General features: G+C 70.7%; 43 protein-coding genes and 1 tRNA gene (2 of these 44 running past the window's edge). 29 read left to right on the top strand and 15 right to left on the bottom strand.

Annotated features, from left to right (window positions below):
• Positions 1–932: the 5' portion of an LVIVD repeat-containing protein gene (locus HHX33_RS22250; RefSeq protein WP_182876359.1), read on the bottom strand. It extends 436 nt beyond the left edge of the window; only the first 932 of its 1,368 coding nucleotides appear in the window; its start codon is at positions 930–932; the stop codon falls past the left edge of the window.
• 139 nt (positions 933–1,071) lie between these two features.
• On the bottom strand, positions 1,072–1,488 hold the full coding sequence (locus HHX33_RS22255) for an SsgA family sporulation/cell division regulator (RefSeq protein ID WP_036329836.1): 417 nt from the start codon (positions 1,486–1,488) through the stop codon (positions 1,072–1,074).
• Between the two features lie 477 nt (positions 1,489–1,965).
• On the opposite strand from HHX33_RS22255, the gene HHX33_RS22260 reads away from it, so the two are divergent.
• Positions 1,966–2,040 (top strand) — tRNA-Val (locus HHX33_RS22260).
• A 945-nt stretch (positions 2,041–2,985) separates the two neighbouring features.
• Here HHX33_RS22260 and HHX33_RS22265 read toward each other — a convergent pair.
• Both HHX33_RS22265 and HHX33_RS36325 read right to left on the bottom strand, forming a co-directional pair.
• The gene (locus HHX33_RS22265; RefSeq protein ID WP_182876303.1) at positions 2,986–3,663 is read right to left on the bottom strand and encodes an NUDIX domain-containing protein; all 678 of its coding nucleotides are present in this window, start codon (positions 3,661–3,663) and stop codon (positions 2,986–2,988) included.
• A complete protein-coding gene (locus tag HHX33_RS36325) occupies positions 3,660–4,043 on the bottom strand; it encodes a DUF4406 domain-containing protein (protein WP_182876304.1) in 384 nt (127 codons plus the stop codon). Before HHX33_RS36325 ends, HHX33_RS22265 begins: the two co-directional genes overlap by 4 nt.
• 49 nt (positions 4,044–4,092) lie before the next feature.
• Here HHX33_RS36325 and HHX33_RS22275 point away from each other — a divergent pair, with 49 nt between their 5' ends.
• Together HHX33_RS22275 and HHX33_RS22280 are read left to right on the top strand one after the other, a co-directional pair.
• Positions 4,093–4,851, top strand: a complete 759-nt coding sequence (locus tag HHX33_RS22275; RefSeq protein ID WP_182876305.1) for a DeoR/GlpR family DNA-binding transcription regulator — start codon at positions 4,093–4,095, stop codon at positions 4,849–4,851.
• 844 nt (positions 4,852–5,695) lie between these two features.
• Positions 5,696–6,451 carry an FkbM family methyltransferase gene (locus tag HHX33_RS22280; protein ID WP_182876306.1) on the top strand — a complete coding sequence of 252 codons (756 nt, stop codon included), beginning with the start codon at positions 5,696–5,698 and terminating at the stop codon, positions 6,449–6,451.
• 36 nt (positions 6,452–6,487) lie between these two features.
• Here the strand turns inward: HHX33_RS22280 and HHX33_RS22285 are convergent, their stop codons facing one another.
• The 3 genes from HHX33_RS22285 to HHX33_RS22295 all read right to left on the bottom strand — a co-directional run bounded on the left by HHX33_RS22285 (position 6,488) and on the right by HHX33_RS22295 (position 11,275).
• Positions 6,488–9,121 (bottom strand): hypothetical protein, encoded by a 2,634-nt coding sequence (locus HHX33_RS22285; protein WP_182876307.1) that lies wholly within the window; start codon positions 9,119–9,121, stop codon positions 6,488–6,490.
• Positions 9,122–9,291: 170 nt separating this feature from the next.
• Positions 9,292–10,890, bottom strand: coding sequence for a caspase family protein (locus HHX33_RS22290; RefSeq protein WP_182876308.1), 1,599 nt, complete (start codon positions 10,888–10,890; stop codon positions 9,292–9,294).
• Positions 10,891–10,894: 4 nt separating this feature from the next.
• Positions 10,895–11,275 carry an effector-associated constant component EACC1 gene (locus HHX33_RS22295; protein WP_182876309.1) on the bottom strand — a complete coding sequence of 127 codons (381 nt, stop codon included), beginning with the start codon at positions 11,273–11,275 and terminating at the stop codon, positions 10,895–10,897.
• Between the two features lie 392 nt (positions 11,276–11,667).
• On the opposite strand from HHX33_RS22295, the gene HHX33_RS22300 reads away from it, so the two are divergent.
• Positions 11,668–12,768: a hypothetical protein gene (locus tag HHX33_RS22300; protein ID WP_182876310.1), complete on the top strand. Its 1,101-nt coding sequence runs from the start codon at positions 11,668–11,670 to the stop codon at positions 12,766–12,768.
• A gap of 44 nt (positions 12,769–12,812) precedes the next feature.
• Here the strand turns inward: HHX33_RS22300 and HHX33_RS22305 are convergent, their stop codons facing one another.
• The 4 genes from HHX33_RS22305 to HHX33_RS22320 all read right to left on the bottom strand — a co-directional run bounded on the left by HHX33_RS22305 (position 12,813) and on the right by HHX33_RS22320 (position 17,942).
• Positions 12,813–13,226: a hypothetical protein gene (locus tag HHX33_RS22305; protein ID WP_182876311.1), complete on the bottom strand. Its 414-nt coding sequence runs from the start codon at positions 13,224–13,226 to the stop codon at positions 12,813–12,815.
• A 413-nt stretch (positions 13,227–13,639) separates the two neighbouring features.
• Complete coding sequence (locus tag HHX33_RS22310; protein WP_259402737.1) at positions 13,640–15,016, bottom strand: lectin; 1,377 nt, start codon at positions 15,014–15,016, stop codon at positions 13,640–13,642.
• Between the two features lie 346 nt (positions 15,017–15,362).
• Positions 15,363–16,922, bottom strand: coding sequence for an arabinofuranosidase catalytic domain-containing protein (locus tag HHX33_RS22315; protein ID WP_182876312.1), 1,560 nt, complete (start codon positions 16,920–16,922; stop codon positions 15,363–15,365).
• Between the two features lie 282 nt (positions 16,923–17,204).
• Positions 17,205–17,942, bottom strand: coding sequence for a FadR/GntR family transcriptional regulator (locus HHX33_RS22320; protein ID WP_208758869.1), 738 nt, complete (start codon positions 17,940–17,942; stop codon positions 17,205–17,207).
• 383 nt (positions 17,943–18,325) lie between these two features.
• Here HHX33_RS22320 and HHX33_RS37315 point away from each other — a divergent pair, with 383 nt between their 5' ends.
• From HHX33_RS37315 to HHX33_RS22370, 10 genes are all read left to right on the top strand, one after another.
• Entirely contained in the window at positions 18,326–20,755 is a 2,430-nt protein-coding gene (locus HHX33_RS37315; protein WP_182876313.1) for an RICIN domain-containing protein, read from the top strand.
• A 124-nt stretch (positions 20,756–20,879) separates the two neighbouring features.
• The gene (locus tag HHX33_RS36330; RefSeq protein WP_310741478.1) at positions 20,880–22,304 is read left to right on the top strand and encodes an RICIN domain-containing protein; all 1,425 of its coding nucleotides are present in this window, start codon (positions 20,880–20,882) and stop codon (positions 22,302–22,304) included.
• A gap of 113 nt (positions 22,305–22,417) precedes the next feature.
• Positions 22,418–25,300 (top strand): lectin, encoded by a 2,883-nt coding sequence (locus tag HHX33_RS22335; RefSeq protein WP_182876314.1) that lies wholly within the window; start codon positions 22,418–22,420, stop codon positions 25,298–25,300.
• Between the two features lie 120 nt (positions 25,301–25,420).
• On the top strand, positions 25,421–27,244 hold the full coding sequence (locus HHX33_RS22340; protein WP_182876315.1) for a ThuA domain-containing protein: 1,824 nt from the start codon (positions 25,421–25,423) through the stop codon (positions 27,242–27,244).
• 733 nt (positions 27,245–27,977) lie between these two features.
• Positions 27,978–29,402 (top strand): sugar ABC transporter ATP-binding protein, encoded by a 1,425-nt coding sequence (locus HHX33_RS22345; protein WP_208758890.1) that lies wholly within the window; start codon positions 27,978–27,980, stop codon positions 29,400–29,402.
• A complete protein-coding gene (locus HHX33_RS22350; protein ID WP_182876316.1) occupies positions 29,399–30,400 on the top strand; it encodes an ABC transporter permease in 1,002 nt (333 codons plus the stop codon). Before HHX33_RS22345 ends, HHX33_RS22350 begins: the two co-directional genes overlap by 4 nt.
• Positions 30,397–31,329, top strand: coding sequence for an ABC transporter permease (locus tag HHX33_RS22355; RefSeq protein ID WP_182876317.1), 933 nt, complete (start codon positions 30,397–30,399; stop codon positions 31,327–31,329). Before HHX33_RS22350 ends, HHX33_RS22355 begins: the two co-directional genes overlap by 4 nt.
• A gap of 13 nt (positions 31,330–31,342) precedes the next feature.
• A complete protein-coding gene (locus HHX33_RS22360) occupies positions 31,343–32,566 on the top strand; it encodes a substrate-binding domain-containing protein (RefSeq protein ID WP_111700201.1) in 1,224 nt (407 codons plus the stop codon).
• Positions 32,548–33,396: a sugar phosphate isomerase/epimerase family protein gene (locus HHX33_RS22365; protein ID WP_396785398.1), complete on the top strand. Its 849-nt coding sequence runs from the start codon at positions 32,548–32,550 to the stop codon at positions 33,394–33,396. The genes HHX33_RS22360 and HHX33_RS22365 overlap by 19 nt, the downstream gene beginning before the upstream one ends.
• A 76-nt stretch (positions 33,397–33,472) precedes the next feature.
• On the top strand, positions 33,473–37,024 hold the full coding sequence (locus HHX33_RS22370) for a lectin (protein WP_182876319.1): 3,552 nt from the start codon (positions 33,473–33,475) through the stop codon (positions 37,022–37,024).
• Positions 37,025–37,114: 90 nt separating this feature from the next.
• On the opposite strand, the gene HHX33_RS22375 is transcribed toward HHX33_RS22370, so the two are convergent.
• Positions 37,115–39,691, bottom strand: a complete 2,577-nt coding sequence (locus HHX33_RS22375) for an LVIVD repeat-containing protein (RefSeq protein WP_220502074.1) — start codon at positions 39,689–39,691, stop codon at positions 37,115–37,117.
• Between the two features lie 543 nt (positions 39,692–40,234).
• Here HHX33_RS22375 and HHX33_RS22380 point away from each other — a divergent pair.
• The 9 genes from HHX33_RS22380 to HHX33_RS22420 all read left to right on the top strand — a co-directional run bounded on the left by HHX33_RS22380 (position 40,235) and on the right by HHX33_RS22420 (position 49,228).
• Positions 40,235–40,654 carry a DUF5980 family protein gene (locus HHX33_RS22380; protein WP_182876320.1) on the top strand — a complete coding sequence of 140 codons (420 nt, stop codon included), beginning with the start codon at positions 40,235–40,237 and terminating at the stop codon, positions 40,652–40,654.
• 237 nt (positions 40,655–40,891) lie between these two features.
• Complete coding sequence (locus HHX33_RS22385; protein ID WP_182876321.1) at positions 40,892–43,153, top strand: catalase; 2,262 nt, start codon at positions 40,892–40,894, stop codon at positions 43,151–43,153.
• 81 nt (positions 43,154–43,234) lie between these two features.
• A complete protein-coding gene (locus tag HHX33_RS22390; RefSeq protein WP_182876322.1) occupies positions 43,235–43,672 on the top strand; it encodes a hypothetical protein in 438 nt (145 codons plus the stop codon).
• 214 nt (positions 43,673–43,886) lie between these two features.
• Positions 43,887–44,393, top strand: coding sequence for a flavin reductase family protein (locus tag HHX33_RS22395; RefSeq protein WP_111700195.1), 507 nt, complete (start codon positions 43,887–43,889; stop codon positions 44,391–44,393).
• Positions 44,394–44,481: 88 nt separating this feature from the next.
• Positions 44,482–45,030: an NADPH-dependent FMN reductase gene (locus tag HHX33_RS22400; RefSeq protein ID WP_182876323.1), complete on the top strand. Its 549-nt coding sequence runs from the start codon at positions 44,482–44,484 to the stop codon at positions 45,028–45,030.
• On the top strand, positions 45,027–45,230 hold the full coding sequence (locus HHX33_RS22405) for a hypothetical protein (protein ID WP_182876324.1): 204 nt from the start codon (positions 45,027–45,029) through the stop codon (positions 45,228–45,230). The genes HHX33_RS22400 and HHX33_RS22405 overlap by 4 nt, the downstream gene beginning before the upstream one ends.
• 62 nt (positions 45,231–45,292) lie before the next feature.
• Positions 45,293–46,609 carry a lanthionine synthetase LanC family protein gene (locus HHX33_RS22410; protein WP_182876325.1) on the top strand — a complete coding sequence of 439 codons (1,317 nt, stop codon included), beginning with the start codon at positions 45,293–45,295 and terminating at the stop codon, positions 46,607–46,609.
• Between the two features lie 37 nt (positions 46,610–46,646).
• Positions 46,647–47,885 (top strand): sulfite oxidase, encoded by a 1,239-nt coding sequence (locus tag HHX33_RS22415; RefSeq protein ID WP_182876326.1) that lies wholly within the window; start codon positions 46,647–46,649, stop codon positions 47,883–47,885.
• A 134-nt stretch (positions 47,886–48,019) separates the two neighbouring features.
• Positions 48,020–49,228, top strand: a complete 1,209-nt coding sequence (locus HHX33_RS22420; protein ID WP_182876327.1) for a sensor histidine kinase — start codon at positions 48,020–48,022, stop codon at positions 49,226–49,228.
• A 136-nt stretch (positions 49,229–49,364) separates the two neighbouring features.
• Here the strand turns inward: HHX33_RS22420 and HHX33_RS22425 are convergent, their stop codons facing one another.
• Complete coding sequence (locus HHX33_RS22425) at positions 49,365–49,988, bottom strand: DedA family protein (RefSeq protein WP_182876328.1); 624 nt, start codon at positions 49,986–49,988, stop codon at positions 49,365–49,367.
• A 104-nt stretch (positions 49,989–50,092) separates the two neighbouring features.
• The gene (locus HHX33_RS22430; RefSeq protein ID WP_182876329.1) at positions 50,093–50,785 is read right to left on the bottom strand and encodes a GNAT family N-acetyltransferase; all 693 of its coding nucleotides are present in this window, start codon (positions 50,783–50,785) and stop codon (positions 50,093–50,095) included.
• Between the two features lie 259 nt (positions 50,786–51,044).
• Here HHX33_RS22430 and HHX33_RS22435 point away from each other — a divergent pair, with 259 nt between their 5' ends.
• From HHX33_RS22435 to HHX33_RS22445, 3 genes are all read left to right on the top strand, one after another.
• Positions 51,045–52,007, top strand: a complete 963-nt coding sequence (locus HHX33_RS22435; RefSeq protein ID WP_182876330.1) for an amino acid ABC transporter permease — start codon at positions 51,045–51,047, stop codon at positions 52,005–52,007.
• A complete protein-coding gene (locus HHX33_RS22440; RefSeq protein ID WP_310741479.1) occupies positions 52,004–52,771 on the top strand; it encodes an amino acid ABC transporter ATP-binding protein in 768 nt (255 codons plus the stop codon). The genes HHX33_RS22435 and HHX33_RS22440 overlap by 4 nt, the downstream gene beginning before the upstream one ends.
• A gap of 80 nt (positions 52,772–52,851) precedes the next feature.
• The gene (locus tag HHX33_RS22445; RefSeq protein WP_182876331.1) at positions 52,852–53,838 is read left to right on the top strand and encodes an ABC transporter substrate-binding protein; all 987 of its coding nucleotides are present in this window, start codon (positions 52,852–52,854) and stop codon (positions 53,836–53,838) included.
• Here HHX33_RS22445 and HHX33_RS22450 read toward each other — a convergent pair.
• A complete protein-coding gene (locus HHX33_RS22450) occupies positions 53,748–54,980 on the bottom strand; it encodes an LLM class flavin-dependent oxidoreductase (RefSeq protein WP_182876332.1) in 1,233 nt (410 codons plus the stop codon). The two genes, HHX33_RS22445 and HHX33_RS22450, sit on opposite strands and share 91 nt — an antisense overlap.
• 250 nt (positions 54,981–55,230) lie before the next feature.
• Between HHX33_RS22450 and HHX33_RS22455 the strand changes: the two genes are divergently transcribed.
• From HHX33_RS22455 to HHX33_RS22465, 3 genes are all read left to right on the top strand, one after another.
• Positions 55,231–56,487: a serine hydrolase domain-containing protein gene (locus tag HHX33_RS22455; protein WP_182876333.1), complete on the top strand. Its 1,257-nt coding sequence runs from the start codon at positions 55,231–55,233 to the stop codon at positions 56,485–56,487.
• Between the two features lie 191 nt (positions 56,488–56,678).
• Positions 56,679–57,389, top strand: a complete 711-nt coding sequence (locus tag HHX33_RS22460) for a VanZ family protein (RefSeq protein ID WP_182876334.1) — start codon at positions 56,679–56,681, stop codon at positions 57,387–57,389.
• 5 nt (positions 57,390–57,394) lie between these two features.
• A protein-coding gene (locus HHX33_RS22465; RefSeq protein WP_182876335.1) for a response regulator transcription factor crosses the window boundary here: on the top strand, positions 57,395–57,671 show its start. 422 nt of this gene lie beyond the right edge of the window; the window shows 277 of its 699 coding nt (coding positions 1–277); the start codon lies at positions 57,395–57,397; the stop codon falls past the right edge of the window.

Below are 57,671 nucleotides of genomic sequence, written 5' to 3' on the forward strand. Positions count from 1 at the left end.
CAGGTGGGGGCCATGCCGCCGCCCATCTCGTCGCTGAAGACGACCTTGGTCCCCGCGTTGTCGAAGGTGGCCGAGTGCCAGATGGAGAAGTTCGCCTCGTCCCGTACGGTCTGGAGCACCTCGGGGCGCACGGGGTCGGAGATGTCGAGCAGCACGCCGTCGCCGAAGCACGCCGCGGCGGCCAGGCCCTTCTCCGGGTAGGCCGTGATGTCGTGGCAGCCGCCGGCGAGGTCGTCGTCGTCCGCGCCGCCGGGCTCGCGGGCGGTGAACAGTTCGGGCGTGGCCACCACCCGCGCCTTGCCGGGGTCGTCGACGGGCACCTTCACGATCGAGATGTTCCGGTGCGGCGGAGGGCAGTTGGCCGAGCCCGGCTCGGGGCCGGGGGAGGAGACGTAGAGGTACAGCGTGCCGGCGTCGCGGCCCGGAACGATCGTGTGCGTGTGCGACCCGCACTCGGTGCGCACGGCCTTCAGGTATCGCGGGTGGGCCTTGTCCGAGATGTCGAAGACGCGGATGCCCTCCCACTCGTCCTCGGCCATCGGGTCACCGGCCTCGCTCTCGCAGGTGTCGTCCGTACGGGCCTGGTCGACGGACAGGAAGAGCAGGTCGCCGGAGACGGAGATGTCGTTCTGCCCGCCGGGGCACACGACCCGCGCGACCACCTTGGGATGCGCCGGATCGCCGATGTCGTGCACCGTGAAGCCCCGGTAGTTGCCCACGAAGGCGTACCGGCCCTGGAAGGCCATGTCGGTGCCCCAGTCCTCCGGCCCGTCGAACGGGGCCGTCAGGGGGACGTTCGCGACCACCTTGAGGTTGGGGCTGTGGCGGATCTCGTCCTGGCCCGGAAGCGTGGAGGGAGCCGCCTGCCCGGGCCCGCCTCCGCCTGTGCAGGCCGCCGTCAGGAGGAGGGCGGTCGCCGCCAGCACGGCCATCGGCCGTGACGCCCGTACGGCGTCCTTGAACCCGCGGTAGATCTCCACGTATGGACGCTATGTCGTACGGGCGGCCCGTGCGGACCGCTTCGGTAACGGTTGGGGTGAGTCAGGGGGCCTCGCGTGCCCCGGGGGTGGTTCAGGAACTCCAGAGCATGTTGGTGAGCTCCTCGTCCAGGTCCATGAAGTCGGTCTCACGGCCGGCCGGGACGAGTTCGTAGGTGCGGTGCAGGAACTCGGTGAGGGGGGCCAGGGGCACCTCGAAGAGGGCCTGCCCGAAGGGCGAGGTGAGGCTGATGTTCAGCGTGCGCTCGCCGTCCGACCGGGCCGGCCACACCTGGACGTCCCCGTCTCCGACGCGCCGCACGATGCCCACGGTCAGCAGCTCGCGGGCGAAGATCCACTCGACCGGCTCGTCATTCCCCACATGGAAGGCCATCCGGATGGCGTACGGATCTTCAGCCGTGTAGCTCAGGCCGGCGAGCAGGGGGACGGTCGTACGGTCGGGGACCACGAGCCGAAGGCCCAGCTCGGCAGAGACGGTGGTGCTGTTCATCGTCAGCCAAACCTTTTCGTCGTCGGGTCCCCTGTCAGGGGCTATCACTGCGTCTCACTGTTGATGCGGGGCTCCACCGCGCGCTCGCGCTACGAGGACGAACGAAGAGACCCGTAGGAAAGATTCCGCCTCCAGGCCCTTCTGTAACGCACATCACAGCTTGACATTCGGTCATCTACCAGCTCAAACATCACCAACAGGCTCGTCCTTACCTCTGCTTTGCGTGTCGGCGGGACCGCGCAGGCGATGCCGTTGCGGGCGATTGATCTCAGGTCGTGCGTATGGGTCGAGCATGGAGCATCACGATGCTATGACACCACACCCCCACGCTGGGGATGGTCTGGCGAACCTTTCGAAGGTGTTGACGAAGGCGGGACGATCCGGCTCGCCCGGGCTCGGCCGTCCCGTCCTTTCGCCATCACCCCCTCGGGTGCGGTATGGTTTTCCCCGTCGGCGCCGCGAGGCGCGGATGATCCCGGGCGATTAGCTCAGCGGGAGAGCGCTTCGTTCACACCGAAGAGGTCACTGGTTCGATCCCAGTATCGCCCACCACGTTCGTGCAGCTCAGGAGGCCGGGCCGCTGTCCAGCGGGTCGGCCTTTCGCATTCCCTGGGTGACGACCGTTCTCGTGCGTGGGCGTCCGCCTGGATCGATTGCGCTCAGCCGGAGCCGTAGTGCCGGAACTCCGCGTGCTCGACGACAGTGTGGGAACTCGATCGAGATCGGCGTGGGAGACAGCGAGGGGTGGCTTGGCCCTACTGGCGGGTCCGGCGAAGCGCGCTGGCGTACGCTGACGGCATTAGCCAGACCGTCTCCTTGACCGCGACCGTTACCCCTGATGAAGAGGGTTGGTACGTCGCGCGCTGCGTTCAGGTTGAGGTGGTCGGTCAGGGCCGGACGGTTGACGAGGCCCTGGCCAGCCTCCACGACGCTCTGGAGCTCTACTTCGAGGACGAGCCGCTTCCCCAGATTCCGTAGCAGCCGATCGTGGCGCCGATCGAGATCCGTCGCTCGGCATGAGCCCTCGCCAGTTTCCGGTCTGCTCCGGCACTGACGTCGTGCGTGTGCTGGAGAAGTGCGGCTTCGGGGTCGTGGCCACGAGCAATGCTCAAGACCTGTGGATCGATTCCGGGAGGGACGTGAGGGCGTACCTTCCCGGATGATCCAGTGATGGTCATCGAGTAGGCCGACGTTCGCAGCGTCGGTCGGGAAGGGTGACGCCCGTGCTCACCGTAGTCAACGCCGACGGCTCAACGCGAGACGGCTCCCTGCTGGACGAGATCGTCCGCCGCCATGGTCATGGTCTTCAAGCTCGTCGAGTCCGCCCAGGCCCGCTGGCGCTCGGTCAACGGCGCACACCTCGTCCCTCTGGTCCGCGCCGGAGCCCGCTTCCAACGCGGCCGACTCATCGAGCGGTCCGAGTCCACTGCCGCCTGACGGCCCGTGCCCCCGGCTGACCCGCGTGCCCGGAGCGGGGTCGGCCGCGGGGCAGCGGCGTCAGCGGATGCCCGCGGTAGGGGTGAAGGGTCCGTCCAGGGCGGCCCATTGCAGGAGCAGGATGGTTTTTCCGTCCGTGATGCGTCCGTCACGGACCATGACGAGGGCGTCGGTGAAGGGCAGCTCGAGCACTTGGATGTCCTCGCCGTCCTCCTCGAGTCCGCCGCCGTTTCCGGTTCGGTCGGCCGGGGTGTAGGGGGCGGCGTAGAAGTGCAGGCGCTCGGTGACGGAGCCGGGGCTCATGTAGGCGTCGAGGATGTGGGTGAGCGGTCCGAGTGTGACACCGAGTTCCTCTGCGGCCTCGCGTTGGATGGCGGCGAGCGGGTCGTCGCCGTCGAGCAGCCCGGCCGCGGCCTCGACGAGCATGCCGTCCGGGTGGTCGTTGACGTAGGCCGGGTAGCGGAACTGACGGGTGAGCAGCACGCGGCCGCGTTCGGTGTCGTAGGGCAGGACGACTGCGCCGTTTCCGCGGTCGTAGGTCTCGCGCTGCTGGGTGACCCAGCGTCCGTCGCGGCGCCGGTAGTCGAAGGTGGTGCGGCGCAGGACGTGCCAGCCCTGGGAGGTGAGTTCCACGTCGCGGATCACGACGTCGGGGTTGCGGTCCAGATTCCGGCCGGCGTGGTCGAGGCCGGTACGGCCGCGGTGGTCTGGCGTGTCGATGCCGGGGCGGGTGTTCACGCGCTCCCCTGCGGGGTGCGGCGGGGGATCTCGTCGGCGTCGTGGTAGACGGGCAGACCGCGGCGGCGGGCGATGGCGACGTCCTGATCTGCTCCGGTGGAGTCGCCGGGGAGCCGGAGTACGGCGTCGCAGTGGGCGAGCAGGCGCTCGGCGGTCGGGTAGAGGACCTGGTCGGCGAGCGGGTCGGTGGGGTCTGCGCCGGCCGAGCGCAGGACGGGCAGGGCGATCCACTCCCCGATCATAGGGACGTGGCCAGCGGCGAAGACCGGCCAGGCTGCGGCTTCGAGGCGGGTGAGGTTGGCGGCCATGGCCTGCGGGTCGCCGTCGGTGCCGGAGCGGTAGGGGCCGGCGATGAGGATGAGCATGGGCTTGTCGGTCATAGCGCGCTACGATACACGCAGAAACGTGCAAGAACAGGAGAGAGTACGGATGCTGGCTGCTGAGAGGCGTGACCACCTACTGACCCTGCTCGCCCGCGAGGGCAAGATCGTCGCCAAGGACGTCGCCGCCGACCTGGGCATCTCCGAGGACAGCGTGCGCCGCGACCTGCGCGACCTGGCTGCCGAAGGACTGTGCCAGCGGGTCTACGGCGGGGCCCTGCCCGTCTCCCCGGCCATCGCGGACTACGCCGCCCGGCAGACGGTCACCCCCGACGGCAAGCGGCTGGTCGCCGCGGTCGCCGCCGCGCTCGTGCGGCACGGCAGTGCCCTGATCCTGGACGGCGGCACCACTGCCCTCGCCGTCGCCCGCGCCCTCCCGCCGGACCTGGCCTGCACCGTGATCACCCACAGCCCGACCATTGCGGCCGCGCTGCTCGACCACTCCCAGGCCGAGGTCTTCCTGCTCGGCGGCCGCCTGTTCAAGCATTCAGCGGTCACCTGCGGCGCGGCCGCGGTCGAGGCCACCCAGAACGTCTCGGCCGATCTCTGTCTGCTCGGCGTCACCGGCGTCCACCCCCAGGCGGGACTGACCACCGGCGACGCCGAGGAGGCCGCCATGAAGCGCGCCCTTGCCGCACGGGCCGCGGACACCTACATCCTCGCCTCATCCGAGAAGATCGGCACCGCCTCCCGGTTCCGCGTCCTGCCCTGGGAGGACATCAGCGGTCTGATCACCGACGCCGATCCCCATCACCCGGTCATCGAGCAACTTACGGCACACGGCGTGGAGATCCTGGCGGCCGGCTGACAGCTACGGCGCGAACGCGGGATCGCAAGAGGTCAAGACACCGGCCTGCCACTGTGGCTCAGCCCTTCACAGGAATTGACAATTGCTCCGTGGCCACCAGGGGCAGTCACTGCAAGCCGCGCCAGTTCGCAGAAGACGAGACTCGCACAGTGATCGTGCCATCGCACGGCACAACACCACGTGATCAAGGCTCACGCGCCTGCCAACGGCAAACTCGGGTGTGTCTCCGGCCGGCCAATGTCAGGGCTGTACGAAGTTGAGATCGGCGGGTGTCGATGGATGCGCCTTGACACCGAACTCAACTGAGTTGACCATCGTTGTGTTAAGTCTTCACGCAGATCCGGGCCGTCGGGCTCGGTGGAGTATCGAGCCCGCCAACGCCCCGGGAGACGGTAGCGGGGCGTCGCCCGATCGACTCGAGGAAGTGGGAGCGACCATGATCACCCCGTTTGACGACGAGGATGGCACGCGGGAAACCTGAGCAGGGCCGGGCCGTTCCGCGCGCACCGGCCGTACGGCTGTCAACCGCGGCCGTCCGCCAACAGCGAGGCACTCGTGGTCGCGACCACGCCCGGCGAGCCCTGCCCGCTGAGTGCATTCGGCGAGATCTGACCGGCTGGCGACCACGTCGCACACGGATACCGGTGCGACCCACGGGCCGCCGCCGTCACCGCGCTGTTACTCACCCATCCGGGCCTGACCTTCCCGGGCATCGGCGCCCCTCGTAGGCCTTTCCTCACCGCCCCGAACAGTTCGCCGCCTCCGCGGCGTGCGCCCCCTCCAGCCGGCTCTCCTGGGAGTTCCGGCCGGTGGAATCACCCACCCATCACTCCGGGAGAGACCAGTGGACATCGTGAGGGCCGACGACCTGCGCGTGCTGGGCGACGACGGGCTGGAGCTGTACGCCCCGGCCGAGCACGAGGCGAATTTCCAGTACCAGGAGATCTTCGAGCACGAATGCTACGACCAGTTCTCCCTCTCAGAGAGCCTCACGATCGTCGACGTCGGCGCGAACATCGGCATGTTCACGGTCTTCGCCAAGCGGCAGTGGCCGGGCGCCTCGATCCTTGCCTTCGAGCCGGTGCCGCGGACCGCCGACTACCTGTGCCGCAACATCGAGCTGCACGGGCTGTCCGGGGTCCGCGTCGTCCGGGAGGCCATCGGTGAGCGTGTCGAGGACACGACCTTCGTGCACTACCCGAACATGCCGGGCAACTCCACTCGCTATCCCGAGGACAAGGAGTTGCAGGTCAGCGTGGTCAAGGAGCGGCATCCCGACTGGGATGTGACCGCGCAGTACGAGCCCGAGTACCTGACCGTGCCGGTCCGCCGCCTGGATAGCCACCTGTCCGGCCTGGCGCACATCGACCTGATGAAGGTCGACGTGGAGGGCGCCGAGCTGGAGGTGCTGCGCGGCATCGCCGACGACCAGTGGGACCGCATCGACAACATGGTGATGGAGGTCCAGGACCTGCACGGCCGGATGACCGAAATCAGGGAGCTGCTGGAGGCGCGCGGCTTCCGCTGCGAGATCCAGCCGTCCCCGATGGTCTACCCGGAGATCTTGACCTATCTGTTGCTGGCGCAGCGCGGCGCCTGACCCGGTGCGTCCCGGTTGCGCAAGGAGACGTGCTGGTCACAGGGGCGGTGAGGCCGTGGAGAGAGCCTGCGGCCGGGCGGTCCTGGCCCAGAGCGCGGGCCATCCGCCGGTGCCCAGCCACCGTTCGTGGGCGCGCAACCCGCCCACGGCGACGTGCTCCCAGAACGCCTCGATGTCGGCACCCAGCTCGCGGGCATCGGGCAACGCGCGCTGCCAGGGGCCGTCGGGGTCGTTCATATCGCTGCCGGGGAACCCGGGCACGTCGGTCCTGCCGGGCAGGGTGACGCGGGACGTGTGCGACGCGGCACCCCAGGAGGTGACCGCGACGACGAGCGCGCAGAGCAGCGCGGTGTCGGCCTGCAGGGCGACACTTCGGGCGAGTGCGGGGTCCCCGTCTCGGGCGAGCCGGCCGAGAGCCGCACGGATCCTGCGCGCGACCAGCTCCGCCGAGCGGGCCGGTGCGATCACGGGATGGCGGGCGAGCGTGCGCAGGAGGCCGGGCAGCGGTGCGTCGGCCACAAGGAGGCCGAGCAGCTCGGCCTCCTTGTGGCCGACGTCCAGCGCGGCCAGCGCGTTCGCCAGGGGGCGGCTCGCGGTGGCCCTCCACAGCCTGGCCAGGCCCACGCCGACCAGCGCGTCGCGGCACACCGGGGTGATCCGGTCCGGGCCCAGGCGCCGCAAGGCTGTCGCCGCGGACAGGCCACCGTGAAGGACTTCCAGGGTCCGGGCCGCCTGTACGGCCTCGGGGGCGGTCATGGCGTCCTGGACGAGCCGGATCAGGGGCTCGCCGACCTCACGGAGTACACGGTCGTGCGGCCGCCTGCCCGTCGGGCGGCCCGAGGGGGCCCGGGCTGCACGCACCGTGGGCTCGGGCTCGGGTACGGCGGGCGGCGGGATCCGCGCCGCCCAGTGCCGGACCCGCTTGTCCAGCGCCGCTTCGGGGTCGGTGTTGAACCTGGCCTGGAGTTCCGCGACGCGCCAGCCACCGCGCACCGGCCGGACCTCGAGGTTGGCGATGATGCGGCCCTCCCGGTCGCGTAGCGCCGCCAGGCCGCACCGGCCCTTGGCCGCGTCGCCGGCATAATGCGGCCCGGCGATGCAGTTGCCCATGTAGGACGCCCAGTCGGCGAGCGTGCGAGGGTCGCGGGCCCAGTCGATCCTGACCTTGGTGCCGGGGACCAGGAGCCCGTCCCAGGCGGCCAGCGGCTCCGGCACCCGGAACGTGCCGGTCGTGGCCACTGCGATTCCGACGCTGTCGACGAGCCCGTCGACCAGCTCGGTCCAGTCGCGGCAGAGCTGCGGTGGGGACGCGCCGAGCGAGACGAGCTGGGCGGCGCCGGCGACCGCCAGAGGGAGGGAATCCAGGCGCGGGATGAACGGTTCGGGGCGGGCGGGTCGCGGGTTGTAGTCGACGCCGGGAACGGTGTCGGTGTAGTCGACGACGGCCGCGTCATGCCCCTGCAATCGGGCGAGGGCGTCGGCCAGGTCGGCGTACCAGAGCAGGTCGCGTCCGGTCTCGCTGTCGGCGGGCCGGCCCGCGAGCGGGTCGCCGCCGAACAGCGGGGGCTGCTCCCACCGGTCGGGCGGGCGGGTGTGTCCGGCCGCGGCCCGCCACTCTCGCAGACCCCACCCATCCCACGCACTCATCGAGTCGGGGACCGCGTGCAGGAGCTTCGTGACGGCCTCCATGACCACGATGCCGTAGTCGCGCGCCCTGGCCAGCCGCTGGGCGACCAAGTCGTCCGACCGGCCGCGGAGCAGGTCCCGGACAAGGCAGCCCGGGCGGGCCGGAAGCCCCGTCAGCCCGGGTACGCGGCGGGCGGCGTGCCCTGCTGTCCAGTCAGCCATCAGGGAGGCGGCGGCGGTGAGTTCGGGCTCGCATCGGGCCAGCCCTTCGTGCACGCCGTGGTCGGCCACCGCGGTGGCGGCGCGCAGCAGCGCGGTGGCGGCGATCGCGTCGTGCAGCGCCTTGTCGAGATACTTGTGCCAGTGCCAGGTCTGCGGGATCCAGCGGGCCGCCTCGGCCAGTGACGGTTCGTGGCCGATGTCCAGGCGGACGTCGGAGAGCAGCAGGTCGTCCTCATGGCGGATGTACCGCTGAGACAGGTCGTCCACCCGGCTCTGGCGGGCCTGGGTCGCCAGGATCCGCTCGCGGCGGCGCGCCGCGTCCCGGTGCGCTGTGACCTGCGTCCACAGGTCGAGCAGGAGGTCCAGCCGCCGTCTCGGCGGGAACGATCCCAGTACCCTGCCCAGATGATCGGCCAGCACGGACGGCCTGACCCGCGACCTGGCGCCCTCCAGCCCTTCGAGGCTGAGGAGGCGTTCCAGCTGCTCCGGGCCGAGCAGGTCGCTCGCCGCCGACGCCAGTTCGAGGGCCGCCCACCGCCCCTCCGCGACGGCCTCGACCGCCGCCGCACCCACCGGCTTGGTCGCCGCGGGCCCGAACAGCGCCACCAGCACCCTCGCGCGGCCGCCGAGCCGCTCCACGCCGTCGATCCCCACTACCCGTAGCGCCGCCAGCACCGCGTCTCGCCGGTCGCCGCGCGCACTCTCGGCCCGGGCGGAGACGAACCCGTCCCCGAGGTCGATACCGGCCCCCGCGACCTCCACCCCGCCCAGCGCCACCAGCCTGGCCAGTTCCGTGACGGCACATCCCGGATCAGCCCCCACCGGCCCCACCACGACCGGCGCCCCGATCGCCGGCTCTGGACCCGGACCAACGGACCACACCCGTTGCCCGCGCCCGGTCACCACACCATGCGCAAGCCGTGCCATACCCACATGATCCGGAGAACCTCCCGCGTCGGGCAACGCATTAAGGACCAGCACCGCCACAGCGTTCAAGACTTGGACGGTACGGGGACGTTGCGGATGACCAGGTCGTGATCCCCCGGCCAGAGGTGGTCGTGCATGGTGATGTTGATGCGCGTCGCTCTCGGCTTGGTGTCCCAGACGACGCTGACCAGAAGGCTCCGCTGGTGGACCGGGGGATCACCGTCGCCGCCGCCCTGAAAGGGCACGTCTTCCAATACCGCCCCGTTTCCCGCGTTGCTGAAGCGGTACTGCATCGAGTCGTACTTGCTCTTGGTGGTGCGCGTGGCATAGCCGACGATGGTGATCGACGGTCGGACCTCGTTGGCCCACTTGCTGTTCGTGCGGATGGTCCTGATCACCTCGTACGTGAACCCGTTGCCCTTCACCGTTCGAATCGGCTTACCGGTGGTCTTGGCGTCCCGCCAGTCGTCGGGGGCGGGCTGATCGAGCCTGAGCACGTCCGGGATCTTGGCGATCAGCGGGCTGAGCTGTGGCCAAGCGATGATCAAGACCGCGACGGCGGCCCCGGAGAACGTGAGCCGGACGACGTTCCACAGCAATGGCATGATCGACGGCCGTGGTGCAACGGGCCGGTACGGCGATCGCGCGGGACGAACCACCCGTCCGGTGATCGCCGCGTCAGTCGAGGGCGCTGTGGCGGTTTTCGCCGGGGTGTGCATCCGAGTGATCGCCGTCGAAGTACGCGACGGATCCGGATCAAGGACATCGTTCAGGAAATCACGGTGCCCGCCACGAACAGAGGACGAATCGCCCGCAGCACCTGACGGATCTGTGGCATCCGGAGATTCTGGAAGAGAGGGCGGCAAGGCTGGCGCGCCAGGCCCTCGACGCGGAGTTCGATTGCGGACCAGGGCGATCGCGTTCCCCAGCTCGCGATTGACGATACCGGGGGTCGGTGGCCGTTCGGCGGGTGGCAGGCCTCTGGCCTGCTGAGCGAGGTCGTACTTGACCCATTGGTACAGGGTGCTCATGTCGAGCAGTTCCGGCCCATCCGGAACGCCCTCGTTCATCCGGCGCAGCAGTTCGCCGGTGAAGGCACTGTTGCGGTGGCCGGGCAGGGCCAGAGCCTGGCGTGTCGGCGGGGTGGCGGTGAGCACACAGGTGCCCTCGATCATGAACTGTGGGGCAGCGGCGACGGCGCTCATCGGGCCGCGCAGCGCGAGCCCGCTGTAGCAGCAGTCGAGGATGACGACCTTGCGCTGCGCCCGAGATTCCTGCATGCGCTTCGCCATGGCGTTGTACCGCAGCGTGTTGAGGTATATCTCGTTCGGATCCACCTGCGGCAGCCCCAGGAACAGTTCGGGATCACTCTCGGTGGGTTCGGTGAGGCCATGGCCGGCGAAGTACACCAGCAGCCCGTCACTGGCCTCGCTCGCCGCGCGGCGGATGGCGCGCAGTACCGTTCCCCAGGCGTCCGGGCCGGCGAGGTCGCCGGTAGCGAGGGTGGTCACGTGCTGGTCGGGCAGGCCCCACAGTCCGGGGTCGGTGATGAGTCGGCGCAGGTCGGTGAGGTTGTTGTCCACTGCGGGGAGGTCATCGAGGTGGGCGTACCTGGAAACGCCGATCAGCAGCGCCCGCGAGTTGGCCGGGTTGGGCTGGTGCACCGTGTCATTCCCGATCGAGAGCGTCCACGATCGCCTGTACGGTCTCGGGCGTGGCCGAAGAGACATCGATGGTGATGTCTCCGTTGATCACCGTGATCACCGGCGGCCTGCCGTTTTGACCGCCGTCATCTCCGCGGCGGACGCGGCGGGAGTCACGCCAGCCCATGTACGCCAGCAGCAGGTTGCCCAGACCGAGCGTCCCGCTGACCACGGCGTTGATGACGTCAAGCGTTTCCCCCATCCGCCCCGGTGCATGTGACCCCGCCGTTCCCAGCGACAGTTCGACGTCCCGCATCACATCGGGATCCTGCCGAAGCCACCGAAATAATGAGCCCACATCGTCTTGGTCGCCGTATCCGCTGTCGATCGCGATCTGGATCTTCACCGTTATCGCCTCATCCACGTCGCACCGAAACAGGCCGATTCTATTTCTGGCGTACGGCGCCGGCGAAGCATTTCCGGTAGCCGTTCGCTGCGTCCTCAAAGCATGTGGACAGAACCGGCGGCACGAACTCCCAGTTCGGCTTGGAGGCGGATGCGCCGGTCGCAGCGCCGTGGCGTCGCCCCCGCCTTCGAGCCGAGGTACGGATGAATATTCATTTGCCGTGAGTCGTCAGTGAGCAGGGAGGTAGAGGCGGGATTGTCGGCCGCTACCGCAGCAGATCACGGAGCGTGGGGAAATTGAGACGACCACTTCATGGCGGGGGGTGTGTCCAGATGTATCGCGCCGTTGCCTCGCGGCCGGTGCGGTAGGACGTTGTGCGCATGCTGAGCGCTGTGTCGAGGCGGTTGGGTGTGGCCGGAGTCGCGGCCGCGCTCGCGATCGTAGTGACTACGGGGTGGCCGGGCGGCTTCGCCACGGCCAGGGCCACGGCCGGGCTTCTCGCCAGTCCGTCGCCGTACCCCACCGCGAGTCCGTCGCCGTACCCCACCGGCGGTCCGGAGTTCGTCTACGTGGCGAACGCCCACGGTCCGGTGACGGCCTATCCGACCGGTAGCACGGGCGCCGTGGCTCCGGTACGGCAACTGGCCGACCCGGGCGACCCGAACACCTACTGGGGGCCGTGGGGGATCGCCTTCGACATCAGCGGGAACGCGTACGCGCAGAGCTTCCTGTCGGACGCGACCACCTTCGTCTACTCACCGGGCGCCACGACGCCAGGCCGGATCTTCCGAGTCGCGGGGCCGGACTCCCGGGCGGTGGCCGTGGACAGCGCGGGGTACGCGTACGTGACGACCGGCCAGGCCGAGGCGGTGATCGCGGTGGCCGCGCCGGGTGCCAGGGGCACGGCCGCGAACCTCTACACGGTGCCCGCGGTACGCCAGATCCCGCTGGACGAGACGTTCCACCCGTGGCCGGGCGTACTGACCACGGACACGTCCGGACACGTGATCGCCGGAGTGGTGCGTGCGAACGGCAACGCGGTGGAGTTCTTCAACGGGGGCCCGTCCGGCAGCGCCACACCGGTGCGGGTCATCGCCGGGCCGCACACCGGCCTGGGCAGCTGCTCCAGCACCTGCGACCAGCTCGCGGTCGCCTACTCCGCCTTCACCGGCCGGCTCTACGTTGCCGTCAGCCAGGGCCAGCAGACCCGCATCAACGTGTACGCCGGCAACGCGAGCGGGGACGCCGCACCGGTACGCGTGATCTCCGGGCCGGCGACCGGCCTGGCCGGAAAGGTGATCACGGGCATCGCCGGCAGCCAGGTCGACGGCACCATCTACGTGCTCACCAAAGCGGCCCCGTTCAGCAGTCCCGGCAGCATCCTGGCCTTCGACCGGCTGGCCGGCGGCAACACGCCGCCGCGGCGTACCTTCACCGACAGCGGCACCGGGCTGGCCGACGGACTCGGCATCGCGGTGTCGTTCGTCCACTGACCCCGGCCCGATCCAGCCCGGGCGACCTGCTCCGGCGGCCGGGATCAGCAGGTGATGGTGTAGACCGCGGTCGTATAGGTGGTGTAGTCCCCGTAGCCGGAGGTGCTGTACGCCTGGAACTGGGCGGAGGCCTGGTAGGAGCCGGACTGGCAGGCGACCCCGGCGTCGCAGGAGACCGACCGGTCGGTGGTCCCGCAGACGTTGCTCGCCACGGTGCTGCCGGAGCGGCGGAGCTGGACATCGGCCTGGAGGTAGTCGACCGATGAGGAGCAGGTGATGGAGGCGTTCACCGAGACGGCGGCGCCACCGGCCTGGGTGAAGTAGAGGCTGGGCGAGCAGCTGCCTCCGAGCAGGTTGGCGGATGCGACGGATGGCGTGGCGGCCCCGGCGGGCGCGCCGGGCACCACGCCGAGCAGCGTCGCGACGGCGGCGGCGAACAACACGCCTGCTGGCTTCATGGAGCTCTCCTGACGTAGAGGGGAACGGGCGGACAGCTCCGCCGGCAGGAGCACGCGGAGGAACCGGGTGTCACCGCGTGGCGTGGGTGATCGTCTCCAGCGTGAGGCGACGGGCTGCGTGGCCCGGCGCCGTGGTCGGATCCCCGCGCGGGCGCCGTCTCCCCAACACTCGGCGATCATCCCGCCTGTGTACATATGCGAGGGAGAAGGTAATTGCCCTTTCCCAACCGGGTGGCCGGAGCCCCGCGGCACCTGGGCGGACGCCGTACGGAGACCTTCCGTCGGCGGCGAACCGCTGAAAATTGCAGAGCCCACCGGCCGGAATCCGAGGTGTGGAAAAGGCCGGTCCGTCGTGAGGCGGACCGGCCTTCTTCAGATGGGTGACGTCATCGGCACCCGATCAGGTGATGGACTCAGACGCGGGTCCACTTCTGGTTGTTGCCGCCGGTGCACGACCAGATCTGCACCTTGGTGCCGTTGGCGGTGCCGCTGCCGGACACGTCCAGGCACTTGTTGGCGCCGACCGCGGTGATCGTGCCGTCGGAGTTGAAGCGCCACTTCTGGTTGTTCTGGCCGTTGCAGTCCCAGATGATGACCGCGGTGCCGTCCGCCGTGCCCGCGCCGTTCACGTCGAGGCACTTGTTGCCGTAGACGCGCAGCTCACTGGCGCTGGTGGAGGTCCACTTCTGGTTGTTCTGGCCGTTGCAGTCCCAGATCAGCACCGTCGCGCCGTTGCTCTGCGAGGCGCCGTTGACGTCGAGGCAGCGGTTCGACGCCACGCCCCTGAGGGAGCTCGTGCCGCCGGGGGGCGGAGTGTTCGTCGGCGTCGAGGTGGGCGTCGAGGTGGGCGTCGCCGAGGGCGACGACGTGCCGCCGCTGAACTGCGTGAAGAAGTTCCATGTCACCGATCGGGTCCAGGAGTTCTCACCCGGCTCATAGTCGCCGGACTTCCCGTCCACCGGGTTGGGCGTGTGGCCCGCGTCGAACGCCGCCCACGCGACCGGATAGCCGGCCCGGCACCCCGAGTAGTAGGTGACGATGTGCGTCAGGCTGCCCTGCGCCGGCTCCGGCGGGTTCTGGGCCGTGCAGCCGTTGTTCCTGACGAACCTGTCCCGCAGCGACCGGCCCTGGGAGATGTTGAGCACCGGGTCGCGGAGGCCGTGGAAACCGAGGTACGCGACAGGCTCGGTGCCGCCGCTGCACCCGCTGAGCTGTCCGCCGGAGTAGACCGCCACCGCGCGGAACACGGTGGGCCGGGAGCAGGCGAGCGAGTAGCTCATGCCGCCGCCGTAGCTGAAGCCCATGGCGAAGCGCTGGGTGGTGTCGATGCACAGGTCCGACTCGAGCCGCCGGATCATGTCGTCGACGAAGGTGACGTCCTCGCCGCCCGAGTTGGCCCAGCCGTTGTTGAAGCCCTGGGGCGCGACGAAGATCGTGGTGTTGTTCGACAGCGCCCTGGTCCCGTAGTAGGACCAGACGTATCCGCTGGTGCCGCCCGAGTCGACGTCGTTGGCGGTGCCGCCGTTCCAGTGGAACCCGAAGACCAACCGGTACGGGTTGGTGTTGTTGTAGTTGTCGGGGATCCTCAGGATGAAGCTGCGGTTCTTTCCGCTGGTCGTGATCGACTGCGTGCCGCTCCTCAGCGTCGGAGTCTTGCCGCAGCCGGCCGTCGCCGCGGCGGCCACGGCGCTGTGGGTGGTGGACGCGGTGCCGCCGAGTGCCACACCCGCCGTTCCCAGGGTGAGAAGCGCCGCCGCGGTGACCGCGGTGAAGATGGATTTGTACCTCAAGTCACGCAACTTTCTGTGCTGTGTCGAGTGTCGGATGAGGTGTCCCGGAGCCTCAGGCACATTACGGTCCCAGTCAACAAATCAGTCAAGAGCATAAGAATGCTCTTTTCGCCGCCGGCAGCGCCGGATCTCCCGGGTCGCGGGCCGTAGGTTTCGGCTTCACAGCCGGTTGAGCTGGTGATTCTGGTCCCTCGTGCGATTCCACCGTGATCGCGATGAGTGCTACTCATCTCCGCAGTCATCCGCGAAAAGGCGGCCGTTTGGTGAAACTAAGTCGTACTCTTTCAGGTCGCTGCGAGGGTGGCCCGCCGCCGCGGCCCGGGTCCGGGCCGCGGCGGGACGGGGTCTAGCGGTAGCCGGCCGCCACGATCTCGGCCTGGATCGCGTTCTCGGTGGCGTCGGAGGGGTAACCCGCGACCATCGCGCCTTCGTAGAAGGTGCCGGCGCTGAGGTTGGCGCCGCCGTCGGGCTTGCAGCAGTCGCCGCCGCTGCCGAGGATGATCGCGCCCTGCTTCTTCATCGGGCTGTAGCCGCCGGGGAGCGAGCCGTCGTACAGCGTGTAGAGGCTGCCGGACTGGGCGTTGCTGCCCTTCATCGCGAACCGGGACGTGCCGTTGTTCTTCAGGGTGGCGGTGACGAACTTGCTGGTGAAGGCGCGCTGGTTGGGGTTCCACGACTGGCTGCCGCCCGGGAACAGACCCCATTCGAGGTCGGCCTGGACCCACGGGCCGCTTCCGGAGCAGCCGCCGAACCAGCACTGTTTGCTGAAGTTGATGGCGTCCATGGCTCCGGCGGCGTCGGCCTTACGGGTGGTCTCGCTGTTGCCGTAGTCGAAGCAGCAGCCACTGTTGACGTGGGTGCCGCTGGTCACCATGTACATGCCCTCGGGCGCGCTGCCGGTGGGGACGCCGGTCAGGTGGCCGTCCCGCCAGTAGCTGTTGCCGGGGTTGATGTACAGCGAGTACGCCTTGTTGCCCCCGACGGTGAGCGACTCGGTGGTCGCGACCGCGGGCTTGCTCTGGGGGGAGCCGGGGACCACGCTGGATCCCTGGTACCACAGGTCGTTGCCCCGCCCGGACTGGTCGTACACGACGGTGACGACGCACGTGGTGCCGGAGCAGAACGAGTCCTGGGCCGCCGCGTTGGCGACGCCGCCCGCGGTCAGGACGGCGATGTTGCGGGTGGTGTTGTCCGAGGAACGCCGCACCTGGTACAGGTTGCCGTTGTAAGCGCCGTACAGCGCCCGCGTCGTGCTGTGCGCGGCCACGCACGGCGTGCCGCCCGAGGCGTAGATGTCGCACGGGCGCGCGCCGGGCGGCGGCGGTGTGGGCGACGTGGTGGGGGTCGCGCTCGGCGAGGCGCTGGGCGACGTGGTGGGCTGCCCCCCGGTGGTCCACTTCTGGTTGTTGGCGCCGGTGCACGACCAGATCTGGACCCTGGTGCCGTTGGCGGTGCCGTTGCCGGACACGTCCAGGCACTTGTTGGCGCCGACCGCGGTGATGCTGCCGTCGGAGTTGAAGCGCCACTTCTGGTTGTTCTGCCCGTTGCAGTCCCAGATGATGACCGCGGTGCCGTCGGCGGTGCCGGCGCCGTTGACGTCCAGGCACTTGTTGCCGTAGACGCGCAGCTCGCTCGCGCTGGTGGTCGTCCACTGCTGGTTGTTCTGCCCGTTGCAGTCCCAGATCAGCACCGTAGCGCCGTTCGACTGCGAGGCGCCGTTGACGTCAAGGCACCGGCCCGATCCCGTGCCCACCAGTGGCGTGGTCGCCGCCGAGGCCGGCGCCGACCAGCTCAGGGCGGCGGCCAGGAGGGTGGTCAGCACCGCCACGGCAGACGAGATGACGGCCGACCGGGAGCGCCGTCCGTGCGGCGCGCGGTCCGGTAAGGGAACGGATGAGGGTTCCATCGTGGGTACTCCTTGGGGGGATAGGGCCGGTGCGGCCCCGCGCTCGGAGAACCGCGGGGCCACACCGGAGACCGCGTGAGCAGGGAGCAGAGATCGGGGAGCAGCGGACAGGGCGGGATCCGCCCGCAGGCCGTCGGCGTCACGACGGATGCGAAGCGGCGTATGCGAATCGATTCGCCATCGCACCGGATCCGCTGCGAGATGGTGCGGTGTACAGCGAAGCACACACGACACACGGACCGCCTGTCAAGGCCGGTCCGGGCGGCCAATGGCCTGCCGGGGTCAGTCGGACGAGAAGAGGCGCTGCTGGATTTCCCTGCGGTAGTCGTCCAGGGTGTTGTCGATGTGCGTCGCGGCGGCGTGGGCCGCCGCTTCCGCGTCACCGGCGCGAATCGCCTGGTAGATGGCGTCGTGCTCCTCGACGGCCTTGGCGGCGTGCCCGCCGACCGAGCCGCGCAGCCCGATGAGGCTCGACTGGGCCTGCAGCCGCCGCGCCTCGCGTACGGCGATCTGGAGGAACATGTTGTGCGAGGCCGTGGCGATGGCGGTGTGGAAGGCGTCGTCGCCCTCGTCGAACAGGTCCTGACGCCCGGTGTCGAAGCCGTGGCGGCACACGGCGGCGGCCTCCTCGACGGCTCTGAGCTCGGCCGGAGTGGCGCGGCGGGCGGCCAGCCGGCTGGTCTCCATCTCCTGGGCGCGCCGGAACTCGAACAGCATGTAGACGTGGTCGAGGTCGGTGGGAAGGAAGAACGACGCCAGCCGCCCGGCGCCCAGCATTCCCTCGTCGTCGGCGACGTACAGGCCCCGGCCCTTCTGGGCGCGCACCCGGCCGAGCGCCGACAGGATCTTCACCGCCTCGCGCACGACGGTGCGGCTGGTGCCCAGCTGCCCGGCCAGGTCGTTCTCCGTCGGCATGCGGTCACCCGGACGCAGGCCAAGCCGGGCGATCAACTCCAGCACCTGCTCCGCGGCCACCTCGTAGCCCGGCCGGTATCCGCCCTCACGCGGGGTGTCGGTCACCGCGCCTCCTCCTCGCCATCCCTGCAGAAGTATGACCGATCGGGGCGCCCCTCCCGCCCTTCCGGAGACGGATCCGATCAGTACGACACATGTGAACGGTTCATTTTCGGCAGCCAGGAGCAGGACGCGCGTGTGGAGGGCGTTACCGCAGGTGGGTGATGGAAAACGGTTCACTGTACCCGGGACCTGAATGTGCGCTGTGTGAAATGAGTGGGCTTAAGGTCTTGACGGGTCCTTGGTGCTCCGATCGTAATTGGTCCGGATCCGCACAGCCGGCCGTCGTCGTACACCTCCGCGTCCGACGACGGTCTCCTCCTCAGGAGGGCGTCACCTGCCGGAGGAGGGCGTGACCTGACCGCACCCCTACCCCCCAAGGAACCACCGTGCAACGATCTTCGCCCGTCACGGCGCTGAGGCCGGTCCTGACCGGCGTCGTCGCCGCGGCGCTGGCCGCGGCGTTCGCCCTCGTCGCCCCGGCCGCCTCGGCCTTCGCGGCCACCACGACCCTCTACGCGTCCCCTTCGGGCACCGGCACCGCCTGCACCTCGGCCGAGCCGTGCTCGCTGCCCGCGGCGCAGACGGCGGTGCGGTCGTTGAACGGCTCCATGTCCGGCGACATCGTCGTTCAGCTGGCCGACGGGGTGTACCGGCTCTCGTCCCCGCTCCGGCTGACCTCGGCCGACTCCGGGAACAACGGCTACACGGTCAGGTGGCAGGCGGCGGCGGGCGCCCATCCCGCCATCAGCGGGGCCCGGGCGGTCACGGGCTGGTCACAGGCGGACGCCGGGAAGAACATCTGGCGCGCCAACGTCGGCACGGGGATCGACACCCGGCAGCTGTACGTCAACGGCGCCCTCGCCACGCGCGCCCGCACCCAGGTGAACCGGAACGACTTCACCGCGACCACCACCGGGATGAGGTTCAGCAGCAGCGCGCTGAGCTATCTGAACAGTCTGGCCAACCAGAACCGGGTCGAGATGGAGAGCGTCGGCTCTTTCACCGACCGGTACGTGACGGTGCAGAGCATCAGCGGCAACTTCATCACGATGCAGCAGCCCGGCTGGAACAACAACACCTTCGGGTACGACACCTTCAGCAAGCCGCACCGGGCGGGCGCGCTCTACCTGGAGAACGCGTACGAGTTCCTGGACTCTCCGGGTGAGTGGTACATCAACCCCGGGACCGGCGTCCTGTACTACATCCCGGCGTCCGGGCAGAACATCAACAACGTCAGCGTCGAGCTGCCGGTGCTGCAGTCGCTGGTCGACGTCGGCGGCACCTACGACTCGCCCGCGCACCACATCACGTTCAGCGGCATCACGTTCACGGGTACGACCTGGCTCGGGCCCAGCAGCAACCAGGGCTTCGCGGACCAGCAGACCGGCTCCTACATCGCGGGCAACTACAACTGGCCCAGCGACCGGCTGACCTCCTGCCAGGAGGGCTGCCAGGCGTTCGAGTCCGCGCGGCCGAACTGGTACCAGATGCCCGCCGCGGTCCAGGTCTCCGCCGCGAACAACATCACGTTCACCGACTCGCAGTTCGTCAACCTGGGCCAGACGGCCATCGGCATCGGCAACGACGCCAACGCGCACGCCAGCGGTGTGGGCCTGGGCGCGAGCGACATCACGGTCACCAGGTCCGAGATCGCCCGCAACTCGGCCGGCGGCGTCGTGGCCGGCGGGGTGCGCGCCGACGCGCACCACCCGAGCGACCAGCGGATGGTCAACCGGAACATCACGGTCAGCAACAACCGGATCCACGACCTCGGCCTGGACTACCGGGGCATCGTCTCGGTCCTGACCACCTACGTCACCACCTCGGACGTGTCGCACAACGAGGTCTACAACCTGCCGTACACCGGCATGTCGATCGGCTACGGCTGGGGCGCCAACGAGCCCGGCGGCAACAACAGCTACACCAACCGCGGGCTGTACAACTACCAGCCGCGGTACACCACGGCCACCACCGCGTCCGGCAACAAGCTCGTCGGCAACTACGTGCACGACGTCATGCAGCAGATGACCGACGGCGGGTGCATCTACACGCTGTCCTGGAACCCCGGCGCTGTGATCAGCGACAACTACTGCCTGCGGACCAACGGCTATTTCGGCGTCTACTTCGACGAGGGCTCGAAGTACTACACCGTCAGGAACAACGTCCTGTCGAACACCGGCACCTGGGCCACCGCCAACTACTGGGGCGGTGAGAACATGGGGAACTTCACCGTCACCGGCAACTGGTCGACCAACAACAGCACCAACATCACGAACGGCGACCGCGGCAACGTCGTCAACAACAACGTCGTCGTCTCCGGCGGCAACTGGCCGTCCGGTGCGCAGGCCGTGATGGCGGCCGCCGGGCCCCAGAGCGGCACGTCGTCGCCGTCGGCCTCCCCGTCGGCCTCGCCCACTCCGCCCGCGGGGAGCACGAGCTCGCTCAGGGGTGTGGCGTCGGGCCGGTGCCTGGACGTCAACGGTGCTTCGCAGAGCAATGGCGCGACGGTGCTGATCTGGGACTGCAACGGTCAGAACAACCAGAAGTGGACGACCACCAGCGCGTCCGAGCTGCGCGTCTACGGCAACAAGTGCCTGGACGTGAACGGCGCGGGCACGGCGGACGGCACCGCGGTGCTGATCTGGGACTGCAACGGCCAGAACAACCAGAAGTGGCGCCTGAACTCCGACGGCAGCATCACCGCGGTCGGGGCGAACAAGTGCCTGGACGTGTCCGGCAACGGCACCGCCAACGGCACGAAGGTGCAGATCTGGTCGTGCACCGGCGCCAACAACCAGAAGTGGACCCGGGTCTGACGCCCGCGACGCTTCCGGACAGCTTCCGACGCATGTGACCTTCGAGGCTCCGCCGGGGTGACCCCTCACCCCGGCGGAGCACGGCACGGCGGCCGCCGCCGACTCCCATCCCGCAGGAGCAGTAGTGTCCCCACCGCAAACCCCGGAGCCGGCCTCCCGCCGGGCCCTTTCCGCGTACGACGCCGGACCGAGGCGCTTCGCAGCCGTCCTCGCCGGGATCGTGGCCGTCCTCCTGGTGATGGCCGGCGCGGCGGGGTGGCCGTCCACCGCGTCCGCCGCCGACAACCCCTACCAGCGCGGGCCCGCGCCCACCGCGGCGAGCATCGCCGCGGACCGCGGTCCCTTCGCCACCGCCCAGGTGACCGTGCCCAGGGGCAACGGATTCGGCGGCGGGGTCATCTACTACCCGACCGACACCAGCCAGGGCACCTTCGGCGCCATCGCGATCGCCCCCGGCTTCGGCACCGCCTGGAGCTACTACGCCTGGCAGGGCCCGAGGCTCGCCTCGTTCGGGTTCGTCGTGATCGGGATCGAGACCAACACCCTCAACGACTACGCCGACGCCCGGGCCGCCCAGTTGCTCGCCGCGCTGGACTACCTGGTCAACAGCAGCTCCGTACGGGACCGGGTCGACCGGGGCCGGCTGGCGGTGGGCGGCCACTCCATGGGCGGCGGCGGGGCCATCCTCGCGGCCAACCAGCGGCCCTCGCTGCTGACCGCGGTAGGGCAGGCGCCGTACGTGCCCGACGGAAGCCTGTCGGGCATCAAGAGCCCCACGATCATCTTCGCCGGCCAGACCGACGGAACGGTGACCCCGCAGTACGCGCAGAGCGCGTACAACACGATCCCCGGCAGCGTGGAGCGCGCGTACGTCGAGATCGCGAACGAGGGGCACGGCTTCCCCGCCGGGGGCGGCGGCGGCAACTCGGGCGCCTTCGCGCGCACCATGATGGTCTGGCTGAAGCTGTTCGTCGACAGGGACACCCGTTACGCGCCGTTCCTGTGCCCGTCGCTGACCAACGCGAACGGCATCTCGAAGTACATGGCCAGCTGTCCGCTCGACCCGCCCGGCGGCGGTCCGACGGCCAGCCCGACCTCGACCCCGACCTCCACACCCACCTCGACGCCCACCTCGACTCCGACGGGCACTCCGCCCGCGGGGGGCACGAGCGCGCTCAGGGGTGTGGCGTCGGGCCGGTGCCTGGACGTCAACGGCGCCTCCCAGGCCAACGGCGCGACGGTGCTGATCTGGGACTGCAACGGCCAGAACAACCAGAAGTGGACCTCCACCAGCGCGGGCGAGTTGCGGGTTTACGGCAACAAGTGCCTGGACGTCAACGGCGGCGGCACCGCCGACGGCAGCGCGGTGATCATCTGGGACTGCAACGGCCAGAGCAACCAGAAGTGGCGGCTCAACTCCGACGGCAGCATCACCGCCGTCGGCGCGAACAAGTGCCTGGACGTGTCCGGGAACGGCACCGCCAACGGCACCAGGGTCCAGATCTGGTCGTGCACCGGCGGCACCAACCAGAAGTGGACCCGCGTCTGACCACGAACCGAACCGGAGGCGGCACCCCTCCCGAAACCCCGTCCACCGGCAACAGCGCGGCGGCGCGCGCCTTTGCCCGACTGCATCTCTCATGTCAGGAAGGAACCCCCCTTATGTCCCGACGTCCGTGGCCGGTGATGCTGGCCACGCTGGCGCTGCTGGCTCCTCTGCCGATGGCGCTCAATGTCCCGGCGGCGAACGCGCTGACGATCCCGGCCTCCGACTACCAGCAGGTCGCACTGGCGACCGGTGGCGGGGAACTGGGTGAGGCGATGTCGCTGGCGGTGCTGCCGAACCGGTCGGTGCTGCACACCGCCCGTGACGGCACGCTGCGCATCACCGACGTCAACGGCACCACGAAGGTGGCCGCCAAGCTGAACGTCTACACCCACGACGAGGAGGGGTTGCAGGGGGTCGCGGTCGACCCGAACTTCGCGACCAACCGCTACGTCTGGCTGTACTACTCGCCGCGGCTGAGCACCCCGTCCGGCGACGCCCCCTCCAGCGGCTCACAGTCGCAGTTCGACCAGTGGAAGGGGCACCTGAACCTCTCCCGCTTCACGCTCAAGTCCGACGACACGCTGGACCTGAGCAGTGAGAAGGTCGTGCTGGAGGTGGCCAACGACCGGGGCATGTGCTGCCACGTGGGTGGTGACATCGACTTCGACGCGGCCGGGAACCTCTACCTGACCACGGGCGACGACAGCAACCCGTTCGAGTCGGCCGGATACTCGCCGCTGGACGAGCGCACGGACCGCAACCCGCAGTACGACGTGCAGCGCACCGCGGCCAACACCAACGACCTGCGGGGCAAGCTGCTGCGGATCAAGCCGCAGCCGGACGGGACGTACACGATCCCGAGCGGGAACCTGTTCCCGCCGGGCACGGCCAAGACGCGCCCGGAGATCTACGCGATGGGGTTGCGCAACCCGTTCCGGATGAGCGTGGACAAGGCCACCGGGGTGGTCTACCTGGGCGACTACGGACCGGACGCGGGGTCGACCAACTCCAACCGCGGGCCGCAGGGGCAGGTGGAGTTCAACCGCATCACCAGCGCGGCGAACCTCGGGTGGCCGTACTGCACCGGGTCCAACAGCACGAACGAGACCTACAACGAGTGGAACTTCGCCACCAACAGCACCGGCCCCAAGTACAACTGCTCGGGCGGTCCGACCAACAACTCCTTCCGCAACACCGGGCTCACCACGCTCCCGGCGGCCAAGCCGGCCTGGATCCGGTACGGAGGGGACGCAGGTTCGCCGCCGGAGTTCGGCGGCGGGTCCGAATCGCCGATGGGCGGTCCGGTCTACCGCTACGACCCGAACCTGAACTCCTCGGTGAAGTTCCCCCAGGCGCTGGACGGACGGTTCTTCGCCGGTGAGTACGGCCGCAAGTGGATCAAGGCCATCGAGGTCCGCTCCGACGGCGGGTACGGCGAGATCAGCGCGTTCCCCTGGTCGGGGACGCAGGTGATGGACATGGCCTTCGGCCCGGACGGCGCGCTGTACGTCCTGGACTACGGCACCGGCAGCAACAACCAGGCGCTGTACCGGGTCGAGTACATCGGCAAGGCCAACCGCAACCCGATCGCCAAGGCCTCGGCGGACAAGACCTCCGGCGCGGCGCCGCTGACGGTCAACTTCTCCTCCTCGGGCAGCTCCGACCCCGAGGGCGGCGCGCTGAGCTACTCCTGGGCGTTCGGGGACGGGACCACCTCCACGGCGGCCAACCCGAGCAAGACCTACAACACCAACGGCACCTACACCGCGACGCTGACCGTCCGTGACCCGCAGGGGCTGACCGGCACGGCGAGCGTGACCGTGAACGTGGGCAACACCGCGCCGTCGGTCGCGTTCACCTCGCCGGTGGAGGGGCAGTTGTTCTCCTTCGGCGACACCGTGCCCTTCCAGGTCTCCGTGTCCGACCCCGAGGACGGGACGATCGACTGCTCGGCGGTGACGGTCACCTACTTCCTGGGGCACGACAGCCACGCCCACCAGATCACCTCCAAGTCCGGGTGTTCCGGGTCGATCGCGGTGCCGGTCGACGGTGAGCACGACTCGGCGGCCAACATCTACGGGGTGCTGCAGGCGACCTACACCGACAAGGGCGGCCTGACCACCACCGTCGTCCGCACGCTGCAGCCGCGGCACCGCCAGGCCGAGCACTTCGGCGCCCAGCAGGGCGTGCAGACGGCCGACCACACCACCGCCGAGGGCGGCAAGACCGTCGGCTTCACCGACGACGGCGACTGGATCTCCTTCACCCCCTACAACGTCTCCAACGCCACGCGCATCACCGCGCGGGTGTCGTCCGGTGGCGTCGGCGGCCGGCTGGAGGTGCGGGCGGGCTCCGCGACCGGCACGCTGCTGGGCACGGTGAACGTGTCGCCCACCGGCGGCTGGGAGACCTTCGCCGACGTGTCGGCGAACCTCAGCGGCGCGCCGGCCGGGACCACCACGCTGTATCTGGTGTTCCGCGGGGCGACCGGGCAGGGGTACCTGTTCGACCTGGACGCCTTCACCCTCGACACCGGCACCTCCAGCTCTCCCTCGCCGTCCCCGTCCCCGTCCGCGTCTCCGTCGGCCTCGCCGACTCCGCCCGCGGGTGGGACGACCTCGATCAAGGGCGTGCCGTCGGGCCGGTGTCTGGACGTCAACGGCGCCTCGCAGAGCAACGGCGCGACGGTGCTGATCTGGGACTGCAACGGCCAGAACAACCAGAAGTGGACCTCCACCAGCGCGTCCGAGCTGCGCGTCTACGGCAACAAGTGCCTGGACGTGAACGGCGGCGGCACGGCGGACGGCACCGCGGTCATCATCTGGGACTGCAACGGCCAGAACAACCAGAAGTGGCGCTTCAACTCCGACGGCACGATCACCGCGGTCGGCGCGAACAAGTGCCTGGACGTGGCGAGCAGCGGCACCGCCAACGGCACGAAGGTGCAGATCTGGTCGTGCACCGGCGCCAGCAACCAGAAGTGGACCCGCGTCTGACGCCGTCTCGCAGGCCACTCCCCATCAACCGATCCACCACCTGATGCGACGCCCGGCACGGCCCCGCCCTCGACGAGGAGGGACGGGGACCGCGCCGGGCGCCGCGACGAAAGGACATCCATGCTGCGACATCTGACCCCCGCCGCGCCCGGGCGCGGTGCGGGAGGCGACCGGAAGGCGTCGGTGCTGCGACGCCTGTCGGCGACCGCGGTGGCGTTCACCGCCGCCGCCGCCGCGATGGTGGTCCCCGCCACCCACGCCCAGGCCGCCGCCTTCAAGGTGCTGGTGTTCTCCAAGACGGCCGCGTTCCGGCACGACTCCATCCCCGCCGGCATCCAGGCCATCCGTGAACTCGGCGCCGCCAACGACTTCGCCGTGGACGCCACGGAGGACGCGAACGCGTTCACGTCGGGCAACCTCGCGCAGTACAAGGCCGTGGTGTTCCTCAGCACCACCGGCGACGTCCTCAACGCCACCCAGCAGACCGCCTTCCAGTCGTACGTCGACGGCGGGGGCGGTTACGTCGGCGTGCACTCGGCGTCCGACACCGAGTACGACTGGCCCTACTACGGGCAGCTGATGGGCGCCTGGTTCAAGGACCACCCGGCGATCCAGCAGGCCACCCTCAAGGAGGAGGACCGCGCGCACGCGGCCACCGCCCATCTCGGCCAGACCTGGACGCGCACCGACGAGTGGTACAACTACCGCACCAACCCGCGCGCCAACGTGCACGTGCTGCAGAGCCTGAACGAGAGCAGCTACAGCGGCGGGAACATGGGCGACCACCCGGTCACCTGGTGCCACCCGCAGGCGTCCGGCCGGTCGTTCTACACCGGTCTCGGGCACACCCAGGAGTCGTACGCCGATTCCAACTTCCGCACCCTGCTGCTCGGCGGCATCCGCTACGCGGCCAAGGCCACGAACGCCGACTGCCGTCCGGAGACCGGCTACACGGCCCTGTACAACGGGTCGACCTCCGGCTGGACGCAGGCCGGGCCCGGCTCGTTCACCAACAGCGACGCCACGCTGACCTCCCAGGGCGGCATGGGCATGCTGTGGTACAACGCCAAGGAGTTCGGCTCCTACTCCCTCAAGCTCGACTGGAGGATGACCGGCGACTCCAACTCCGGCGTGATCGTCGGGTTCCCGGCCACCAGCGACCCCCAGACGGCCCTCGACACGGGGTACGAGGTCCAGATCGACGCCACCGACACCGCGGACAAGACGACCGGGGCGATCTACGGCGTCAAGTCGGCCGATCTCGCCGCACGTGACGCGGCGCTGAACCCGCCGGGTCAGTGGAACACCTACGAACTGCTCGTCGAGGGCGAGCGGCTGCAGGTCTTCCTGAACGGCAGCAAGATCAACGACTTCACCAACACGAACCCGGCGCGATCCCTGCAGCAGGGATACATCGGCATCCAGAACCACGGGTCCGGCAACGTGGTGGCCTACCGGAACATCCGCATCAAGGAACTGAGCGGCCCGTCGCAGTCCCCCTCGCCCTCCCCGTCCCCCTCGCCGTCCGCTTCTCCGTCCGCGTCGCCGACCCCGCCCACGACGAGCACGACCGCTCTGCGGGGTGTGGCGTCGGGCCGGTGCCTGGACGTCAACGGCGCCTCGCAGTCGAACGGCGCGCAGGTGCTGATCTGGGACTGCAACGGCGGGAACAACCAGAAGTGGACCTCCACCAGCGCGACTGAGCTGCGCGTTTACGGCAACAAGTGCCTCGACGTCAACGGCGGCGGCACCGCCAACGGCACCGCGGTCATCATCTGGGACTGCAACGGCCAGAACAACCAGAAGTGGCGCTTCAACTCCGACGGCAGCATCACCGCCGTCGGCGCGAACAAGTGCCTGGATGTCAGCGGCACCGCCAACGGCACAAAGGCCCAGATCTACACATGTAACGGTCAGAACAACCAGAAGTGGACTCGTGTCTGACGCCATCAGTCCCATCCGGGGAGCGGTGGGATATGCGGAGGCCTCCTCCGCCTCGCCGCACCCGGCCTGATTTTCGGCGCGGCCCTGATCAGGGCCGCGCCGGTTTTTTGGTAAGGCGGAGGCATGTGCTGATTCGGGGGATTTTCTCCCGATGGTGCCAGGAGTCCCTTTTCCCATGTCAGGAGCGCGCGGCTGTTCGCCCCAGGGGCGGGTCCGCAGGTATGAAAAGGGGTCCGGCAGGCCTCGGCAAGAGCGTGAAAGTTTCATACTCATTTCGTCCACGACCCTGGACGGAAGATCTCCGATGGCTGTGGAGTGGAGGGTCCCCGGTCGCCATGACACGGTCATTGTCCTGTGAAAGGGCAACTTCCGCAGGAGGGTGGCGAAACTTTGGTGCGGAACGGGAGAAGAAGTCTCCATGGCACGAAAATAAGCGTGCTTGACAACAGAAGTTTGGTAGACCTATTTTCTTCCCGAATCGGTTCGTCCGCTCCCTGTGACCAGGCTGAATCCCTTCCCGAGTCACCCGCCGTCCACCGGAGCGGAACGCGCACCGGCCGGCCGCCAGGTCCTCCTCCCCGGCGGCCGGCCGGGTGAACCGTGCGCCCGGCTCGGCACGAGTCCCACCCCCCGTTTAGGAGATCCCCGTGCATGACTCCCCACCCCCTGCGGCGCGGGGGCTCGTCCCGGCCGGACCGGCACGACGTCCCGGAGGGCGGGCCGCGTGCTGAGGATGACCGGCATCGGCAAGAGCTTCCTGGGCGTCCGGGTGCTCGGCGGTGTCGACCTGGAGGTGTCCGCCGGCGAGGTCCACGCGGTGGTGGGGGAGAACGGCGCGGGCAAGTCGACGCTCATGAAGATCCTCGCCGGCGTGCACGCGCCGGACGAGGGGACGATCGAGATCGACGGCCGGAGCGTGACGTTCGGGCATCCGATCGAGGCGCAGCGGGCCGGGGTGGCGATCATCTACCAGGAGCTCACCCTGCTGCCGGAGCGGACGGTCGCCGAGAACGTCTTCCTCGGCCGGGAGCCCGTCCGGCGGGGACTGGTCGACCGGGCGGCGATGGAGTCGGCGACCGACGAGCTGCTGAAGTCTCTCGGCGAGGAGTCGTTCGGGCCGCGCGATCTCGTCCGGCGGCTCTCGGTCGCGCGGCAGCAGGTCGTCGAGATCGCCAAGGCGCTGTCGCTGAACGCCCGGATCGTGGTGATGGACGAGCCGACCGCCCCCCTCGCCGACCACGAGGTGGAACTGCTCTACACGCTGGTGCGGCGGCTCACCGCGCGCGGCATCGCGGTCCTCTACGTCTCCCACCGGCTCCGCGAGATCTTCGACCTCGCCGACCGGATCACCGTGCTCAAGGACGGCGCCCGGGTCACCACCGCGGAGGCGTCGAGCCTGGACACCGCGGGCCTGGTCCGTCTGATGGTCGGCCGGGAGCTCGACTCGTACTATCCGCCCCGCGCGGCCGGACCACCCGGAGAGGTGATCCTGAGCGTACGCGGCGGCGGCAACGCCCGGCTCCACGACATCGATCTCGACCTGCGCGCCGGGGAGATCGTGGGGGTGGCCGGGCTGCAGGGCTCGGGCCGCACCGAGCTGGCCAAGGCGCTGTTCGGCGCGGAGCCCTTCACCAGCGGCGAGATGACGCCCCGCCGTCCCCGCTCGGTCCGCGAGGGCATCGCCGCGGGGATCGGCCTGGTCACCGAGGACCGCAAGGCCGAGGGGCTCCTGCCCAACCAGCGGGTGCGCGACAACGCCCTGCTCGTCGCCCGGGCCACCGGAGCGCCTCGCACCGGTGTCGAGCGGCTGCTCGAACGCGTGCGGCTCAGCCCGCCCCGGCCCGCCCAGGAGGTCCGGCTGCTGTCCGGGGGCAACCAGCAGAAGGTCGTGCTGGCCAAGTGGATGACGGTGGCGCCGCGCGTGCTGCTGTTCGACGAACCCACCCGCGGCGTCGACGTCGGCGCCAAGGCCGCCATCCACGACCTGATGCGTGAGCTCGCCCGGGACGGCATGGCCGTCCTGATGATCTCCTCCGAGCTGCCCGAGCTCATCGGCATGAGCGACCGCATCGTGGTGCTGCGGGACGGCCGCCTCGTCGGAGAGCTGCCCGCGGGCTCCACCGAGGAGGCCGTGATGCGCCTGGCGGCCGCGTCATGACCCAGCAGCTGAAACTCGGGCGCGTGCCCGCCGGAGGCTCGTTGCTCCGCAGAATCTCGGCCGACCGGCCCGCGCGGCCCGTCTACGTCGCGCTGGTCCTGCTCGTCGTGCTCGGCTGGCTGGTCTTCGCCCTGGACGGCGGGACGTTCCTCGGCCAGGAGAACATCGTCGGCATCCAGCAGCGGTCGGCGGCGCTGGGCATCGTCGCGGTCGGCCAGACGCTGGTGATCCTGGCCGGCAGCCTGGACCTCTCGGTCGCCTACCTGATCAGCCTGACCTCGCTGGTCACCGCCGAGATCATGGCGGGCGCCGACACAGGAGTCCCGGCCGCGGTCGCCGCGGCGCTGGCGGTGAGCGCGCTGATCGGGCTGGTGAACGGCCTGATCGTCACCCGGCTCCGGGTGCACGCCTTCATCGCCACCCTCGGGGTCGCGCTGGTCGTCAGGGGCGCGCTGGACGCGCGGTACGACGGACCGGCCGGCAGCGTGCCCGAGTCCTTCCAGCATCTCGGGTACGACCGGATCGGGCCGCTGCCGGTGTCGGCGCTGCTGTGGGCCGCGGTGGCGGCGGGCGCGTGGCTCCTGCTCAGCCGGACCCGGCTGGGCTACCGGATCTACGCCGTGGGCGGGGACGCCGAGGTGGCGCGTCTCTCCGGGGTGCGCACCGAGCGGGTGGTGGTCATCGCCCACGTGCTCTGCTCGGTCTGCGCCGGGATCGCCGGGCTGCTGCTCGCCTCCCGGCTCGGGGCGGGCGCGCCGACGGTCGGCACCGACGGCGGGTACGACCTGGAGTCGATCGCGGCGGTGGTGCTCGGCGGGACCGCGCTGGCCGGAGGCCGCGGCGGGGTGGCCGGGACCGTCGGCGGAGTCCTGCTCCTGGCCGTCCTCGACAGCATCTTCAACCAGCTTGAGGTCAACTCCTTCGCCAAGGACGTCGTACGGGGCGTGATCCTGGTGGCCGCCCTGGCGATCTACGCCCGCGGAAGGCGGACCAGATGAGACGAGCGCTACCGATCTTCGTGGTGCTGGCCGGGCTGCTGGTCGCGATCGCGGTCGTCAACCCGTACTTCCTGGAGCCGCCCGCCTTCCTCGCCTTCGTCAAACGGGCCGCGCCGCTGGTGATCCTCGCGGCCGGGCAGTACTTCGTCATCGTGTCCGGCGAGTTCGACCTGTCGGTCGGCTCCCTCGTCACCGCCGAGGTGGTGATCGCCGCCCGGCTCATCGACGGCTCGGCGGAGGCGACCTGGCCCGTGCTGGCCCTGATGATCGCGTTCGGGCTGATCGTCGGGCTGGTCAACGGGGCCGTCACCACCCTGCTCCGCGTCCCGTCGTTCATCACGACGCTCGGCATGCTGCTGATCCTGTCGGGAGCGGTCTTCCTCTGGACGGGCGGGTCGCCCCGGGGCGCGCTGTCCGAGCAGTTCCGCCAGCTGGGCCGGGGGAGCCTCGGCCCGGTGCCCTGGTCGGTCCTGATCCTCGTCGTGGTGGCGGCGGCCGCCGTCTGGGCGACGCGCGCCCGGTTCGGCCACACGCTCGTCGCGGCCGGGGACAACGACCGCGCCGCTGCGCTGTCCGGGGTCCGGGTCGCCCGGGTCCGGACGGTGGCGTTCATGATCTCCGGGCTGTCCGCGGCGGTCGCCGCGATCCTGCTCGGCGGCTTCGCGGGAGTGTCCGCGCAGGTCGGCAAGGGCCTGGAGTTCCAGGCCATCACCGCTGTGGTGCTCGGTGGCGTGGCCCTCGGAGGCGGTCGCGGTTCCGTGACCGCCGCGATGGCGGGCGCCTTCACTCTGGAGGCGCTGTTCACCCTGCTCAACCTGTACGGCATCTCGGGGGCGCTGGAGCCGGCCGTACAGGGCGTGATCATCATCGCCGCGGTGGCGCTGGGAGCCGTGCGCTTCCCACGCGCGAGAGCCGCGGCTGCCTCATAAGGGAAGGAAGACGATGCTTTCATATTCGCGGCGGTTCCTCGCCGCCGCCGCGCTCGCCGTGCTGACGCTGCCGGTGGCGGCGTGCACCAGCGACAAACCCGCGCCCTCCGCCTCCGGGGCGCCTTCCGGGGCGCCGGCCGGATCCGCCGGACCGGCGGACAAGGGCACCGGGGAGCAGTCGAAGTTCTTCGTGCAGGCCGACTACGACGCCCAGATGGCGATGCGCAAGGCCCAGCCGACCGGCCCGTCGGATAAGCCGTGGGAGCAGAGCATCGATCCCCAGCTCATCGACACCGCCAAGTACAAGAAGGCCGGGCCGTACCACCTGTGCTTCTCCAACGCCGCGGTCGACAACCCGTGGCGGCAGGTCGGCTGGAAGACCATGCAGGCGGAGGTCGCCCAGCACAAGGAGATCACGAAGTTCACCGCCCTGGACGCCGAGGGCAAGGACGACAAGCAGATCTCCGACATCGCGGAACTGACGGGGAAGGGCTGCGACGCGCTGATCGTCTCGCCCAACACCACGGCCACGCTGACCCCCGCGGTGTCCGGCGCCTGCCCGAAGGTGCCGGTCATCGTGTTCGACCGGGGCGTCCAGACCGACTGCCCGGTGACCTTCATCAAGCCGATCGGCGGCTACGCCTTCGGCGCCGCGGCGGCCGAGTTCCTCGTCGACAAGGTGCCGGCCGGCGGCAAGATCCTGGCGCTGCGCATCCTGCCCGGCGTGGACGTGCTGGAGACCCGGTGGTCGGCGGCGAAGGTGGCGTTCGACAAGAGCGACCTCCAGGTCGTCGGCGTGGAGTTCACCGACGGCGACGCCGCGAAGACCAAGAGCGTGGTCAGCGACTACATCCAGCGGTACGGCAAGCTCGACGGAGTCTGGATGGACGCGGGCGCCACCGCCGTCGCGGCCGTCGAGGCGTTCGAGGACGCGGGCCAGCCCGTGCCGCCGATCAACGGCGAGGATCAGCAGGACTTCCTGAAGAAGTGGAGCGACGCGAAGCTGACCGCGATCGCGCCGACCTACCCGACGTACCAGTGGCGCACCCCCGTCATCGCGGCGCTCAAGATCCTGAAGGGCGAGCAGGTGCCGAAGGTCTGGAACCTGCCGCAGCCGGCGATCACCCAGGAGAACCTCGCCACCTACCTCAAGCCCGGCATGCCGCCGCTGCACTACGCCCTCTGCGGCTGCGAGGACCTGCCCGGCTACCCCGAGAAGTGGGGCGGCACGTCGTGATCGGGGTGAACACCTGGGTCTGGGTCTCGCCGCTCACCGGCGAGGCCCTGGCCCGCCTCGCGCCGAGGATCGCGGACTGGGGGTTCGACGTCGTCGAACTGCCGGTCGAGCATCCCGGCGACTGGGACCCGGAGGCGGCGGCGGCCCTCCTGGACGGGCTCGGGCTCGGCGCGTCGGTCGTGCTCACGATGCCGCCGGGACGCGAACTCGTCGACGCCTCGCCGCAGGTCGTCCGGGAGACCCAGGACTACCTGCGGCACTGCGTGGACGTGGCGGTGACCGTGGGCGCGCCGGCGGTCAGCGGGCCCGCGTACGCCTCGGTCGGCCGGGCCTGGCGGATGAGCCCGGACGAGCGGCGGGCGATCTACGGCGAGCTGCGGGAGAACCTGAAACCGGTCGTCGCGTACGCGGCCGAACGCGGGATCAGGATCGGCGTCGAACCGCTCAACCGGTACGAGACCAGCGTCATCAACACGGTGGAGCAGGCACTCGACGCGCTCCCGGAGGAGTGCGGGCTCGCCCTCGACACCTACCACCTGAACATCGAGGAGAAGGACCCCCTCGCGGCCGTCCGCCTGGCGGGCGGCAGGATCGCCCACCTCCAGGTGTGCGGGACCGACCGCGGCGCCCCGGGCGCCGACCATTTCGACTGGCCGGGCTTCGCCGCGGCCGTCCGCGACGTGGGCTACGCCGGCCCTCTCGTGATCGAGTCCTTCACCGCCGACAACAAGACCATCGCCACCGCCGCGTCCGTCTGGCGTCCCCTGGCCCCCAGCCAGGACGCCCTCGCCACCGACGGCCTCGCCTTCCTCCGCACCCTCACGAGCTGACCGGAGAACCCCGACCACGAACCCCACCGACCCCCGCAACTCCGACCCCTTCCGGTAACCCCCCAGGAGATCCTTCATGCGAAGATCACGCCTGATCCCCGCACTGGCCGCGGCCATGCTGGGGCTGCTGCTGTCCGCGGTGCCACTGGTGGCACACGCGGCGGCGCCACAGTTCAAGGTGCTGCTGTTCAGCAAGACCGCGAGCGGCGCCTACCGGCACGACTCCATCTCCGCCGGCATCGCGATGTTCCAGCAGCTGGCGACGGACAACAACTTCCAGCTGGACGCGAGCGAGAACTCCTCCGTCTTCACCACGTCGAACCTCAACAACTACGACGCGGTGATCATGCTCCAGACGTCGGGCATGGTGTGGGACAACGACGCGCAGCGTCAGGCCATGCAGGCCTACGTGCGCAGCGGCCGCGGCGTCGTGGCGATCCACAACGCCGTCGACATGAACATCGAGTCGCAGTTCCCCTGGTGGGACCAGACCGTGCTGGCCGGCGCGCACATGACGCAGCACTCGTCGATCGTGCAGGGCACCGCCAAGGTCGCCGACAAGGTCCACCCCTCGACCAAGGGCCTGCCGGACCGGTGGACCCGCACCGAGGAGTGGTACAACTTCGACAAGAACATGCGCGGCTCGGTGCACGTCCTGGTCACCGCGGACGAGACCACCTATGATGCGGGCGCGAACAAGATGGGCGCCGACCACCCGATCTCCTGGTGTCACAACCCGGAGGGCGGCCGGGTGTGGGCCACCGCGATGGGCCACAACGCGTCCTCCTACTCGGAGCCGCTGTTCAAGCAGCACCTGCTGGGCGCGGTGAAGTGGGCGGCGGGCGCGGAGCCCGGCGACTGCGGCGGCACGATCACGGCCCGCTTCCAGAAGGTGACCCTCGACGGCGCGCCGGACCAGCCGATGGAGCTGGACGTGGCGGCCGACGGCCGGGTCTTCTACATCTCGCGCTCGGGCAAGGTCAACCTGATCCCCGCAGGCGGCGGCAGCACTCGCGTCATCGGCACCCTGTCCGTGTACGATGGCGGCGAGGACGGCGGCATCGGGATCGCGCTCGACCCGAACTTCGCCAACAACGGCTGGATCTACATCAACTACTCGCCGTCCAACGGCGGTGAGGTGAACCGGGTGTCCCGGTTCACCTTCAACGGCACCAGCCTCGACCTCAGCAGCGAGAAGAAGATCATCGAGGTTCCGGCGTTCCGCAACGTCGACGAGCCGGGTCACACCGGCGGCTACATCGCGTTCGGCCCGGGCGGCAACCTCTACATCGCCCCCGGTGACGACACCAACCCCAACGCCTCCAGCGGCTACGCCCCGATCGACGAGCGGCCGGGCCGGGAGCACTACGACGCCCAGCGGTCCGCGGCCAACACCAACGACCTGCGCGGCAAGATCCTGCGCATCCACCCCGAGTCCGACGGCACCTACACGATCCCGTCCGGCAACATGTTCGCGCCGGGCACGGCCAAGACGCGGCCCGAGATCTACGCGATGGGCTTCCGCAACGCGTTCCGCTTCGCGGTCGACAAGGTCACCGGCTGGCTCTCCGTGGGCGACTACGGCCCGGACGCCGGCAGCGCCAACTCCAACCGCGGCCCCGAGGGCACGGTCGAGTGGAACCTGATCAAGCAGCCCGGTTTCTACGGCTGGCCGTACTGCACCGGCAACAACACGCCGTTCAACGACTTCAACTTCTCCACCAACACCTCGGGGGCGAAGTTCAACTGCTCGGCGCCGGTCAACGACTCGCCCAACAACACCGGCCTGACCAACCTGCCGGCCGCCAAGCCCGCGACCGTCTGGTACAACTACCACGCCTCGGCGGAGTTCCCTGAGATCAACTGCTGTGGCGGCGCGGCCCCCATGGGCGGCCCGTTCTACCGCTACGACGCGGCCAGCACCTCCGACCGCAAGTTCCCCGAGTACTTCGACGGCGGGACCTTCCTGTACGAGTGGAGCCGCAACTTCGTCAAGGAGTTGCGCCTCGACTCCTCCGGCAACCTCCTGAAGATCAACCCGTTCGTGGCGAACATCGCCCCGCACGCGCCGATCGACATGAAGTTCGGCCCGGACGGCGCGCTCTACATGGCCGACTGGGGCAACGGCTTCGGCCACGCGAACACCGACGACGCCATCTACCGCATCGACTACGTCGTCGGCAACCGCGCACCCATCGCCAAGGCGAGCGCCAGCCCCGACTCGGGCGCCGCGCCGCTGACGGTCGCGTTCTCCTCGGCCGGCTCGTCCGACCCCGACGGCGAGGCGATCACCTACAGCTGGGACTTCGGCGACGGCACCACCTCCACCGCGGCCAACCCGACGAAGACCTACAACGCCAACGGCACCTACACCGCCAAGCTGACCGTACGGGACTCGAGCGGGAAGACGGGCAGCATCACGCTGACCATCGCCGTCGGCAACACCCGTCCCAAGGTCGTCTTCTCGGCGCCGCCGGACGGCGGGTTCATCAACTTCGGCGACCGGGTGTCCTACACGGTCAACGTCACCGACCCCGAGGACGGCACCGTCGACTGCTCCAAGGTCAACGTGTTCACCGCCCTCGGCCACGACCAGCACGCCCACGACACCGGCCAGTTCACCGGGTGCTCCGGGACGGTCACGACGACCGCCTCGGGTCACGACGAGGCGGCCAACGTCTACTACGTCCTGGGCGCGTCCTACACCGACAAGGGCGGCCTGAAGGGCGACGCCGGCATCACCCTGCAGCCCAAGCACAAGCAGGCCGAGCACTTCAACGGCTCCAGCGGCATCCGGGTCGTCGACGAGGCCGGCGCCGAGGGCGGCAGGCGCGTCGGCGACATCTCCAACGGCGACTGGATCTCCTACACGCCGGTCAACCTGTCGGGGATCGACTCGGTGTCCTTCCGCGTGTCGGCGCCGTCCAGCACCGGGGCCTCCATCGAGCTGCACGCCGGCTCGCCGACCGGGACGCTCGTCGCCTCCAGCTCGGTGCCGTCGACCGGGGGATGGAACAACTACGTCTCCCTCCCGTCGGTGGCGGTCACCAACCCGGGTGGCACCGGCGACCTCTACGTCGTGTTCAAGGGGTCGACGGCGAACTCGTTCGACTTCGACTCGCTGACCTTCAACGGCAAGGGTGTCGGCCAGGACGGGGGCACCTCCTCGCCCTCTCCGTCGCCGTCGCCCTCCGTCTCGCCGTCCGCTTCTCCGTCCGCGTCGCCGACCCCGCCCACGGGTGGGACGAGCTCGCTGCGGGGTGTGGCGTCGGGCCGGTGCCTGGACGTCAACGGCGCTTCGCAGACCAACGGCGCTACGGTGCTGATCTGGGACTGCAACGGAGGGAACAACCAGAAGTGGACCTCCACCAGCGCCACTGAGCTTCGCGTCTACGGCAACAAGTGCCTCGACGTGAACGGCGCGGGCACGGCGGACGGCACCGCGGTGATCATCTGGGACTGCAACGGCCAGAACAACCAGAAGTGGCGCCTGAACTCCGACGGCACGATCACCGCGGTCGGGGCGAACAAGTGCCTGGACGTGGCCGGCAGCGGCACCGCCAACGGCACGAAGGTGCAGATCTGGTCGTGCACCGGCGGCAACAACCAGAAGTGGACCCGCGTCTGATCGCGGAGTGACCTTCGACCCCCAATAAAAGCGGGGCCGGCCGATTCGGCCGGCCCCGCTTCTATCTGATGGGGGTCACCACGGGTGCGGTCAGGCGCAGCTGATCGCGTTGTAGGCGGCCTCGTACGAGGTGGTGCCCTGCTTGCCGCCGATCGTGGCGGTCCCGGTGACGGTCACCGTGCCCGCCGCGAGCTGCCCGGCCCGCGTGTTGAAGGACTGGTAGGCCTGCTTGGCCGGGGCCACGCCTTCGACCGTCTTGGCGCCGAACGGGGTCGTCAGGGTCACGGTCGCCGGCACCTCGGCGTCGTTGACGGCCGTGACCGCCACGTACGCCGACGTCCCCACGCAGCGGGAGGAGGCGGTCACGGTCAGCGGGACGCGCGGAGCGGGCGTGGCGATGGTCAGCTTGACCGCCTTGGCCTCCTCCACGTTGCCGGCCTTGTCGGCCGAGCGGTACCGCAGCTCGTGCTCACCAGGGCCGGAGACGGTGACCGGGCCGGCGTACGGCGTCCAGTCGCCGGCGTCCAGCGCGTACTCGGTGCGCGCCGTGCCGGACGTCTCGTCCGTCGCGGACAGGGTCACCTGCACGTCGCCGTCGTGCTCCCCGCCGTCGTTCGCCGGCGGGACCGTCGAGGTCGTGACCGGCGCCGTGGCGTCGATCCTGGCCGTGACGGTCCTGATCTCCTCCACGTTGCCCGCCTTGTCGGCCGAGCGGTACGCCAGCGCGTGCGTGCCGTCGCCGGACAGGACGACCGGAGCGGCGTACCGCGTCCAGGCGCCGCCGTCCAGCCTGTACTCGGTGCGGTCGAGCCCGCTGCCCTTCGCCTCGTCGGCGGCGGTCAGCGTGACCTTGACCTGACCGGTGAACCAGCCGCCGGCCGGCCGCGCCGGGTCGGTCGTCACGCTCGTCACCGGGGCGGTCCTGTCGGCCGGCTGCTTGGCGATCAGGGCCTTGGCGAGGTCCTTGAGCGCCTGGATCAGCGCGGCCTGCTCCGGGTCCGACTTCTTCAGCGGCAGCGTGGCGGCGCCCAGCAGCAGCGCCGAGGCGGCCTGCCACTGGGACTTGCGGCTGAGCTGCTCGGCCAGGTCGATCGCCGCCTTCACCGAGGTGGCGGCGCCCTTGCTCATCTTGCCCGTGCGCGACGCCTGCGCGTAGCGGGCCCGGACGAGGTCGAAGCTCGGCTCCCAGGTCAGCTTCGGCTGGGCCTGGGTGTTGAACTTGCCGAGCCGCACGCTCGCGGCCGCGTTGATCTCGGCCTGGTCGAGGAACTGGCTCGGCGTCAGCTTGAAGGCGTCGAAGCCGCGGGCGATCTCGTTGCCGTAGATGTGGCCGTTGTACCAGTAGGCCGACCAGTATCCGCCGAGCGCCAGCGACGTGGCGTTGATCGGGCCGCGGTCGAAGAAGGCGATCTCCTTCGGGTTGCGGGAGTCGGTGAAGTCGAACGCCGACAGCCCGCCCTGGTACCAGGCCTGGACCATGATGTCGCGCCCGGGGACCGGGACCAGCGAGCCGTTGTGCGCGACGCAGTTCTCCGTGGTCGTCTGCGGCGCGGGGAGCTTGTAGTAGCTGCGGAACTGCAGCTTGCCGCCGACGATGTCGTAGATGGCGTTGGCGCCCCACGACGGCTCGTCGGTGACCCGGCACCGCGCGCCCGAGCCGCCGCCCCACTCGTCGGTGAAGACGACCTTGGTGCCGTCGTTGTTGAAGGTGGCGGAGTGCCAGTAGGCGTAGTTCGGGTCCGAGACCGCGTCCAGCCGCTTCGGGTTCGACGGGTCGGAGATGTCGATCAGGATGCCGTTGCCCGCGCAGGCTCCGGCGGCCAGCCCGATCTCCGGGTACGCCGTGATGTCGTGGCAGTGGTTGGTGACCGGCTGCGGAGACCAGTTGGTGCCCGACGGGTGCTGCTGGGTGGGCGGGGTGTTCTGCAGCCCGTTGACGGCCCCGGTGGCCGCGTCGGCGAACAGCCGGGGCCGGCTGACGACCGCCGCGTTCTGCGGGGCGGCCAGCGGCACCCGGATGACGTCGATCCTCCACAGCGACGTGCCGGGGTCGGTCGCCGCGGTGTTGGCGCAGCCCGCGAGCTCCTGACCCGAGCGCACGCCGGCCGTGCCGGAGACGTAGACGTAGACGTTCTCCGGCTCGTTCTTGCTGGTCACCAGCGAGTGGGTGTGCGAGCCGCGGCAGGTCTGCACCGCCGCGACCTGCACCGGCCGGCTGATGTCGCTGATGTCGAAGACGCGCACGCCGCGGAACCGGTCGGGGTTGACCGTGCCGCTCGCGCCCTGCGTGCCGCAGTCGACGCGGCCGCGGGTCTCCTCCACCGACATGAACAGCAGGTTCCCGTACACCGACAGGTCGCCCTGCCCGCCGGGGCAGATGACCGACGTCTTCAGCACGGGGCTGCCGCCGTTGGAGATGTCGTAGATGTTGAAACCCTGGTAGTTGCCGGAGAAGGCGTAGTCGCCGGCGAAGGCCAGGTCGGAGTTGGCGTAGGAGGCGTTCCCCGGATTGGAAGGCTGGACGAACCCTTCCGGTTTGTCCAGATGGGTCAGCAGTTGAACGTTGCCGGCGGCCTCCTGGGCGTCCAGCCAGCCCGCGCCGAGACCGACGCGGGGGTCGGTGTCGGCCGTGGCCGCCGTCGCGGTGGACGCCAGCCCCAGGAGCATCGCTCCCGTAGTGGTGATGATTCCCAGCCTGCGTAGTCGAGCGCGTCCCCCACGCGCCAAACGGCTACTCGTCACGGGCCGTTTCCCTTTCTTTACGGCACCTCCTCCCCTGAGCCGGCGCGTGGCCGGTGGACGACCAGGGGCCTGGCCGGTGCCTCCGTACGAGGCCGGCGTGGGGGGAAGATCCCATTGGTGGTTCCCGCGAACTGTAACGGAAAGGATTTTGATGTTCCATAGGACGACATATCTGATTATTCCGGACACGCAGCTCACGGCATTTGAAAGCGGTTACCGTGACGCATTCGTTGCATAAGTTGCGGTATCTGACCAGGGCTGTGGGGGTGCCGGCGAAAGTCCGGCGAACGTCCAGCACGGACGGGGGGCGACGAGGTGAGACGCGCCGCCGCGTCCGGCCGGACCCGGTCGGCTTCGCGGCACCGGCCGGTGAATCTTGGTATGTGAAACCCCCCTCCCGAAGAGGTTGAACCGTAAATTACAGTGATCGCGCAGTCAACTCCCAGACACAAGAAGTCAGGAGGTCCTGTGAAATCACCCCATCGTGCCGTCAGGCTGGCACTCGGCCTGACGACCGGACTGGCGCTGACGCTGGCCGGTGCCCCGCCGGCCTCGGCGGCGACGTGGACGCTGAACGACATCCATCAGCAGACGTGCGTCACATCGCGCTTCGGTCACCCGGGCACGTACTTCCTGGCCCAGGTCACCGGAACCTGGTCGGCGAACATCACACTCGGACTGACCGACCTGCCCTCCGGTTCCACCGTCATGGGCGGCTTGATCGGCGGCCCGGGATCGAACAGCGACCCGACGCTCGTGAACGGTTTCGTCGGGGTGTCGATCGCGCCGGCTCCCGTCGGCACCTACACCGCGCACCTGGTGGCATCGGACGGAACGGTGACCCAGACCAACCCGATCACGATCCACGTGAAGGACAGCTGCCCCTGATTCGCGGAGGACGTCCCGACCGCGCAGGCCGCCGGAGCAGTCCGCTGTCTCCGGCGGCCGGCCGAGGACCGTCGCGGGGTCGCCGTCGGCGGGCCGTGGCCTCCCCTTATGCCGATCGTTGATGCAGCCGTCTGGAACGTCTTCGCCGAACCGGGCGGCGCGGTCGGAGGTTTCCCTTCCCCACCTGCGGGTATGCGCGCGGATCTGCTCATAGCCGCTCGGGGAGGAACGCGCCGCATGGATGCCAGCAAGCCCGCCAAGGTCGTCAAGGACGTCGTGGAGAACGCCGCCGAGAAGGTCGCCGAGTTTCTGACGCCGGACGTCCCCGGTTCGCCGGGCAGCGCCCCCGCGACCCTGGAGGAGCCGACCACGCCGCACGACCCGTTGCCGCCCAAGAAGGAGCAGGGCGCTCCCGCGACCGTCACGCCGACCGGGGCGGAGACCGGCGCGCCCGCCGCCGCCAAGGCCCAGCAGGGTGCCCACCTCACCACCGCGCAGGGGGCGCGGCTGCGCGACACCGACCACTCGCTGAAGGCGGGCGAGCGCGGCCCGACCCTGCTGCAGGACCACCACCTGCGCGAGAAGATCACCCACTTCGACCACGAGCGCATCCCCGAGCGCGTCGTCCACGCCCGGGGCGCCGGCGCTCACGGCGTGTTCGAGGCGTACGGCACCGCCGAAACGGTGACAAAGGCCGGTTTCCTCAAGAAGGGCAGGAAGACCGACGTCTTCGTGCGGTTCTCCACCGTCCTCGGCTCGCGCGGCTCGGCCGACACGGTCCGCGACACCCGGGGCTTCGCGACGAAGTTCTACACCGACGAGGGCACCTTCGACCTCGTCGGCAACAACATCCCGGTCTTCTTCATCCAGGACGGGATCAAGTTCCCCGACGTCATCCACGCGGGCAAGCCCCACCCGGACCGGGAGATCCCCCAGGCGCAGAGCGCGCACGACACGTTCTGGGACTTCGTCTCCCTGCACACCGAGGCGCAGCACCACACCATGTGGAACATGTCCGACCGCGCGATCCCGCGCTCCTTCCGGACGATGGAGGGCTTCGGCGTCCACACCTTCCGGCTCGTGAACGAGGCGGGGGAGACGGCGCTGGCCAAGTTCCACTGGAAGCCGAAGCTCGGCGTGCACTCCCTGACCTGGGAGGAGGCGCAGATGCTCGGCGGGATGGACCCCGACTTCCACCGCCGCGACCTCTACGACGCGATCGAGGCCGGCGCCTTCCCCGAGTGGGAGCTCGGCATCCAGGTCTTCCCGGACACGCCGGACGAGACCTTCGAGGGCGTCGACCTGCTCGACCCCACCAAGATCGTGCCCGAGGAGCTCGCGCCGGTGCAGGCGATCGGGCGGATGACGCTCACCCGGACGCCGACGAACTTCTTCGCCGAGGTCGAGCAGGTCGCCTTCCACCCCGGCCACCTGCCGCCGGGCATCGACGTCACCAACGACCCGCTGCTGCAGGCGCGGCTGTTCTCCTACCTCGACACCCAGATCACCCGGCTCGGCGGGCCGAACTTCGCGCAGATCCCGGTCAACCGCCCGCGCTGCCCGGTCAACGACATGCTCCGGGACGGCTTCCACCAGCACGCCGTCCACGCCGGGGTCGCGCCGTACCGGCCGAACTCCCTCGACGGCGGGAACCCGTTCGTCGCGGGCGACGCCGAGAACGCGTTCACCGACACGCCCGTCCAGGTCGCCCAGGCGCGGAAGGTCCGGGCGACCCCCGCGTCCTTCGGCGACCACTACAGCCAGGTGCGCCTGTTCTGGCTGAGCATGTCGCCGGTGGAGAAGGAGCACATCATCCGCGCCTACACCTTCGAGCTGGGCAAGTGCTACGAGCAGGCGATCAAGGAGCGCCAGCTCCAGTGCCTGGCGAACATCGACCCGGTGCTCTGCCGCGAGGTCGCCACCGGGCTGGGCCTGCCCGTGCCGGAGCCCACGCTGCCGCTCGCCGACCCGGCGCCCAGCGCCGCGCTGTCGCAGGTGGGCAAGGAGTGGCCGGCGGACGGCCGCATGGTCGGCATCGTCGCCGACGCCGCCGCCGACCTCGGCGCCGTACGCGAACTCCGCACGGCCGTGTTCGCGGCGGGCATGGTGCCGCTGGTGATCGCCCCGCACGGCGGCATGCTGGACGACGTGCCGGTGCAGCGGACCTTCGCGACCGCCCGGTCGATCGAGTTCGACGCGCTGCTGCTGGCGACGGCCCCGGCGCCGGCGCCCGGCGCCCTGCCCGCGCGCGACGCCAAGGCGGGCGCGGACGGGTCCGGCGCGGTGGACCCGCGCGTGACGCTCCTGGTCGACGAGTGCTGGCGGCACGCCAAGGCCATCGGCGCCTGGGGCGCCGGCGCGGCCGTGCTCACGCAGGCCGGGATCACCGGCGCGCCGGGAGTGGTGACCGGTGACTCCGCCACGGAGGTCCTCTCCGGCGTGCGGCGGCTGATGGCCGCCCACCGGGTCTGGGAGCGGTTCCCGGCCTCGGTCGCCTGACACCGCGCCCACGGCGCGTCCGCCCGCGGACACCCGGGACGACGAGGCATGCCCCGTCGTCCCGGGGGCAATCTGCGTTCCATGAACGTCGCAGCAGATCCCGTCCTGCAGGCCCTGGTCTTCGCCGTCGACACGGCCAGGGGACAGATGAGCGTCACCCTCGCCGTGAACGGCGCGGTCATCACCGGCATCCTCGTCTCCGCCGAGGAGTACGCCGCCACGGTCGTCGCGCAGATCCGCCGATCGCGCGCCGGGAACGGCGAGGGGGAGGGGCTCGAGGACTTCTTCACGCCCGTCGCCGAGCAGGCGAGGGAGCGCAGCGAGCGCCACGCCGCCGCGCTCGCCGGCGGGAGCGCCCCGGAACCGGAACTCCCGGCCTACCTGCACCTCGTCGACGCCTTCACGGTGACCGGAGACCATCTGCCGCAGGGCCCGGGAGCGACCTGGCGGATCCGGGTCGACGACGTCGGCGGATGGAGCGTCAATCCGATCAGCGCCCCCGGCCGGCGCGACTCCTGACCTCCCGGATCTCCCGCCTCCCGATCTCCCCGCCACCGGCGCCGGGCCACGCGTACTCGCGTGGTCCGGCGCCGGTCGGCTGTCCGGCCGGCCTGCCAAGGCGTGACGGCACTTCCCAAAACCGGGTAAACAGACTAATTTAGTAGGGAATGTAACGCTGCTCCGCCCACGCGACGGGGGGTTCCCGGCAGCGGTGAACACGCATGGAGGTCCCATGACGCAGACTCTGCCCGGCCCCGCTCTGAACGCCGACGGCTTCAGGCGTGCGCTCGCGGTGCACGCGGCGGGCGTCGTAGTGATCACAGCGCAGAGCGGGGGGGTTCCGGTGGGCCTGACCGCCACCTCGTTCTCCTCGGTGAGCCTGGACCCGCCACTTGTCTCCTTCTACGTGGATCAGGCGTCCACGACCTGGCCCTCGCTGCGCGAGGCGGACCACTTCGCGGTGAACGTGCTGACCAGCGACCAGGCCGATCTCGCCGCCCGGTTCGCGCGCAAGGGCACCGACCGGTTCGCCGAACCGACCCGGTGGCGTTCCGGACCGCTCGGGGCGCCGTTGCTGGAGGACGTCTCCGCGCACCTGATCTGCCTGCCGTACGAGCGGGTCGGCATGGGCGACCACATCCTCGTCGTCGGCCTGGTCACCCAGGCCGACCTACACGGGCCGCGGCGTCCTCTCCTCTACCATCAGGGCCGCTTCGGCCGGTTCGTCGAGCACTCGTGATCACCCGGGGACTCCCGGCCCCCTCTTCCTCTGGAGGATCATCCATGGTCTACGGCAACTCCCGTCCGGACGCCCCCGTGGTGGCGTCATGAGCTCTCTTGTGGCACTGGTCGGCAATCCACGCGGTGGCTCCCGTACGCGCCTCGCGGCGGTGGCGGCGGCAGAGGCGCTGGGCTCCCGGATCGGGCACGGCGCGCCGCCCGAGGTCGTGGACCTGTCCGCGCTCGGGCCGCACCTGTTCACCCCCGGCCCTTCGCCCAGCGTGGAGGTGGCGCTGGAACTGGTCGCGGGATCGAGTGTGCTCGTGGTGGCGAGCCCGACCTACAAGGCCACCTACACCGGGCTGCTCAAGGCGTTCCTCGACCGTCTCCCGGGCGGCGCGCTGACCGGGACGGTGGCCCTGCCGCTGCTGGTCATGGGCGACGCCCGCCACTCGCTGGCCGTCGAGCTGCACCTGCGTCCCGTGCTGGTCGAACTGGGCGCGCTCGTGCCCACCCCCGGCCTGGCGCTGCGGGAGTCCGAGATCCCCGACCTCGACCGGGTCCTCGGCGAATGGGCCGACAGGGTCGCCCCGCAGGTGACCGCACAGCTGGCCGCGCAGGCGCCGCCGGCGGTGCGGGGGAAGGTCACGGCGTGACGGTCCCGGCCGGCGCCCTGGGGGACGCGGTGGGGGACGGACTGGGAGACGGGCCGGGGAACGCCGCGGAGGCGCTCCCTGACCGCTATCCGGGTGACACCCACTGGTACGACCTGCCCGACGACGACGCCGCGCCCGAGGAGGGCGAGCACGAGACCGGAGGCCGGTGGCTCCGGTGGCGCTCCGGCTCGCGGCGCTGACCCGGGCGCCGGCGGTAAGAAAAATTGGTATTACCTACTGGGTTTGTGGGATAGTAAACCCCATGGGCAGGGACCCGATCCGCTCGTCGAGTGAGCGGGCAGAGACTCCTCTGACGGCGGCCATCATGGCGGGACGGTGGATCCGCGCGGCCGCCGTGGACGACGAGCGCGGAAGGCGGTGGCGGGCCAACCCCGACCCGTACGGCAGGCCGGCGACGGCCGGCGGGCCCGTGTCCCTGCACTCCGGGGCGGCCGGGATCGTGCTGTTCTTCCTGGAGCTCGCCGCCGGAACCGGGCACGAGGCCTACCTGGAGGACGCCCGCGCCGGCGCCCGCTACCTCGCCGCGACGTGTCCCGAGCAGGGGGACATGTCGCTGCACCACGGCCTGGCGGGCGTCGTCCTCGCGCTGGCCGAGGCGGGCTGGGCCCTCGGCGAGGAGCGGTTCGAGGCCACGGCGGTCGCGGTGGCCGACCGGATCGTGCGGAGCGCCCGCGCGTTCGACGGCGGCGGGATCGGCTGGTCGGGGGATCCCACCCTGCGGGGCGACGGCGGCGTCGTCCTCGGGCTGCTGCGCGCCGCCACCGCGCTCGGCGTGCCCGCCTACGAGGAGATGGCGGTCGAGGCGGGCCGGCGGATCGCGCGGCTGGCGGGACCCCGCGAGGAGACCGCGACGTGCCCGGTCCTTCCCGGCGAGGCGGCGGCGCCCGGCTTCCTGACCGGCGCGGCCGGAACGGCCTTCCTGCTCGCCCGCCTGTACGCCGCGACGGGCGACCGGTCGTTCCTCGACGCGGCGCACCGCGGCGCGGGCGTCGTCAGGGCCGCGGGCGTGGCGACGGGACACGGCGCCGTGGTCGGCGACTACCTGGGCTACTGCTCGGGGTCCGCCGGAGTCGCGCGCATGTTCTACGAGCTCTACCGGGTGACCGGAGACAGCGGCGAGCTCGAATGGGTGAGGCGGCTCGCCGCGGGGGTCAGGGAGTCGGGCGCGCCCTTCCGCCAGACGGCGGGCCTGTGGAACGTCGCCTGCCAGTGCTGCGGCACCGCCGGGCTGATCGAGCTGTACGTGGGCCTGTGGGCGGCGACGGGGGAGCAGGAGCACCTGGAGTTCGCCCGCAGGCTCGCCGACCACCTGATCGGCAGGGCTACGGGCTACGACGAGCGGGGATACCGCTGGTACCAGGCGTACCGGCGGCAGCGCCCCGGCGAGGTGTCGGCCGACACCGGCTACCTGACGGGGGCGGCGGGGATAGGGGCGGCGCTGCTGCACCTCGACGCGGCGGGGCAGGCGGACCGGCCGCGCCGGGTCATCCTGCTGCCCGACAACCCGTTCCCGCCCATCCCCCTGCCGGCCGTCGCCCTGCGGAGGCCGGCGAGCTAGTGGAGTGTCCGAGGCGCCGACAGCGCGGAGGTGACGTGTGGATCCACGCTTCCCGACCACGACCACGACCACGACCACGACGGGCGACCGGGCGCCGGGCGACCGGGGGACGGGCCGGCGCGCGCCCGGAGCGGGAGAGCCGTCCGCACCACCAGTGCCGGCGCCACCGCCCACGCCGCTGACGCCGTCCGCACCGCCGCCCGGCATCCGGAAGGCGCTGCCGGCCCGCCTGTTCGCCGTGCACGGCACCAACGCCGAGACGCGGTGGGAGGCCCTGCGGGGCGAGGGCGACCTGACGCCCGAACGGCTGTTCTTCGTCCGCAACCACACGTCGACGCCGCTGATCGACGCCGCCTCGTGGCGGCTCACCCTGTGGGGGAGCGGGCTGCGCCGTGGCCCGGTCTCGTTCACCTACCGCGACCTGCTCGCCATGCCCGCGGAGGAGGTGACGGCGTTCGTCGAGTGCGCGGGCAACGGCCGGAGCCTGTACGGGGAGCAGCAGAGCCAGGACGTGACCGGCACCCCCTGGAGGCTGGGAGCGGTGGGGGTGGCGCGCTGGCGGGGCGTGCCGCTCGCGGCGCTCCTCGGCAGGGCGGGGATGACCGGCGACGCGGTGGCGCTGATGCCGCGCGGGCTCGACCCCGACTACGTCGACGGCGGGGAGAACCTCGGCCGGGTACGCCGCCCGCTTCCCGTGACCAAGGCGCTGGACGACGTCCTCGTGGCGTACGAGATGAACGGGCGGCCGCTGCCGCCCGACCACGGTTTCCCGGCGCGGCTGGTCGTGCCGGGGTGGGCGGGGATCGCCTGGATCAAGTGGCTGGGAGACGTCGAGGTGTCGGCCGAGCCGCTGGAGTCGCCGTGGAGCAGCCGCCTCTATCGCATGCACGGCCCCGGCCACCCGCCGGGGGGAGGTCCCCCGCTGACCCGGACGGGGGTGAAGAGCGCCTTCGAACTCCCCTGGCCGGCCCGCCTCCGCGCGGGACGCGGCCATCTGCTGCACGGCCGGTCGTGGTCGGGCAACGGCCGCGTGGTCCGGGTGGACGTCAGCGACGACGAGGGCGTGTCGTGGCGGCCCGCGCGCCTGCACGGCGACAGGAGCCCGCACGGGTGGGTCAGGTGGACCTTCCGCTGGGCGCCGCCCGGCGTGGGCGAGGCGGGTCTGCTGGCCCGGGCCGTGGACGAGACGGGCGCCGTGCAGCCGGAGCGGGCGGCGTACAACCACCTGGGGTACGCGTTCGACGCGGTGGTGCGCCACCCGGTCGTCGTGACCTGACCGGCGGCGGGGGAGGCCGCGGCCGGACGGGCCGCGCGAAGATCTACTGACAGGGGGCGTGGGTGCTCGCGTAAACGGGCAAAAAGTTGTATATGTGGCGAAATCTGGCGCAGATTCGCACGTCACATGGCGCGGTGCTGGTCGACCTGTTGCTCGCCGCCGCCGTCATCGCGTTCACGATCCCGCCGACGGTGATGGGCCACTCCTTCTCGCTGTGGGACGGAGTGCCGCAACCGGTGGAGCTCGCCGTCGGGTCGGCCACCGCCGCGACGATGCTGCTGCGGCGTTACACCCCCTGGCCGGCGATCGTCGCCGGCGTGCTCTGCGCCTGCCTCGTGGGTGAGACGGTGCCGATGGTCCTCGCCGTCTTCTCGCTGACGGCGGAGCACCGCGCGCGCTCGTGGACGTACGTGGCGCTGGCGCTCATGGCGGTGTATCTCGTGGTCGACTACCAGAACCCCTATACGGACCGGATCTTCTACCTGAGCGTGGTACGCGCGGTGACGCTCGTCTACCTGCCCGCGCTGGTCGGCACCTGGGTGTACGACCACCGGGGGAGGATCCGCGAGCTGAGGGCCGGGGTGCGTGAGCGCGAGGAGTCGGCCGTCCTTGAGGAGCGGCGCAGGATCGCCCGGGAGCTGCACGACACCGTGACGCACGCGGTCACCGGCATGGTCCTCAACGCCGGCCTCATCCGGGATCCGGTGGATCCCGCCGACATCCCCGATCTCGCCGAGGGGATCGAGGACAAGGGCGTCGAGGCGCTCGGCGAGCTGCGGCAGCTGCTCACCATGCTCCGCCGGGAGGACGTGCCGGTGGTGGAGGGGGCCGAGGCGATCGCCCGCCTGGCCGAGGACGCGAGGGCCGCCGGGCTGCGGGTCGACGTCCGGCTCGACGTCCCCCCGGGGGCGCTGCCGCCGGAGGTGACGCACGTGTGCTACCGGCTCGTCCAGGAAGGGCTGAACAACGTGCGCAGGCACGCCCCCGGCTCCGAGGTCCGGATCGCCGGCGCGATCGAGCAGGGCCATGTGGACATCTCCGTGGTCAACACCGCGGGCCGCCCAGTGGGTGGCGGCACAGTGGATGGCACAGGGGGTGGCGCAGCGGGCGGCAAGGGCGGCCCGGCGGGCGGTGCGGGGCCCGGCGGGCGGGCGGCGACCAGGACGCCGCTGCTCGGCGGAGGCTACGGCCTCCCCGGCATCAGGGAGCGCGTCAGCCTGCTGGGCGGCAGCCTCACCGTTGGACCGACCCCTGACGGCGGCTTCGTCCTCGCGGCCCGGCTGCCGCTCGAACCCCCCGGGAAACAGGCCGCCTTCCGTCAGAGACGGAGCGTCCGCGGCTGACCGCGCGTGCCGACCGCGGCCGACGGTCACGCGGGCCGGTCATGCGGGCCGGTCACACGGGTCGAGCCGCGACGCGGGTACGCGGGGCCGGTGACGCGGTGGGACCGCCCGCGGAGCACGTGTCTCCCGGCGGCCTTCACCGGAGAGGCGATCTCCCCGTGCCCTTCCTGTGCGCCCGGACGCGCCACACGACCAGGGCGATCACGACGGCCCCGGCGACCACGGCCGCGGCCACGCCGCCGACGGCCGACTCCACCCGCCGGTACGCCGCGCCGGCGAAGTAGCCCAGAAGGGTGTAACCGACCCCCCACAGCACCCCGCCCACCACGTTGAACAGCAGGAATCGCCGGTACTCCATCCGCGAGACCCCGGCCAGCGTGGGAATCAGGGCACGCAGGAACGCGACGAACCGGCCGAGGAGCACCGCCTGGGGCCCCCACCGGCGGACCATCTCCCGGGCCCGCTCCACCCGCTCCCGGCGGCGGCGCAGCGGACGCGCGCCGAGGACGCCGGGGCCGACGCGACGGCCGATGGCGTACCCCACGCTGTCGCCCGCGACGGCGGCCAGCACCGCCACGAGCGCCAGCCAGTACACCGAGAGCCTGCCCTGGCCGGCCAGCACGCCCCCCAGCACGACGGCCGTCTCACCCGGGATCACGAACCCCACGAACAGCGCGTCCTCGGCGAAGACCAGAGCGGCCACGACCCCGTAGACCGCGATGCCCGACAGGCCCGAAAGCCAGTTGATGATCGCATCCACGTGTCCTCCAGACGGCCCCCAACCGACATGGTCACACGGTCGTGCTCAGGGGGCCGTCCTCCGCCCGCGCGTCGGCGAGGCGCCGCCGCCCGGCGCGGGCCTTCTCAGGCGACCGGCACGTCGGCGGGCACGCGGACGGCGGTGAAGGTCGTCCGGCGGCGGAGGCGGAAGCCGAGCGCCTCGTACAGGCGGATGGCGTCGGTGTTGCTCTCGGCGGCGTGCAGGAACGGGATCTCGCCGCGGGCCCGGATGCCGGCGGCGACGGCCAGCACCAGCCGGGCCGCCAGGCCCTGCCGGCGGAAGGCCGGGTCGGTGCAGACGGCGCTGATCTCCGTCCAGCCGGGCGGGTGCAGCCGTTCCCCGGCCATCGCGACCAGCGCGCCGCGGCGGCGGATGCCCAGGTAGGTGCCGAGTTCGATGGTGCGCGGCCGGAACGGGCCGGGCTGGGTGCGCTCCACGAGGTCCAGCACGTCGGGCACGTCGGCCGCCCCCAGGCGGACGGCTTCGTCGTCCCGGACGGGCACCACGCCGTCGCCGACCAGTTGCACGCCGGCGCCCTGCATCACCACCTCCCACCCCGGAGGAGGGGTCACACCGGTGACCGGGATCGTCGCGCCGGGCCCGGCGAGCACGGCGAGGTCGTTCCAGTCGCCGGGGCCGGGATCGTCGGGCAGGGTGTGGAAGGGGGAGACGTCGCCGGGGTAGCGCAGCGCGTTGCCGTGCCGTTCGGCGAGGTGGGCGTGGGGTCCGGTGAGCGACGCCCAGACGGGGTTGTCGAGGGGGTGCCGGTCGCTCATCGCGCCTCTCCCCGTGTCACGCCGGTTCCTGCCGTGCCGTGCTGATGGGGGGACAGGTATGCCTTCGCCATCGGACCTCCCGCCGTTCGTGCGTCTGACGATGCGTTCATAAACCTACTAAACAAGTAGGTCTTGACGGTATATCGGGCTTGCCCCCAAGATGAGGACGAGATCAGGCGCGGCCGCCGCGAGGGCCGATCCCGGCCCCGGGCCCCGCGCCGTCGGCAGACATCCGTCCACTCGCCACCCCGGAGGCACGATGACCGCTCCTGTCGTGCTGGAGGAGACGACGGCGGAGTCCGCCGCCCTGACCGTGGTCAGGGCGCGTCACCCCGGACGCTGGATCGCCGGCGCCGCGGTGGCGGTGCTGCTCGCGATGGCGGGCAACGCGCTGGTGACCAACCCGGCCTGGGACTGGCCGGTGGTCGGCGAATACCTGTTCCATCCCTCGGTGCTGCACGCGGTGCTGTTCACCGTGGAGCTGACCGGGCTCGGCATCGCGCTCGGCTTCCTGCTGGGGACCGTGCTCGCGCTGATGCGGCTGTCGCGCGTCCCGCTGCTCGCGTCGGTGGCGTGGGGCTACGTGTGGCTGTTCCGCTCGGTGCCGCTGATCCTGCAGCTGCTGTTCTGGTACAACCTCGCCGCCCTGTACAAACAGATCTCCTTCGGGGTGCCGTTCGGGCCGGCCTTCCTCTCCGTCGGCACGATGGACCTGATCGGGCCGGTGACGGCCGCCGCGCTCGGCCTCGCGCTGCACCAGGCGGCGTACGCCGCCGAGATCGTGCGCGGAGGCTTCCTGTCGGTGGACCCGGGCCAGCTGGAGGCGGCCGCGGCGCTCGGCATCCCGAGGGCCCGGCAGATCCTCCGGATCCAGCTTCCGCAGGCCATGCGGTCGATCGTGCCGGCGGCCGGCAACGAGATCATCGGCCTGGTCAAGGGCACCTCGGTCGTCTACATCATGGCGCTGCCCGAGCTCTTCTACCAGGTGCAGGTCATCTACAACCGGACCGGCCGGGTGATCGCGATGCTGCTGGTGGCGGCGATCTGGTACCTCGTCCTCACCACGGTGCTCTCGGTGGGGCAGTACTACGTGGAACGCAGGTTCGGCAGAGGCCTCGCGCGGCCGGGGCCCTCGGCGCGGATGCGGCGCCTGCGCCAGGCCCTCGCCGTACGGCGGGCCGCCCCCGGGCGCGCCGGCGGCGGCGAAGGGGGACCGCGATGAGCGGCGAGTTCATGGTCGACGTGCGCGGCGTCCACAAGAGCTACGGCTCGCTGGAGGTCCTGCGCGGCGTGGACCTGCGGGTCCGGCCCGGCGAGGTGACGGTGATCATCGGCCCCTCCGGGTCGGGCAAGTCGACGCTGCTGCGCGGCATCAACCACCTGGAGAAGATCGACCGCGGGTACATCGCCATCGACGGCGAGTTCGTCGGCTACCGGCGCTCGGGGAACCGCCTGCACGAGCTGAAGGAACGCGAGATCCTCCGCCGGCGCACGCACATCGGCTTCGTCTTCCAGAACTTCAATCTGTTCCCCCATCTCACGGTCCGGCAGAACGTGACCGAGGCCCCGCTCTCCGCCCAGCGCCGCCCCCGTGACGAGGTCGAGGCGCTGGCGGCCGAGCTGCTGGAGCAGGTGGGGCTGTCCGGCAAGGCCGACGCCTACCCGCGGCAGCTGTCCGGGGGACAGCAGCAGCGCGTCGCGATCGCCCGGGCGCTCGCCCTGCGGCCCAAGGTGGTGCTGTTCGACGAGCCCACCTCGGCGCTCGACCCGGAGCTGGTGGGCGAGGTGCTGGAAGTCATGAAGGCGCTCGCCCGCGGCGGCACCACCATGATCGTCGTCACGCACGAGATCGGCTTCGCCCGCGAGGTCGCCGACACCGTGGCCTTCATGGACGCGGGCCGGATCGTCGAGCAGGGCCCGCCCCCGCGGGTGCTCGACCGGCCGGAGCACGACCGCACCCGTGCCTTCCTCGGCAGGGTGCTCTGACTGGCGAGCCCCGCGAAGAGGCGACGCGTAAAGACCCCAAGAAGCCCCGAGAAGCCCCAAGAAGCCCCGAAGGAAAGCGCATGTCATCCGCACCCCGGTCAGCCGTACTCGCCGTGTCCGCACTGCTGCTGCTCGCGGCCTGCGGCACGGCCTCCGAGAGACCCGCGACCGGCGCCGCCGCCGCGGCCGTGGCCGCCGAGGCGGCGCCGGACGGCTTGAAGATCAACACAAGCCCGCGGCAGGACCGGATCCGGACCGCGAAGGTGGACGCGATCGCCGCGGAGGTTCCCGCCGCCGTCCGGGCCAGGGGAGAGTTCCTGGTCGGCACCTCGACGTTCGAGCCGCCGCTGTCCTTCGTCGCCGACGACAACGTCACGCCGATCGGGGTGGAGGAGGACATCGCCTCCCTCGTCGCCGACGTGCTCGGCCTCAAGTTGCACATCGAGCCCACCTCGTGGGAGAACCTGTTCCTCGCGGTCAGGTCCGGCAAGTACGCGGCCGGGTTCTCCAACGTCACCGTGACCGAGGAGCGCAAGGACGTCTACGACTTCGCGACGTACCGGCTGGACCAGCTCGCCTGGGAGGTGCCGAAGGACAGCCCCGTCACCTCGATCACCAAGCCGGCCGACGTCGCCGGGCTCACCGTGGCCGTGGGATCCGGCACCAACCAGGAGAAGATCCTGCTGAGCTGGGACAGGCAGAACCGCGCCGCCGGGCTGAAGCCCGTCCAGATCCAGTACTACAAGCAGGCGGCCGACACCTACCTGGCCCTCAGGTCCGGCCGGATCCAGGCGTACTTCGCGCCCAACCCCACCTCCGCGTACCACGCCGCGGTGAGCGGTGAAACCAAGATCGTCGGCACCTACTCCGGTGCGGGCCCCACGCTCCAGGGGCTCATCGCCGCCATGACCCAGAAGGGCAACGGCCTGGCCAAGCCGATCAGCGACGCCCTCAACGCCCTGATCAAGGACGGCTCCTACGGCAAGGTCCTCGCCCGCTGGGGCCTGTCCACCGAGGCCGTCGCCGAATCCCAGGTCAACCCGCCCGGCCTGCCCCGCGAGCAGTAGGCACCCCGTCCCGTCCCGCCGGTGTCCGTCAGGAGGGTCTCGTGGCGGGGGCGACCGCCGCCGGCGGCCGGTTCGGCGGCCCGGAGGCGGGGGAGGACGTACTCGCCGACCCGGTACGCCTCCTCGAGGTGGGGCCAGCCGGACAGGACGAACTCGCCGACGCCCAGCGCCGCGTACTCGCGGAGCAGCGCGGCGACCTCGTCGTAGGAGCCGACGAGGGCGGTTCCGGCGCCCTCGCGCACCAGGCCGACGCCGGCCCACAGACCCGGGTGGATCTCCAGTTCGCGCGTGTCCCCGCGGTGCAGGTCGACCATGCGGCGCTGTCCCACCGAGTCGTAGCGGGCGAAACGCCGCTGTGCCTCGGCGACGCGCGCCGGGTCCATCCCGGCCAGCAGCCGCTCCGCCTCGGCCCAGGCCTCGGCGCCGGTGTCGCGGGCGATGACGTGGACGCGCAGGCCGTACCGCAACTCGCGGCCCGCCGACGCCGTGAGGTCGCGCAGCCGGGCGATCCTCTCTCCGATCGCCGATGGCGGTTCCCCCCACATGAGGGCCACGTCGGCGTGGCGGGCGGCGACCCGTTCGGCGGCGGGGGAGGCGCCGCCGAAGTAGACGTCCGGCGCCGGGTCGAGCGGCTCGGCGAGCCCGCCTCCCTCGACGCGGTAGTGCTCGCCGTGGTGGTCGAAGGGGGTGCCCGCCCAGGCGCGGCGCAGCACGTCGAGGAACTCGCCGGTCCTCGCGTAGCGGGCGTCGTGGCCGAGGAAGTCGCCGTACGCGCGCTGCTCGACCGGATCTCCGCCCGTGACGACGTTCAGCAGCAGCCGCCCGCCGGAGACGTCCTGGAACGACTGCGCCTGCTGGGCCAGCAGGGTGGGCAGGGCGTACCCGGTGCGGAAGGCGACCAGCGTCTTGAGGCGCTCGGTGTGCTGGGTCAGCGCGGCGCACACGATCCAGGGGTCCGGGCAGCCCGCGCCGACGGGGGTGAGCGCGGCCTCGAACCCGGCGTGCTCGGCGGCTCTGGCCACCTGCGTCAGGTACGCGACGGTGGCGGGACGCGCGGCGGGGCGGAAGCCGTCGGTGGTCATGATGGCGGAACGGACGTCGTGGCCGTCGCCGGTCGTCGGCAGGAACCAGTGGAAGCGCATCAGGTCACCTCGTCAGCGGATGAGGACCGGCGTACGGCATCGATCGAAAACCACGTCAAACAGACCGATTTAGTAGGGAATGCTACCGGATTCGCCTGGTGACGGTGACCGTCCTCTGATCTTCCCCGAGCGTGTGTCGCGAACGTATCGGGAAGCGCATACGCCGCCGCAACGGCCCGGCCTCTTCAGTGGGAGCGATACGCGGCGCGTCGCTGAGAGCGCCGGTTCCCCACCGGAGAGGACCGTGTGAATGGACTCGGATTCGGTACGTGATGTCGGCCGGCGGCAGCTGGTCAAGTGGAGCGGTCTGGCGGCCGCCGGTGTGGTCGCGGCCGGCGGAGCGCCGGGAACGGCCACGCCGCCTCGGCACCGGCCGGGTCGTCCCACGGCGGCCCAGGACGGGCGCGACCGGATCCCGCCGGGCACCCTGCCCGGCGGAGCCTACGACCGGTACGTGGCCCGGCTCGCCGCCGAGGGCAGGTTCTCCGGCGTGGTGCTGCTGTCACACCGGGGCCGGACGGTGCTGTCCCGCGGCTACGGCATGGCCGACGAGAAGAGGAGGATCCGCAACCGCGAGGACACGGCGTTCGCCCTCAGTTCGGCGGGCAAGCCGTTCCACGCGGTGGCCATCCTGCAGCTGGCCCAGCAGGGCAGGCTGAAGCTGACGGACACGGTGGGCACCCACCTGAAGGGCTTCGCCGAGGACATCGCCGATCAGGTGACCATCCACCACCTGCTGTCCGGCACCTCCGGGCTGGACATGCCCGAAGAGGACGTGCGACGCGTCTTCCGGAGCCGGGACGAGGTGCACGAGTATCACGAGCGGCGGGTCCGGCAGGCGAGACTGACAGGCGTCCCGGGCCTTCCCGGCACCGGCCACCAGGAGGCGGAGACCACCATCCCCGCGCTGATCGTGGAGGCCGTGTCCGGCGCGACGTACTGGGACTACGTCCAGGAGAACATCTTCAGGCGCTGCGGCATGACCGGCTCGGCGTTCCACACCAGGCCGCAGTGGCTCACCGGCGGGCACATCGCCCACCCGTACATGGAGGTGGCCGGCGGCGGCGTCGTGGACGCCCTCGGCAACCTGGACAAGGGCAGCCCGTACCCGTACATCCTGGGCAAGAACCCGGGCCGCGCCTTCATCGACGCCCCCGGGGACGGCGGCTTCGCCACGGCGCCGGATCTGGCCCGGTTCGCGCGGGCGCTGAGCGACGGCACGGTGCTGGACCGGCCCTGGGCCGACGTGCTCACCGCGGCCAAGACCCCCCTCGGGCCGGCGTCGTTCGCCGCCTACGGGATCGCGATCGACATCGTCGAAGGCCAGTGGGCGTACCAGCGTTCCGGCGGCAACCCCGGTGTCGGGGCCAACTGGAGCATCTACCCCGACACCGGCTGGGTGGGCGTCATCCTCACCAACCACGACGGCGCGCCGCTGGTCGACATCATCGGGCAGGAGCTGCGGGCCGTCACCGGGGCCTCGCCCGGCGGCGGGACGGGCGGCTGAGGCGCTCGCCCGTGACACGGCCCGGAGCGGCGTGAGCCGTGATCCGCGGGCGTGGGCCCGCCGGAGAAGGACGTGAGTGTGCGGGGCTTCGCGCGGCGGGGCCCCGGTCACCAGGCGCCGGACGACGTGTATCGCGGACGTATGCGGAATCGCATACGCCACCGCAACGGCCCTCCGTCTCCAATGGAGGCATGAACCACCACGCATCCCCGTCAGCGTCGCCCCGCCGCACGAGCCGGATCGTGCTCGCCGGCCTGGCGATCCTCGGCCTGGCGAGCGCCGTGTTCGCCGTGCGGCGGCCGCTCGTGATGACCGCTCCGGCATGCCTGGCCGGACGGTGGCACGGCTGCCTCGACACGGAGAACGGCGTGCTGCTCATGATGCTGGCCGGGCTGCCGGCGGCCGCTCTGGTGACGTGGGGTCTGGCGCTCCTCCGGCAGGCCGCCGGCGTCACCTCGGCGTGGCGGAGGTCGCTGGCCGAGGTGGGGATGGTCTACGGGACGGTGCCGTTCGTGTGGCTCACCCTGATGCCGGGCCCGGGGGCCGGCACCGTCCCCGGCCGGGTGAGCCTGATCCCGCTGCGGGACCTGGTCACGATGGGGCCGATCGGGATCGGCGGCAACCTGCTGATCTTCGCGGCGCTGGGGTTCTTCGCGCCGCTGCGCTTCGCGGCGCTGGCGTCCGTGCCGCGGATCCTGGCGCTCGGGGCGGGCTGCTCGGCCGTGGTCGAGACCCTGCAGTACGTCCTGCGGCTCGACCGGGTGTCGTCCGTGGACGACGTGCTGGTCAACGCCGCAGGCGCCGTGCTCTTCGGGCTCGTGTCGCGCCGCTGGTGGCGCCCGGAGGCGTCACCGGACCGGCCTCGCCCCGCGCCGGCACCGGCGCCCGCACCGGCAGACTGAGCCGTATGCGCGTGCTGATAGTGGAGGACGAGCCCTACCTGGCCGAAGCCGTTCGCGACGGTCTGCGGCTGGAGGCGATCGCCGCCGACATCGCCGGCGACGGCGACGCGGCCCTGGAACTGCTCAGCGTCAACTCCTACGACATCGCGGTCCTCGACCGCGACATTCCCGGCCCTTCCGGCGACGAGGTCGCCCGGCACATCGTCGCCTCCGGCAGCGGTATCCCGATCCTCATGCTCACCGCCGCCGACCGGATCGACGACAAGGCCTCCGGGTTCGGGC

Source organism: Microbispora sp. H10670 (assembly GCF_014161385.1).
GTDB classification, from domain to species: Bacteria; Actinomycetota; Actinomycetes; order Streptosporangiales; family Streptosporangiaceae; genus Microbispora; species Microbispora triticiradicis.

Excerpts from the sequence above, each read along its gene's own strand:
- HHX33_RS22255 (WP_036329836.1), bottom strand. The coding sequence starts at position 1,488 with ATGAACAGCACCACCGTCTCTGCCGAGCTGGGCCTTCGGCTCGTGGTC.
- HHX33_RS36325 (WP_182876304.1), bottom strand. The coding sequence starts at position 4,043 with ATGACCGACAAGCCCATGCTCATCCTCATCGCCGGCCCCTACCGCTCC.
- HHX33_RS22275 (WP_182876305.1), top strand. The coding sequence starts at position 4,093 with ATGCTGGCTGCTGAGAGGCGTGACCACCTACTGACCCTGCTCGCCCGC.
- HHX33_RS22305 (WP_182876311.1), bottom strand. The coding sequence starts at position 13,226 with ATGAAGCCAGCAGGCGTGTTGTTCGCCGCCGCCGTCGCGACGCTGCTC.
- HHX33_RS22315 (WP_182876312.1), bottom strand. The coding sequence starts at position 16,922 with ATGGAACCCTCATCCGTTCCCTTACCGGACCGCGCGCCGCACGGACGG.
- HHX33_RS22335 (WP_182876314.1), top strand. The coding sequence starts at position 22,418 with ATGTCCCGACGTCCGTGGCCGGTGATGCTGGCCACGCTGGCGCTGCTG.
- HHX33_RS22340 (WP_182876315.1), top strand. The coding sequence starts at position 25,421 with ATGCTGCGACATCTGACCCCCGCCGCGCCCGGGCGCGGTGCGGGAGGC.
- HHX33_RS22345 (WP_208758890.1), top strand. The coding sequence starts at position 27,978 with ATGACCGGCATCGGCAAGAGCTTCCTGGGCGTCCGGGTGCTCGGCGGT.
- HHX33_RS22350 (WP_182876316.1), top strand. The coding sequence starts at position 29,399 with ATGACCCAGCAGCTGAAACTCGGGCGCGTGCCCGCCGGAGGCTCGTTG.
- HHX33_RS22355 (WP_182876317.1), top strand. The coding sequence starts at position 30,397 with ATGAGACGAGCGCTACCGATCTTCGTGGTGCTGGCCGGGCTGCTGGTC.
- HHX33_RS22360 (WP_111700201.1), top strand. The coding sequence starts at position 31,343 with ATGCTTTCATATTCGCGGCGGTTCCTCGCCGCCGCCGCGCTCGCCGTG.
- HHX33_RS22370 (WP_182876319.1), top strand. The coding sequence starts at position 33,473 with ATGCGAAGATCACGCCTGATCCCCGCACTGGCCGCGGCCATGCTGGGG.
- HHX33_RS22375 (WP_220502074.1), bottom strand. The coding sequence starts at position 39,691 with ATGCTCCTGGGGCTGGCGTCCACCGCGACGGCGGCCACGGCCGACACC.
- HHX33_RS22385 (WP_182876321.1), top strand. The coding sequence starts at position 40,892 with ATGGATGCCAGCAAGCCCGCCAAGGTCGTCAAGGACGTCGTGGAGAAC.
- HHX33_RS22390 (WP_182876322.1), top strand. The coding sequence starts at position 43,235 with ATGAACGTCGCAGCAGATCCCGTCCTGCAGGCCCTGGTCTTCGCCGTC.
- HHX33_RS22395 (WP_111700195.1), top strand. The coding sequence starts at position 43,887 with ATGACGCAGACTCTGCCCGGCCCCGCTCTGAACGCCGACGGCTTCAGG.
- HHX33_RS22400 (WP_182876323.1), top strand. The coding sequence starts at position 44,482 with ATGAGCTCTCTTGTGGCACTGGTCGGCAATCCACGCGGTGGCTCCCGT.
- HHX33_RS22410 (WP_182876325.1), top strand. The coding sequence starts at position 45,293 with ATGGGCAGGGACCCGATCCGCTCGTCGAGTGAGCGGGCAGAGACTCCT.
- HHX33_RS22430 (WP_182876329.1), bottom strand. The coding sequence starts at position 50,785 with ATGAGCGACCGGCACCCCCTCGACAACCCCGTCTGGGCGTCGCTCACC.
- HHX33_RS22435 (WP_182876330.1), top strand. The coding sequence starts at position 51,045 with ATGACCGCTCCTGTCGTGCTGGAGGAGACGACGGCGGAGTCCGCCGCC.
- HHX33_RS22440 (WP_310741479.1), top strand. The coding sequence starts at position 52,004 with ATGAGCGGCGAGTTCATGGTCGACGTGCGCGGCGTCCACAAGAGCTAC.
- HHX33_RS22445 (WP_182876331.1), top strand. The coding sequence starts at position 52,852 with ATGTCATCCGCACCCCGGTCAGCCGTACTCGCCGTGTCCGCACTGCTG.
- HHX33_RS22450 (WP_182876332.1), bottom strand. The coding sequence starts at position 54,980 with ATGCGCTTCCACTGGTTCCTGCCGACGACCGGCGACGGCCACGACGTC.
- HHX33_RS22455 (WP_182876333.1), top strand. The coding sequence starts at position 55,231 with ATGGACTCGGATTCGGTACGTGATGTCGGCCGGCGGCAGCTGGTCAAG.
- HHX33_RS22460 (WP_182876334.1), top strand. The coding sequence starts at position 56,679 with ATGAACCACCACGCATCCCCGTCAGCGTCGCCCCGCCGCACGAGCCGG.